Source organism: Streptomyces uncialis, from assembly GCF_001905345.1.
Lineage (GTDB): Bacteria > Actinomycetota > Actinomycetes > Streptomycetales > Streptomycetaceae > Streptomyces > Streptomyces uncialis.
Genome location: NZ_LFBV01000010.1, coordinates 257,626 through 313,925 on the forward strand (window position 1 = coordinate 257,626; position 56,300 = coordinate 313,925).

The 56,300-nt window shown below is 71.4% G+C and carries 55 protein-coding genes and 3 pseudogenes (2 of these 58 only partly in view); 28 read left to right on the top strand and 30 right to left on the bottom strand.

Annotation, left to right across the window (positions count from 1 at the left end; translation table 11 throughout):
* The 3 genes from AB852_RS38915 to AB852_RS31395 all read left to right on the top strand — a co-directional run.
* Positions 1–160, top strand: partial view of a hypothetical protein gene (locus tag AB852_RS38915; RefSeq protein ID WP_073793598.1) — the 3' end only. Its footprint begins 416 nt before the window's first position; only the last 160 of its 576 coding nucleotides appear in the window; its start codon lies beyond the left edge, outside the window; it ends in the stop codon at positions 158–160.
* Complete coding sequence (locus tag AB852_RS31390) at positions 157–414, top strand: hypothetical protein (RefSeq protein ID WP_079185058.1); 258 nt, start codon at positions 157–159, stop codon at positions 412–414. Before AB852_RS38915 ends, AB852_RS31390 begins: the two co-directional genes overlap by 4 nt.
* Positions 415–498: 84 nt before the next feature.
* Positions 499–999 (top strand): GNAT family N-acetyltransferase, encoded by a 501-nt coding sequence (locus AB852_RS31395; RefSeq protein WP_073793599.1) that lies wholly within the window; start codon positions 499–501, stop codon positions 997–999.
* A 22-nt stretch (positions 1,000–1,021) separates the two neighbouring features.
* On the opposite strand, the gene AB852_RS31400 is transcribed toward AB852_RS31395, so the two are convergent.
* On the bottom strand, positions 1,022–1,711 hold the full coding sequence (locus AB852_RS31400) for a peptidoglycan recognition protein family protein (RefSeq protein WP_073793600.1): 690 nt from the start codon (positions 1,709–1,711) through the stop codon (positions 1,022–1,024).
* 275 nt (positions 1,712–1,986) lie between these two features.
* Between AB852_RS31400 and AB852_RS31405 the strand changes: the two genes are divergently transcribed.
* Positions 1,987–2,787 (top strand): CPBP family intramembrane glutamic endopeptidase, encoded by an 801-nt coding sequence (locus AB852_RS31405; RefSeq protein ID WP_073793601.1) that lies wholly within the window; start codon positions 1,987–1,989, stop codon positions 2,785–2,787.
* A gap of 98 nt (positions 2,788–2,885) precedes the next feature.
* Here the strand turns inward: AB852_RS31405 and AB852_RS31410 are convergent, their stop codons facing one another.
* The gene (locus AB852_RS31410) at positions 2,886–3,251 is read right to left on the bottom strand and encodes a hypothetical protein (protein WP_073793602.1); all 366 of its coding nucleotides are present in this window, start codon (positions 3,249–3,251) and stop codon (positions 2,886–2,888) included.
* Between the two features lie 338 nt (positions 3,252–3,589).
* Here AB852_RS31410 and AB852_RS31415 point away from each other — a divergent pair, with 338 nt between their 5' ends.
* On the top strand, positions 3,590–3,997 hold the full coding sequence (locus AB852_RS31415; protein WP_073793603.1) for a RidA family protein: 408 nt from the start codon (positions 3,590–3,592) through the stop codon (positions 3,995–3,997).
* 72 nt (positions 3,998–4,069) lie between these two features.
* On the opposite strand, the gene AB852_RS31420 is transcribed toward AB852_RS31415, so the two are convergent.
* Both AB852_RS31420 and AB852_RS31425 read right to left on the bottom strand, forming a co-directional pair.
* Positions 4,070–5,602: an MFS transporter gene (locus tag AB852_RS31420; RefSeq protein ID WP_218623292.1), complete on the bottom strand. Its 1,533-nt coding sequence runs from the start codon at positions 5,600–5,602 to the stop codon at positions 4,070–4,072.
* A gap of 419 nt (positions 5,603–6,021) precedes the next feature.
* Positions 6,022–7,404, bottom strand: a complete 1,383-nt coding sequence (locus AB852_RS31425) for a glycine--tRNA ligase (protein WP_073793604.1) — start codon at positions 7,402–7,404, stop codon at positions 6,022–6,024.
* 253 nt (positions 7,405–7,657) lie between these two features.
* On the opposite strand from AB852_RS31425, the gene AB852_RS31430 reads away from it, so the two are divergent.
* From AB852_RS31430 to AB852_RS31445, 4 genes and pseudogenes are all read left to right on the top strand, one after another.
* A complete protein-coding gene (locus AB852_RS31430) occupies positions 7,658–8,821 on the top strand; it encodes a metal ABC transporter substrate-binding protein (protein WP_073793605.1) in 1,164 nt (387 codons plus the stop codon).
* Positions 8,822–9,186: 365 nt separating this feature from the next.
* Positions 9,187–10,002, top strand: a complete 816-nt coding sequence (locus AB852_RS31435; RefSeq protein WP_073793606.1) for a metal ABC transporter ATP-binding protein — start codon at positions 9,187–9,189, stop codon at positions 10,000–10,002.
* Between the two features lie 10 nt (positions 10,003–10,012).
* Positions 10,013–10,915 (top strand): annotated as a pseudogene (locus AB852_RS31440) (metal ABC transporter permease); the annotation flags it as partial.
* Positions 10,916–11,343: 428 nt separating this feature from the next.
* On the top strand, positions 11,344–11,757 hold the full coding sequence (locus AB852_RS31445; protein ID WP_073793607.1) for a Fur family transcriptional regulator: 414 nt from the start codon (positions 11,344–11,346) through the stop codon (positions 11,755–11,757).
* Positions 11,758–11,896: 139 nt separating this feature from the next.
* Here the strand turns inward: AB852_RS31445 and AB852_RS31450 are convergent, their stop codons facing one another.
* From AB852_RS31450 to recO, 3 genes are all read right to left on the bottom strand, one after another.
* Complete coding sequence (locus AB852_RS31450; RefSeq protein WP_143201310.1) at positions 11,897–12,481, bottom strand: YcxB family protein; 585 nt, start codon at positions 12,479–12,481, stop codon at positions 11,897–11,899.
* Positions 12,482–12,555: 74 nt separating this feature from the next.
* Positions 12,556–13,386 carry an isoprenyl transferase gene (locus tag AB852_RS31455; protein WP_073793609.1) on the bottom strand — a complete coding sequence of 277 codons (831 nt, stop codon included), beginning with the start codon at positions 13,384–13,386 and terminating at the stop codon, positions 12,556–12,558.
* A 15-nt stretch (positions 13,387–13,401) separates the two neighbouring features.
* Complete coding sequence (gene recO / locus AB852_RS31460; protein WP_073793610.1) at positions 13,402–14,151, bottom strand: DNA repair protein RecO; 750 nt, start codon at positions 14,149–14,151, stop codon at positions 13,402–13,404.
* A gap of 551 nt (positions 14,152–14,702) precedes the next feature.
* On the opposite strand from recO, the gene AB852_RS31465 reads away from it, so the two are divergent.
* Entirely contained in the window at positions 14,703–15,818 is a 1,116-nt protein-coding gene (locus AB852_RS31465) for a DUF5937 family protein (RefSeq protein WP_073794267.1), read from the top strand.
* A gap of 21 nt (positions 15,819–15,839) precedes the next feature.
* On the opposite strand, the gene AB852_RS31470 is transcribed toward AB852_RS31465, so the two are convergent.
* Positions 15,840–16,676 carry a helix-turn-helix domain-containing protein gene (locus tag AB852_RS31470; protein WP_073793611.1) on the bottom strand — a complete coding sequence of 279 codons (837 nt, stop codon included), beginning with the start codon at positions 16,674–16,676 and terminating at the stop codon, positions 15,840–15,842.
* Between the two features lie 232 nt (positions 16,677–16,908).
* Here AB852_RS31470 and AB852_RS31475 point away from each other — a divergent pair, with 232 nt between their 5' ends.
* Positions 16,909–17,286 (top strand): VOC family protein, encoded by a 378-nt coding sequence (locus AB852_RS31475; protein ID WP_073793612.1) that lies wholly within the window; start codon positions 16,909–16,911, stop codon positions 17,284–17,286.
* 57 nt (positions 17,287–17,343) lie between these two features.
* Here AB852_RS31475 and AB852_RS31480 read toward each other — a convergent pair whose 3' ends face one another.
* Together AB852_RS31480 and sigJ are read right to left on the bottom strand one after the other, a co-directional pair.
* Entirely contained in the window at positions 17,344–17,817 is a 474-nt protein-coding gene (locus AB852_RS31480) for an NUDIX hydrolase (protein ID WP_073793613.1), read from the bottom strand.
* Positions 17,818–17,901: 84 nt separating this feature from the next.
* Entirely contained in the window at positions 17,902–18,873 is a 972-nt protein-coding gene (gene sigJ, locus AB852_RS31485) for an RNA polymerase sigma factor SigJ (protein ID WP_073793614.1), read from the bottom strand.
* Between the two features lie 167 nt (positions 18,874–19,040).
* Between sigJ and AB852_RS31490 the strand changes: the two genes are divergently transcribed.
* On the top strand, positions 19,041–19,445 hold the full coding sequence (locus AB852_RS31490) for a hypothetical protein (protein ID WP_073793615.1): 405 nt from the start codon (positions 19,041–19,043) through the stop codon (positions 19,443–19,445).
* Between the two features lie 674 nt (positions 19,446–20,119).
* Positions 20,120–21,643 carry a hypothetical protein gene (locus tag AB852_RS31495; protein ID WP_073793616.1) on the top strand — a complete coding sequence of 508 codons (1,524 nt, stop codon included), beginning with the start codon at positions 20,120–20,122 and terminating at the stop codon, positions 21,641–21,643.
* 235 nt (positions 21,644–21,878) lie between these two features.
* On the opposite strand, the gene AB852_RS31505 is transcribed toward AB852_RS31495, so the two are convergent.
* The 3 genes from AB852_RS31505 to AB852_RS31515 all read right to left on the bottom strand — a co-directional run bounded on the left by AB852_RS31505 (position 21,879) and on the right by AB852_RS31515 (position 23,102).
* Complete coding sequence (locus tag AB852_RS31505) at positions 21,879–22,247, bottom strand: hypothetical protein (protein WP_073793618.1); 369 nt, start codon at positions 22,245–22,247, stop codon at positions 21,879–21,881.
* Between the two features lie 340 nt (positions 22,248–22,587).
* Positions 22,588–22,848, bottom strand: a complete 261-nt coding sequence (locus AB852_RS31510; RefSeq protein ID WP_073793619.1) for a DUF7848 domain-containing protein — start codon at positions 22,846–22,848, stop codon at positions 22,588–22,590.
* Positions 22,845–23,102 carry a hypothetical protein gene (locus tag AB852_RS31515; RefSeq protein WP_073793620.1) on the bottom strand — a complete coding sequence of 86 codons (258 nt, stop codon included), beginning with the start codon at positions 23,100–23,102 and terminating at the stop codon, positions 22,845–22,847. The genes AB852_RS31510 and AB852_RS31515 overlap by 4 nt, the downstream gene beginning before the upstream one ends.
* A 106-nt stretch (positions 23,103–23,208) precedes the next feature.
* Between AB852_RS31515 and AB852_RS31520 the strand changes: the two genes are divergently transcribed.
* The 7 genes and pseudogenes from AB852_RS31520 to AB852_RS31550 all read left to right on the top strand — a co-directional run bounded on the left by AB852_RS31520 (position 23,209) and on the right by AB852_RS31550 (position 25,502).
* Positions 23,209–24,045, top strand: coding sequence for a helix-turn-helix domain-containing protein (locus AB852_RS31520; protein WP_073793621.1), 837 nt, complete (start codon positions 23,209–23,211; stop codon positions 24,043–24,045).
* Positions 24,042–24,251, top strand: a complete 210-nt coding sequence (locus tag AB852_RS31525; protein ID WP_073793622.1) for a DUF397 domain-containing protein — start codon at positions 24,042–24,044, stop codon at positions 24,249–24,251. Before AB852_RS31520 ends, AB852_RS31525 begins: the two co-directional genes overlap by 4 nt.
* A 94-nt stretch (positions 24,252–24,345) precedes the next feature.
* Positions 24,346–24,549, top strand: a complete 204-nt coding sequence (locus tag AB852_RS31530) for a DUF397 domain-containing protein (RefSeq protein WP_073793623.1) — start codon at positions 24,346–24,348, stop codon at positions 24,547–24,549.
* Positions 24,550–24,597: 48 nt separating this feature from the next.
* Positions 24,598–24,798, top strand: a pseudogene (locus AB852_RS41095) (DUF397 domain-containing protein); the annotation flags it as partial.
* Positions 24,793–24,984: pseudogene (locus AB852_RS40305) on the top strand (DUF397 domain-containing protein); the annotation flags it as partial. The pseudogenes AB852_RS41095 and AB852_RS40305, both read left to right, overlap by 6 nt.
* 55 nt (positions 24,985–25,039) lie before the next feature.
* A complete protein-coding gene (locus tag AB852_RS31545; RefSeq protein ID WP_073793624.1) occupies positions 25,040–25,243 on the top strand; it encodes a DUF397 domain-containing protein in 204 nt (67 codons plus the stop codon).
* Positions 25,244–25,292: 49 nt separating this feature from the next.
* Entirely contained in the window at positions 25,293–25,502 is a 210-nt protein-coding gene (locus AB852_RS31550; protein WP_073793625.1) for a DUF397 domain-containing protein, read from the top strand.
* Positions 25,503–25,592: 90 nt separating this feature from the next.
* Here the strand turns inward: AB852_RS31550 and AB852_RS31555 are convergent, their stop codons facing one another.
* From AB852_RS31555 to AB852_RS31580, 6 genes are all read right to left on the bottom strand, one after another.
* The gene (locus AB852_RS31555; RefSeq protein ID WP_073793626.1) at positions 25,593–26,492 is read right to left on the bottom strand and encodes an aminoglycoside phosphotransferase family protein; all 900 of its coding nucleotides are present in this window, start codon (positions 26,490–26,492) and stop codon (positions 25,593–25,595) included.
* Between the two features lie 92 nt (positions 26,493–26,584).
* Entirely contained in the window at positions 26,585–27,376 is a 792-nt protein-coding gene (locus tag AB852_RS31560) for an ABC transporter permease (protein WP_073793627.1), read from the bottom strand.
* Complete coding sequence (locus AB852_RS31565; protein WP_073793628.1) at positions 27,373–28,404, bottom strand: ABC transporter ATP-binding protein; 1,032 nt, start codon at positions 28,402–28,404, stop codon at positions 27,373–27,375. Before AB852_RS31565 ends, AB852_RS31560 begins: the two co-directional genes overlap by 4 nt.
* 99 nt (positions 28,405–28,503) lie before the next feature.
* Positions 28,504–29,349, bottom strand: a complete 846-nt coding sequence (locus AB852_RS31570; protein ID WP_073793629.1) for a DUF4097 family beta strand repeat-containing protein — start codon at positions 29,347–29,349, stop codon at positions 28,504–28,506.
* An 81-nt stretch (positions 29,350–29,430) separates the two neighbouring features.
* Positions 29,431–29,949, bottom strand: a complete 519-nt coding sequence (locus tag AB852_RS31575; protein WP_073793630.1) for a toxin-antitoxin system HicB family antitoxin — start codon at positions 29,947–29,949, stop codon at positions 29,431–29,433.
* Positions 29,950–30,243: 294 nt separating this feature from the next.
* Positions 30,244–31,245 (bottom strand): GbsR/MarR family transcriptional regulator, encoded by a 1,002-nt coding sequence (locus tag AB852_RS31580; RefSeq protein ID WP_073793631.1) that lies wholly within the window; start codon positions 31,243–31,245, stop codon positions 30,244–30,246.
* Between the two features lie 212 nt (positions 31,246–31,457).
* On the opposite strand from AB852_RS31580, the gene AB852_RS31585 reads away from it, so the two are divergent.
* The 3 genes from AB852_RS31585 (at position 31,458) to AB852_RS31595 (ending at position 33,442) form a co-directional block, all read left to right on the top strand.
* Complete coding sequence (locus AB852_RS31585) at positions 31,458–31,706, top strand: hypothetical protein (RefSeq protein WP_245876990.1); 249 nt, start codon at positions 31,458–31,460, stop codon at positions 31,704–31,706.
* A complete protein-coding gene (locus AB852_RS31590; RefSeq protein ID WP_073793632.1) occupies positions 31,703–33,130 on the top strand; it encodes a serine hydrolase domain-containing protein in 1,428 nt (475 codons plus the stop codon). The genes AB852_RS31585 and AB852_RS31590 overlap by 4 nt, the downstream gene beginning before the upstream one ends.
* Before the next feature lie 75 nt (positions 33,131–33,205).
* Positions 33,206–33,442, top strand: a complete 237-nt coding sequence (locus AB852_RS31595; RefSeq protein ID WP_073793633.1) for a hypothetical protein — start codon at positions 33,206–33,208, stop codon at positions 33,440–33,442.
* Positions 33,443–33,578: 136 nt separating this feature from the next.
* On the opposite strand, the gene AB852_RS31600 is transcribed toward AB852_RS31595, so the two are convergent.
* Both AB852_RS31600 and AB852_RS31605 read right to left on the bottom strand, forming a co-directional pair.
* Positions 33,579–39,422 (bottom strand): DUF7927 domain-containing protein, encoded by a 5,844-nt coding sequence (locus AB852_RS31600; protein ID WP_073793634.1) that lies wholly within the window; start codon positions 39,420–39,422, stop codon positions 33,579–33,581.
* A 462-nt stretch (positions 39,423–39,884) separates the two neighbouring features.
* The gene (locus tag AB852_RS31605) at positions 39,885–40,475 is read right to left on the bottom strand and encodes a TetR/AcrR family transcriptional regulator (protein WP_073793635.1); all 591 of its coding nucleotides are present in this window, start codon (positions 40,473–40,475) and stop codon (positions 39,885–39,887) included.
* Between the two features lie 95 nt (positions 40,476–40,570).
* Here AB852_RS31605 and AB852_RS31610 point away from each other — a divergent pair, with 95 nt between their 5' ends.
* Positions 40,571–41,584: a saccharopine dehydrogenase family protein gene (locus tag AB852_RS31610; protein WP_073793636.1), complete on the top strand. Its 1,014-nt coding sequence runs from the start codon at positions 40,571–40,573 to the stop codon at positions 41,582–41,584.
* 144 nt (positions 41,585–41,728) lie between these two features.
* Here AB852_RS31610 and AB852_RS31615 read toward each other — a convergent pair whose 3' ends face one another.
* The 5 genes from AB852_RS31615 to leuA all read right to left on the bottom strand — a co-directional run bounded on the left by AB852_RS31615 (position 41,729) and on the right by leuA (position 49,339).
* Entirely contained in the window at positions 41,729–42,397 is a 669-nt protein-coding gene (locus tag AB852_RS31615; protein ID WP_073793637.1) for a response regulator, read from the bottom strand.
* Between the two features lie 46 nt (positions 42,398–42,443).
* The gene (locus AB852_RS31620; protein ID WP_425444196.1) at positions 42,444–44,003 is read right to left on the bottom strand and encodes a sensor histidine kinase; all 1,560 of its coding nucleotides are present in this window, start codon (positions 44,001–44,003) and stop codon (positions 42,444–42,446) included.
* A 55-nt stretch (positions 44,004–44,058) separates the two neighbouring features.
* Entirely contained in the window at positions 44,059–46,074 is a 2,016-nt protein-coding gene (locus AB852_RS31625; RefSeq protein WP_073794273.1) for an MMPL family transporter, read from the bottom strand.
* Between the two features lie 682 nt (positions 46,075–46,756).
* Positions 46,757–47,479, bottom strand: a complete 723-nt coding sequence (locus tag AB852_RS31630) for a TerB family tellurite resistance protein (protein WP_073793639.1) — start codon at positions 47,477–47,479, stop codon at positions 46,757–46,759.
* 165 nt (positions 47,480–47,644) lie between these two features.
* Positions 47,645–49,339 carry a 2-isopropylmalate synthase gene (gene leuA / locus AB852_RS31635; RefSeq protein WP_073794276.1) on the bottom strand — a complete coding sequence of 565 codons (1,695 nt, stop codon included), beginning with the start codon at positions 49,337–49,339 and terminating at the stop codon, positions 47,645–47,647.
* Between the two features lie 437 nt (positions 49,340–49,776).
* On the opposite strand from leuA, the gene AB852_RS31640 reads away from it, so the two are divergent.
* Together AB852_RS31640 and AB852_RS31645 are read left to right on the top strand one after the other, a co-directional pair.
* The gene (locus AB852_RS31640) at positions 49,777–50,844 is read left to right on the top strand and encodes a M4 family metallopeptidase (RefSeq protein WP_073793640.1); all 1,068 of its coding nucleotides are present in this window, start codon (positions 49,777–49,779) and stop codon (positions 50,842–50,844) included.
* Between the two features lie 19 nt (positions 50,845–50,863).
* Positions 50,864–51,130, top strand: coding sequence for a protealysin inhibitor emfourin (locus AB852_RS31645; RefSeq protein WP_073793641.1), 267 nt, complete (start codon positions 50,864–50,866; stop codon positions 51,128–51,130).
* Positions 51,131–51,652: 522 nt separating this feature from the next.
* Here AB852_RS31645 and AB852_RS31650 read toward each other — a convergent pair.
* Positions 51,653–52,309: a TetR/AcrR family transcriptional regulator gene (locus AB852_RS31650; RefSeq protein ID WP_079185064.1), complete on the bottom strand. Its 657-nt coding sequence runs from the start codon at positions 52,307–52,309 to the stop codon at positions 51,653–51,655.
* A gap of 150 nt (positions 52,310–52,459) precedes the next feature.
* Between AB852_RS31650 and AB852_RS31655 the strand changes: the two genes are divergently transcribed.
* Positions 52,460–53,176 carry an SGNH/GDSL hydrolase family protein gene (locus tag AB852_RS31655; protein ID WP_073793642.1) on the top strand — a complete coding sequence of 239 codons (717 nt, stop codon included), beginning with the start codon at positions 52,460–52,462 and terminating at the stop codon, positions 53,174–53,176.
* A gap of 56 nt (positions 53,177–53,232) precedes the next feature.
* Here the strand turns inward: AB852_RS31655 and era are convergent, their stop codons facing one another.
* Both era and AB852_RS31665 read right to left on the bottom strand, forming a co-directional pair.
* The gene (era, locus tag AB852_RS31660; RefSeq protein WP_099282063.1) at positions 53,233–54,192 is read right to left on the bottom strand and encodes a GTPase Era; all 960 of its coding nucleotides are present in this window, start codon (positions 54,190–54,192) and stop codon (positions 53,233–53,235) included.
* Between the two features lie 203 nt (positions 54,193–54,395).
* Positions 54,396–55,190 (bottom strand): aminotransferase class IV family protein, encoded by a 795-nt coding sequence (locus AB852_RS31665; RefSeq protein ID WP_073793643.1) that lies wholly within the window; start codon positions 55,188–55,190, stop codon positions 54,396–54,398.
* 90 nt (positions 55,191–55,280) lie between these two features.
* On the opposite strand from AB852_RS31665, the gene AB852_RS31670 reads away from it, so the two are divergent.
* Positions 55,281–55,631: a MerR family transcriptional regulator gene (locus AB852_RS31670; protein WP_073793644.1), complete on the top strand. Its 351-nt coding sequence runs from the start codon at positions 55,281–55,283 to the stop codon at positions 55,629–55,631.
* A gap of 571 nt (positions 55,632–56,202) precedes the next feature.
* On the opposite strand, the gene AB852_RS31675 is transcribed toward AB852_RS31670, so the two are convergent.
* Positions 56,203–56,300, bottom strand: partial view of a cytidine deaminase gene (locus tag AB852_RS31675; protein ID WP_073793645.1) — the 3' end only. It continues 250 nt past the right edge of the window; the window shows 98 of its 348 coding nt (coding positions 251–348); its start codon lies beyond the right edge, outside the window — the gene reads right to left on this strand; its stop codon occupies positions 56,203–56,205.

Consider the following 56,300-nt stretch of genomic DNA (forward strand, 5'->3'; position numbering starts at 1 on the left):
GTTCGAGGCCGAGATCACCGGAACTCCGGGGCACGAGCTGACCTACGCCGCCCTGCGCTGGGGCTACCCGCCGGAGGAACTGGCCGAGGAAGACGCCCTGATCGCCGACCTGAAGGCCGCTGAGAAGCGCTCGTCCGACCAAGGAGCTGAGGGCGCGTGAGCCGCTACCGCATCCAGTACGCGGGCGAGGCCGAGAAGGTCCGCGGCCAGATGCCGGCCGCCTTCCGCGCCAGATTCGACGCGGCGATGGCGTCCACGTTGGGCAACGACCCCTACGGTCACGGCTCCAGGCCGGCGGTACCCGGGCAGGAGCCGACCCGGCGGCACGCGACCGTCGCGGGCGCGATCGTCCGTTACTACGTCGGCGGGCCACCGTCCCTGGTGGTCACAGCGGTCAAGATCATTCATGGCTGACGCAGCCCAACGAACGTCCAGGCGCCCGGTCACCGTCCGGGACCCTACCGCCGTATCTGTAGGACTCCACCCCAGGGACCGCGCATGAGCGACGACGTACGCATCACCCCCATGCGGCCCGAGCATTCCGCGCGCGTGCTCGCGATCTACCGGCTCGGGATCGACGGGGGTGACGCGACGTTCGAGAGTGCCGCGCCCACCTGGGAGAAGTTCGACGGGGCGAAGCTGCGGGCGCACCGGCTGGTGGCGCTCGACGGCGGCGGTCGCGTACTCGGCTGGGCCGCCGTTGCGCCGGTGTCCGACCGGGAGGTCTACGCGGGAGTGGTCGAGCACTCGGTGTACGTGGACCCGGACGCGCGGGGCCGGGGCCTCGGGGGCGCGCTGTTGCGGGCGCTGCTGGAGTCGACGGACGCGGCGGGGATCTGGACCGTGCAGGCGGGTATCTTCCCGGAGAACACCACGAGCATCGCGCTGCACCTGCGTACCGGCTTCCGGGTGGTCGGCACCCGGGAACGGATCGGCCGCCGCGAAGGGGTCTGGCGGGACGTGGTCCTGCTGGAACGCCGCAGCCCGTACGTGAACTGAGCCCGGGACCAGGGGTGTTCGGTCAGGCCCGGGACAACCGTCGCACGCGGCGCATGACCGCGTCGCGCTGTCCCGTCCGTATCGGTCCGGGGCAGGCGTGCCCGCCCCACGAGGCGCCGCCCATCTCGTGGGTGCCGAGGCCCCGGCCGTCCGGGGAGTCGGCGACTTCGAGCGGCCAGCCGTGTTCACGGGCGCCCCAGGCGTAGACGCGGGCGACCGAGGCGACCTGTGCGGTGGTGAGGGGCTTGCTCGCGAAGCCGGAGGTCTCCAGGGAGGCCCATCCGACGTTGCCCGCTCCTTGCGTCCAGGCGCGGTCGTGGACGGATATGTACTGCTCGATGACGCCCGCCTGCGAGACCCAGAAATGGGCGGAACTCCTGGTCGAGGGGTCGGAGAAGCGCTCGAACAGCGAGCCCTCGCCCTCCTGCACATGCATGATCAGGCCCTGTTGTCCGCTCCGCCCGCCCCGGCGGAAGTTCTTGTCGATCGGCTTCCTGAGGACGCCGGGCATCCAGCCGGGAGGCCGGGGCGGGGTGGAGGCGGGCTCCATGCTGGGCGGCTGGGCGCGGGCCTGCGTCCGGGGCGCCACCGATTGCGCGGTCCGGTCCTGCCCGAGCAGGATCGCGACGGCCGGAGCGAGGAGAAGCCCCCCGCCGATGACGAACACACCGCGCCGGGTGGGCTCGGCCGGACGTCGGCGCTGCCCTGTCACGGGCACCTCCGCGTCCGTACACCGGGGACCGCGGGGATGTTAACGGGGATCGGCATGCCGCCCACCTTGAACCGCGCACATGATGGCACCTTGATGGCAATGTAACGAACAGACATCAGCGCCGACCCCGTGAACACCGAAGTGTTAAGGCTGGTCAGGGGATGATCCGGCACATTCGTTCTATTCCGCATGAGATTCTGTCGGGGAAGCCGCGGCGGCGTGCGACCGCGCCCGGTGGGGGCGGGGCGCGGTCGCCGCCCGGGGAAGGGACGGAAGTGCTCGACAGGGTGGAAGCGGAACAGGACGGCCGGCCCGGCCGCGGGCTGTCATGGCCTTGGTTCCTGGTGGTGGTGATCGTCTACGCGGGCATCATCCAGGGCCTGGGTCTGCTGATCGGTGTGGACTCCGGTGACTCGGACAGCGCGTTCCCTGATGCCGAGGCCCTGGTGCGCAACGCGCTGATCCCGATCGGGGCGTCGATCGTGTTCGCCGCCGGGGTGGTCACCTGGCTCGGCTGGTGGGGCGAGGTGCTGAGTTACCGCGCCCCGGTGCGGCGTTGGGTGCGCTGGGTGCCGATCTCGATGATCGCCGTCGCCGTGCTGGGCCTGAACTACGGCCACCTCGCCGACCAGAGCGTCTCGCTGGTGCTCTGCGTGCTGCTGCTCGGGCTGTTCGTGGGGGTCGGTGAGGAACTGATGTTCCGGGGCATCGGCGTCCACGTCTTCCGGCGGGCCGGGCTCACCGAGGGCAAGGTCGCCCTCTGCTCCTCGCTCGTCTTCGGTCTCGTGCACGTCAGCAACGCCTTCGGCACGGGTGCACAGGCCGTCGTACAGGCCCTCGTCGTCACCACCTCGGGCTACTTCTTCTATCTGTGCCTGCGGGTCGGCGGCGCCATCTGGCTGCCGATGCTGGTCCACGGCCTCTGGGACATCAGCCTGTTCTCCAGCCAGGTGGGCGACCAGCCCAAGGCGTACCTGGGCATGGCCCTGGTCATCGCCCTCCAGGTCACCTTGATCGTCGTACTGCTAGTCAGGCGCCGCACGATCGAACCGGTCCGCGCGGGCGCCCCGGGCTGACCGTCGGTGGGACCAGTACGGGTGCAACGGGCCAGGGCTGTCACGCACACACAGGGACAGAAAGCTCGATCAGGATCGACGGCCGTTTCAGTCCGGGTTCATGCCGCAGCCGTCGTCGTTTCCCTGAGTGAAGGGAACGAGTCTTCCCACACGTCGCGCAGCGGCTTGCTGATCAGGGTGCGCAGGACGGGCCACTGCGCCATCAAGAGAGAGACGTCCAGGAATCTCACCAGGTCGTCGTGCTGGCCTTCCGCCAGCACAGCGCGGTAGAGGCTCATCCGGGATCTGGGCCGGTCCAGGTCGAAGGTGCGCAGTCCGGACCAGACGACATGCAGGGGGAGATCGACGGGGCCGTGCTGGGGCCCGCACAGGCTCTCAAGGTCAGCAGGCAATCGCCCGGCGTACCGTGCGCGCAGCACCTCGGCGGCGGACGGTGTCTGCTCGGATGAGGACGTGGCGACCATGCCCGCATTATGTCCCCGGAAGCCGGTCCCGGTCACACGGAGCCCAGTACTTCGACGTAGGAGTCGGCCACGGTTTCTCCTCCTCGTCCCACGAAGAGCACAAGGTCCGGCCCTACGTGGCAAGGGTGTCCCGGAGGATGCGGCGGCTGCGAAGGAGTTCCGCGCGCGAGCCCTTGATGCCATGGTCACCATCAGGTTCCCCAGTCACCGGAAAGTGCGTTCTTCCATGTCAGCGGCCACTCTCCTACGGTTCCCCAGTAACCACTGGAGACCATCGGGCGACGTTCCGCCCGTGGGGAAGCGGGCCCTCGGGCTCGTGCGACAAGGAGGCGGGCGGTATGGCCATCACGCTGGTGAACCCGGAGGGGCTGCCGGAGGTCGGGGCGTACAGGCAGGTGTCGGTGGCGTCCGGGTCGAGGCTGGTGTTCGTCGCGGGGCAGGTCGCCTGGGACGCCGACGGGGTCACGGTCGGTGAAGGTGATCTCGCCGCGCAGGTCGAGCGGTGCTATCTGAACGTCGCCACCGCCCTGGCGGGGGTCGGCGCCTCGTTCGACGACGTGGCGAAGCTGACCGTGTACGTCGTGGACTGGACCCCCGACAAGATGCCCCTGTTCGCGGAGGGGGTCACGAGGGCAGCCGCCAAGCTCGGAGCCGCCCCCGTACCGCCGGGCACCCTGATCGGCGTCGCGGCACTGGACGTACCCGAGCACCTGGTGGAGGTCGAGGCCACCGCGGTCCTCGACTGACCTGGTCCAGCGTGTCCGGTACCGCCGAACCCGGACCGTCGCCGGTGGGAGCCCTCACGAGAGGCCCTGCCGTTACCGCCGCGTACCCGTACCCGTCACCCCGTCCGCCGTCGGGGACCCCGACGGCTCGGCTGCGTCCGCCGCCGTCCCCGACCGCCCCGACAGCATCGCCGTCACCACCGCCGCGCCGGCCACGCACGCGCCCGCCACCCACCACAGGGCGATGTGCCACGCGCTGGTGAAGGCGTCCGCCAGGGCGCCCCGGCCGGGGCCGGCCGGGAGGTTGCCCGCCGCGATCTCCTTGGCGAGCGCCGCCGAGCCGACCCGGCTCTGGAGCAGACTGATCAGCAGCGAGCCGAACACCGCCAGGACCAGGGCCTCCGCGCCGCCCCGGACGGTGTTGAGGAACCCGGCGGCCATCCCGGCGCGTTCCGGTTCGACCTGGCTCATCGCCTGGCCGTCGGTGATGCCGAAGGACACGCCCATCCCGATACCGACGAGCACCAGCGGACCGGACAGTTCGAGGGCCCCGATCCCCGGCCGCAGCACGGTGAGCCAGGCGCTGCCGACCGCGATGAGCAGCAGTGCGAGCCCCATCAGCAGCCGCGCCGGGACCCCCCGGGTGATCAGCCAGCCGCCGAACTGCGGTGCGACGAGGACCGGGACCGTCATCAGGAGCATCGTCGCCCCGGCACCGGAGGCCGAGCTGCCGGAGGCGCCCTGGAAGTACGTGGGCAGGAAGGTCAGCGTGCCCATGAACCCGACCGAGGTGACCAGTGTCGCCACGCACCACGCGGTGTAGCGGCGGTTGCGGATCAGGGTGAGGTCCAGAACGGGATGGCCGCTGCGGCGCTCCACCCGGACGAACACCCCGAGCAGCAGGACGCCCAGGACGAGCGCGCCCACGATGAGCGGGTCGCCCCAGCCGATCTCGGGGCCCTCGACCAGCCCGGTCATCACCAGCGCCAGCCCGAGGACGAAGGTGAGCACGCCGGGCTTGTCGACCCGGGGGCGTTCGGCGGCCCGGGACTCGGCGATACGGACGCTGCCCACCAGGACGACGGCCTGCACGACGACGTAGAAGAGGAACCCGGCGCGCCAGCCGAGCCCGCCGACGAGCCAGCCCGAGAGGGTCGGGCCGAAGGCGATGCCGACGCCGACGACGGTCCCCATCGCGGCGAACGCCCGGGTCCGGGCGGCACCCTCGAAGGTCGTGGCCAGGATGGCCCCCGAGCTCGCGAGGACACCCGCCGCGCCCACTCCGGCGACCGCCCGCGCCAGATCGAGGACGAGGATGTGCGGCGCGAGCGCGCTGACGAGCGACCCGAGGGCGAAGAGCGCGCCGCCCGTGACGAAGATCCGCCGCCGCCCGAAGAGGTCGGACAGCGAGCCCGCGACCAGGGTGACCGTCGCGAAGAGCAGGTTGTAGATGTGCACGACCCACATCAGGGGCGCGCCCGACGTATCGAGATCCCTGCCGATGCCGGGCAGGGCGACGGCGGCGCCCGAGATCGACATCGGGACGACGAGGACCCCGAGCAGGACGACGGCGAGGGTCGCACCCGGATTCGGCCGTGGCGTCGGTACTTCACGGGCAGCGTTCAACGTTCGCTCCGTTTCGGTGGGGGAAGGCCCGGGTCCTCCCGGGCCGGCCTGGAACGGTCACGAACGTAGAAGTTCAAGTGAGCTTGAGGTCCAGTGGGACGATCGTCCTACGGCGCGGGGCGGAGGCGCCCCGGCCCAGTGGCCGAGGCGATATCCGGCCTGGCAGGCACCCCGCGAGGCGATATCCGGCCTGCGGGTACTACCCCAGGCACCTTGGGTACCCCAGACATCCCGGGCACTCCAGGCACCCCGGGTACCCCAGACATCCCGAGCGCTCCAGGCGCCCGGGTACCCCGGGCACCCCGAGCACCCCGGGTACGTACTCCACGTACTCCCCAGGGCGCCGCAACGCCCCGGACGCGCCGGAACCCCGGTCCCGTACGTGGTGCACGGGGCCGGGGTTCCAGGTGTACGGCGGTTCAGCAGCCGATCAGACGGGAGGCCAGGTAGCCCTCGATCTGGTCGAGGGAGACCCGCTCCTGCTTCATCGTGTCGCGCTCACGCACGGTGACCGCGTTGTCGTCGAGGGTGTCGAAGTCGACGGTGACGCAGAACGGCGTACCGATCTCGTCCTGGCGGCGGTAGCGGCGGCCGATGGCACCCGCGTCGTCGAAGTCGATGTTCCAGTTCTGGCGCAGCGCGGTGGCCAGGCCCTTCGCCTTCGGCGACAGCTCCGGGTTGCGGGACAGCGGCAGGACGGCGACCTTGACGGGCGCGATGCGCGGGTCGAGGCGCAGCACGGTCCGCTTCTCCAGCTTGCCCTTGGCGTTGGGCGCCTCGTCCTCGATGTACGCGTCGAGGAGGAAGGCGAGCATCGTGCGGCCGACACCGGCGGCGGGCTCGATGACGTAGGGGGTCCAGCGCTCGCCGGCCTCCTGGTCGAAGTACGAGAGGTCCTGGCCGGACGCCTTGGAGTGCGCCGACAGGTCGTAGTCGGTGCGGTTGGCGACGCCTTCCAGCTCGCCCCACTCGTTGCCGCCGAAGCGGAAGCGGTACTCGATGTCGGCGGTGCGCTTGGAGTAGTGGGAGAGCTTCTCCGCCGGGTGCTCGAACCAGCGCATGTTCTCCTCACGCAGGCCGAGACCGGTGTACCAGTTCCAGCGCTGCTCCATCCAGTACTCCTGCCACTTCTCGTCCTCGCCCGGCTTGACGAAGAACTCCATCTCCATCTGCTCGAACTCGCGGGTCCGGAAGATGAAGTTGCCGGGCGTGATCTCGTTGCGGAAGGACTTGCCCATCTGCGCGATGCCGAACGGCGGCTTGCGGCGCGAGGTCTGCTGGACCTGGGCGAAGTTGGTGAAGATGCCCTGCGCGGTCTCGGGCCGCAGATACGCGACGGAGCCGGTGTCCTGGGTGGGGCCGAGGTGCGTGGCGAGCAGACCGGAGAACGACTTGGGCTCGGTGAACTGGCCCTTGTTGCCGCAGTTGGGGCAGTTGATGTCGGCGAGGCCGTTCTCGGGAAGCCGGCCGTGCTTCGCCTCGTACGCCTCCTCCAGGTGGTCCGCGCGGTAGCGCTTGTGGCAGGAGGTGCACTCGGTGAGCGGGTCGCTGAAGGTCGCGACGTGGCCCGACGCCTCCCACACCTCGGTGGCGAGGATCACCGACGAGTCGATGCCGACGACGTCCTCACGGGACGTGACCATGTAGCGCCACCACTGACGCTTGATGTTCTCCTTGAGCTCGACGCCCAGCGGTCCGTAGTCCCAGGCGGCGCGCTGGCCCCCGTAGATCTCACTGCAGGGGTAGACGAAGCCACGGCGCTTGCTCAGGCTGACGATGGTGTCGATCTTGTCGGCGGCCACGGTGCTCTCTTCATTACGACGGATGACGACGGATGACGACGGCGCGAAGCGATTGCTTCAGAGCGAAGCCATCAGGTTACCGGCGCGGGCGGGGGCCGGGCCAACTCCGGTTGGCCTGCCCGCCCTGGTACCGGTACGCGCGAGGCGCCCCGCGACACCATGATCACCCAGGACACCGCCGACTCGTTCGGGTGACGCGGACGACATCCCGGTTTATTGACAATCGTTTCCACAATTGTTGAAAATGAGAGTCATGAACGTACGACGTCTGATACCCGGCACCGCCGTGGCGGCCACCGCCCTCCTCGGCCTCGGCGCCCTGTCCGGCTGCTCCTCCTCGGACGCGGCCGGCGGGAGTGACGGCAAGCTGGACATCACGGCGTCGTTCTATCCGATGCAGTACCTCGCCGAGGAGATCGGCGGCGGCCATGTCGAGGTCACGACCCTGACCGAGCCCGGCCAGGAGCCCCACGACCTGGAGATCAGCGCCCGGCAGACGGCCGCGATGGAGGAGTCCGACCTGGTCCTCTATCTGAAGGGCCTCCAGCCCGCCGTCGACGAGGCCGTCCAGCAGTCCGAGGCCCGGACGAAGGTCGACGCGACCACGCTGACCTCGCTGGAGAAGGACGGCCCGGAGCCCGGGAAGTCCGCCGGGTCCGAGAAGTCCGCCGGGTCCGGGGAGCCCTCGAAGTCCGCGGAGCCCTCGAAGTCCGGCGAACCCGCAGGTGAGCACGCCGACGAGCACGGTCACGCGGAGGACGGGCACGGTCACGCGGAAGAAGGCCACGCGGAGGACGGGCACGGCCACGGCGAGGAGGAGAAGCCCGCCGGGGAGGAGAAGGCCGCCGAGGAGGAGGCCGGGCACGACGGGCACGACCACGGGCACTCCCACGACGGCCCCGACCCCCACATCTGGCTGGACCCGGTGCGTTACGCCGAGGTCGCGAAGGGGCTCGGCAAGGCCATGGCGAAGGCCGACCCGGACCACGCCGCCGACTACGGCAAGAACACGGACGCCCTGGTGAAGCGGCTGGACGCGCTGCACACCAAGTTCGAGGGCGGGCTGCGCGACACCCGCACCGACGTCTTCATCACCACCCACTCCGCCTTCGGCTACCTCGCCGACCGCTACGGCCTCATCGAGGAGTCGATCACCGGTCTCGACCCGGAGAGCGAGCCCAGCGGCGCCCGGATCAAGGCCCTCCAGCAGACGGCGAAGGCCGACAAGGTCGACACCGTCTTCTACGAGACGCTCGTCTCCGACCGGACCGCGAAGACCCTCGCGAACGACGCGGGGCTGCGCACCGACGTCCTGGACCCGGTCGAGGGGATCACCGACAAGTCCAAGGGCGACGACTACGTCCAGGTCATGGAGGCCAACCTCACCGCCCTGCGGACCGCGCTCGGCGCGAAGTGAACCACCGGGCGACGGAACCGGCGGCGGCCACGGACATGTGATGTCCAGCACAACAGCCGAAGCGTCGAAACCGTCGGAAGCGGCGGAAGCGGCGGAAGCGGCGGAAGCGGCGGAAGCGGCGGAAACGGCGGAAACGGCGGAAACGGCGGAAACGGTTGTAACCGGTGGAACGAGCGGAACGAGCGGGACCGGCAGAAGCAGCAGAACGCGCGGGACCCGACAGAACAAACGGAACAAGCAGAACCGGCAGCAGAAGCAGCGGGAAGTACCGGCAGAAGTACCGGCAGGACGAGCGGTACCGGCGACAGCGGCAGTACCGGCCACGGTGAAACGGACCGGAACGGCGATCGGAAGGGACACGGGCCATGGGTGACACGCAGAGCAAGGCGGAACGTTCCGCCACCGAACCGGGACGGGACGGCGACCCGGTCATCGCCCTGCGCGGGGTGACGGCCGAACTCGGCTCGCGTCCCGTGCTGCGCGGCATCGACCTCACCGTCCACCGGGGCGAGGTCGTGGCCCTGCTCGGCGCGAACGGCTCCGGCAAGTCCACGGCGGTACGCACCGTCATCGGACAGGTGCCGGTCACCGGCGGCACGATCGACCTGTTCGGCGTCCCCAGGGAGCGCTTCCGCGACTGGGCCCGGATCGGCTACGTACCGCAGCGGACCACGGCGTCCGGCGGGGTCCCCGCGACCGTCACCGAGGTCGTGTCCTCGGGCCGGCTCGCCCGTACCCGGTTCGGCCTGCTGCGGCGCGCCGACCGGGCGGCCGTACGGTCCGCGCTGGAGCGGGTCGGGATGGGCGACCGGGCGGGGGACCCGGTCGACGCGCTGTCCGGCGGCCAGCACCAGCGGGTGCTGATCGCCCGCGCGCTCGCCGCCGAACCGGAAGTACTGATCATGGACGAGCCGATGGCGGGCGTCGACCTGTCCAGCCAGGAGGTGCTGGCGTCGACCCTGCGGGACCAGGTCGCCTCCGGCGCGTCCGTGCTGCTGGTGCTGCACGAGCTGGGCCCGCTGGAGCCGCTGATCGACCGGGCGGTCGTCCTGCGGGAGGGCTGCGTCCTGCACGACGGCCCGCCCCCGAGGGCCGTCGGCCAGCACGCCCTGCCCGGTCACGACCATGTCCATCCGCACACCGCCCATCCGGAGCCGGTGCGCACAGGACTGCTGAGCTGAGGACACGCTGATGGAGATTCTCGACTACGCCTTCATGCAGCGGGCCCTGCTCGCCGCCGTACTCGTCGGCATCACGGCCCCGGCCGTCGGCATCTATCTGGTGCAGCGCCGCCAGGCCCTGATGGGCGACGGCATCGGCCATGTCGCGATGACCGGCGTCGGCCTCGGCTTCCTGCTGTCGACCTCGCCGGTCTGGATGGCGATGGCGGTGGCCGTGCTCGGCGCGGTGATCATGGAACTGATCCGCTGGTACGGCAAGACACGCGGGGACATCGCGCTCGCGATGCTCTTCTACGGCGGTATGGCCGGTGGTGTCATGTTCATCAACCTGGCGCCCGGCGGCTCGAACGCCAACCTCAGCTCGTACCTGTTCGGCTCGCTGTCCACGGTGTCGTCGCAGGACGTCCTCGCGATCTGCCTGCTGGCCGCGTTCGTGGTGCTGGTGACGGTCGGACTGCGGCGGCAGCTGTTCGCCGTCAGCCAGGACGAAGAGTTCGCCCGGGTCACCGGACTGCCGGTGCGGTTCCTGAACCTGCTGACGGCGGTCACGGCGGCGGTCACCGTCACCGTGGCGATGCGGGTCGTGGGGCTGCTGCTGGTCAGCGCCCTGATGGTGGTCCCGGTCGCGGCGGCGCAGCAGCTCACCCGCAGCTTCGCGGCGACGTTCGCGGTGGCGGTGGCGATCGGCGTCACGGTGACGCTGGGCGGCACGGTCACCTCGTACTACCAGGACGTCCCGCCCGGGGCGACGATCGTCCTGCTGACGATCGGCGTGTTCATCGCGCTGACCGCGCTGGCCACCCCGCTGGCCCGGCGCCGGGCCAGGGCAGCGGCGGCGGCGCGGGCCGCGGAGAGCGGGGAGCCCGGTCACGACGGCGGTTTCCCCCTGGAGTGCGCCGTGCCCGACGCGCGGACCGGGCGGGCACCCGGCGGGAACGAGGCGGTTCAGCCGACTCAGCAGGTTCAGCAGGTTCAGCAGGTTCAGCAGGTTCAGCAGGTTCAGCAGGTTCAGCAGGTCCAGCCGGTTCAGCGGGGCTCCGGCGGGAACGAGCCGATTCCGGGCCGGTCCCACGGGTCGTCCGGCGGGAACAAGCCGGTTCCCGGGCGGTCCGGCGGCAAGGGAGCCGCGACGGAAACGGGGCGGGAGTCCGGGGTGGAGGTCCCGTCGCCGCGCGCCTGACCAGCGGCCCGGCCCCGTACGACCGGCCGGCTCCGTCCCGCGGAACACCACTCGCGCACGGCCACGTCCCCGGGGTCCCCGGGGCCCCACGTGTTCATGTGACGACCCGGGGGGTACCCGCCTGGCACAATGGCCGGGCAGGAGACCAGGAGGAGGCCAACGTGACAGCCCCGGTTCGAGGCAGGTCCACCCGCCAGCGCGCGGCCGTGGCGGCGGCGCTCGAAGAGGTGGAAGAGTTCCGCAGCGCCCAGGAGCTGCACGACATGCTCAAACACAAGGGCGACTCCGTGGGTCTGACCACGGTGTACCGCACGCTCCAGTCCCTCGCCGACGCCGGTGAGGTCGATGTCCTGCGCACCTCGGACGGCGAGTCCGTCTACCGCCGCTGCTCCAGCGGTGAGCACCACCACCATCTGGTCTGCCGCGCCTGCGGCAAGGCCGTCGAGGTGGAGGGCCCGGCCGTGGAGAAATGGGCGGAGGCGATCGCCGTCGAGCACGGCTTCGTGAACGTGGCGCACACCGTCGAGGTCTTCGGTACGTGCGCGGAGTGCGCGCGGACCGCCGAGGCCGGCTGACCCGGCCGACGGTTCCCGGGAGCGGGCGCGGCCGGGTCGCGCCCGCGCCCCTCAGGACCCCGCGCCCCTCAGGACCCCTCGCCGATCAGGGACTGCCCCGATGAGGGCCGGCCCCGCCCCGCCGAAAGGGACGGTCGTCTCAGCCGCGCCGCAGGTGCCGGTCCAGCAGCTCCCGCAGCCGGTCCACGTCCTGCGGCGCCGCGACGCCCGCCTTCGGCAGGGCGAAGAAGCTCGCCGTCGACTTGTCCCCGGTGAACAGGGCGAACACGTTCGGGCCCTCCGCGTAGCGGCCGTACATCGACCACTTCGTCCAGGACACGATCTTCTCGGTGCTGAACCTGATCCCCTCGTCGTCCGCCACGGCGTGCACGGGCCCCTGGTGCTCCGCGATCCGCTGGTACGAGCGGATGTAGTGGTTCTGGATCAGGCTGAGCCCCATCAGCGCCGTCACGACGGCCAGCGCCGCCCAGAACACGCCCCAGACGGGCTGGTCACGGCCGAACAGGGCCACCGGGAGGGCGCCCCCGGCGGCCATGGCGAGCAGGAGGACGCAGACCTGGAGGGCCCGGGCACCCCGCACCACCTTGGGCCGCAGGGACAGTGCCTCACGGCAGTGCTTGATCGTCGTCCGGTAGTGCAGCTCGACCGGCCCGCCGGACGCGGTCCCGCCGGCCTGTTCGGCGGCCTGAGCCGTCCCGGCCGTCACCGGTGTCGTGTCCGTCACGAGATGCCCCCTGTGGAGTACGTGGTTCCGTTCCGAGCGGAGCACGCCGGAACCCCGCTCCCGGGGGCCCCGCGTCAGCGTCCGCTGCCCGCCGCGAGCTGCTGCTCGTTCGGGATGGCGCCGCCGAAACGGCGGTCACGGGAGGCGTACTCGACGCACGCGCGCCACAGGTCCCGGCGGTCGAAATCGGGCCACAGCACGTCCTGGAACACCATCTCGGCGTAACTACTCTGCCAGATGAGGTAGTTGGAGGTGCGCATCTCCCCGCTGGGCCGCAGGAACAGGTCGACGTCGGGCATGTCCGGGTAGTACAGGTACTTGGCGAACGTCTTCTCGTTGACCTTCGACGGGTCGAGCTTCCCGGCGGCCACGTCCCGGGCGATGGCCTGCGCCGCGTCCGCGATCTCCGCGCGCCCGCCGTAGTTGAGACAGAAGTAAAGCGTCATCGCGTCGTTCTGCGTGGTCTGCTCCTGGGCGACCTGGAGTTCCTGGACGACGGACTTCCACATCTTGGGCATCCGTCCCGCCCAGCGGATACGGATGCCGAGTTCGTTCATCTCGTCGCGGCGGCGGCGGATCACGTCCCGGTTGAAGTTCATCAGGAAGCGGACCTCGTCGGGCGACCGCTTCCAGTTCTCGGTGGAGAAGGCGTACAGGGAGAGATTCTTGACCCCCACCTCCAGACAGCCCTTGAGCACGTCGAGGACGACGCCCTCCCCCACCTTGTGCCCCTCGGTGCGCGGCAGCCCGCGGTCCTTCGCCCACCGGCCGTTGCCGTCCATCACGACGGCGACGTGCTTGGGCAGCAGCTCCCCGGCGATCTTCGGGGCGGTGGCGCCGGACGGGTGCAGCTCGGGGATCTTGTACTCGCGCCGGGACCGGCCCAGGATTCCACGTCGTGCCATGCGGGGTTGTCTCTCCTAGCTCTTCTCTACGTAACGCAGGGAGCGCAGGCCGCGCTCCAGGTGCCAGTGCAGATACGCGGACACCAGCCCGCTGCCCTCACGGACATGGCGCGGCTCGCACGCGTCGGCGGTGGGCCAGTCGCCGGTGAGCAGCGCCCCGAGCAGTTCCAGGGCCTGCGGAGAGGGTACGACGCTGCCCGGTACCCGGCAGTCCCCGCATACGCAGCCGCCCGCGCCCACCGAGAAGAACCGGTTCGGCCCGGGCATTCCGCACTTGGCGCAGTCCCCGAAACTGGGCGCGTAGCCGTTCACGGCGAGTGAGCGCAGCAGGAACGCGTCAAGGACGAGATTCGGCGCGTGCTCGCCCCGGGCGAGGGTCCGCAGCCCCCCGACGAGCAGCAGATACTGCTGGACGGCGGGCTCGCCCTCGTGGTCGGTGAAGCGTTCGGCGGTCTCCAGCATGGCCGTACCGGCGGTGTACCGGGCGTAGTCGGTGACGATGCCGCCGCCGTAGGGCGCGATCGTCTCGCTCTGGGTGCACAGCGGCAGACCGCGGCCGATCAGTTCGCTGCCGCGTGCGAAGAACTGCACGTCGACGTGCGAGAACGGTTCGAGGCGGGCCCCGAACTTCGACTTCGTGCGCCGTACTCCCCGGGCGACCGCGCGCACGCGTCCGTGGCCGCGGGTCAGAAGCGTGATGATGCGGTCGGCCTCACCGAGCTTCTGGGTCCGCAGCACCACCCCGTCGTCCCGGAACAGACTCATGCGTTCATTCTCCCGCACGTACGGGGCCCGGCGGACCGCTCCGTAAAGTTCCGGTGCGCTTCGACGGTTCCGGTTCGCGGCGGCGTCCGATCTGCGGCGGGGGGCGTCCGGTTCGCGGCGGGGCGGGAGTCCGGTCCGCGGCGGGGCGGGAGTCCGGTCCGCGGCGGGGCGGGAGTCCGGTCCGCGGCGGGGCGGGAGTCCGGTCCGCGGCGAGGGGTCCGGCGCGGACCGGACGCGTTTCGGCGCGCCCCCGGGGCCCGGCCCGCCTGTCGGGTCACGGACCGTGACCGTACGGTGCGGGCTGGGGCCGTACGGGATGAGCCGGGGCGGTACGAGGCGGGGCGGGCGGAGCTGGACCGGGTGAGCCAGGGCGAGCCAGGACGGGCAGCCTGGACCAGCACCGGATGGGCCGCGTGGACCAGTACCGGATGGGCCGCGTGGACCAGTACCGGATGGGCCGGGGTGGTGACCGGATCTCCGTCTCCGTACGACGAATGACGGACGTGGCCGATCGGGCACCCCATGGCCGGTGGGCCGTGCACCATGGGGAGATGAGCGTCGACATCGACATCACGGGGCTGCCGCAGGAGCGCGTCACCTTCGGGCCGTCGCCGCTGGCCGAGCTCGGGGCGGCCCTGCACGTGCTCTCCGAATCCGGCCACCACCCGGGCCTGCGCGGCTGGGCGGCCTCGACCGCCGCGGGGCTGGAGCCGGATCTGCTGAGCCGGATGTCCGAGGCGGAGTTCCTGTGGCGGTCGACGCGGTCGGACATCCTGCTGCCCGGCCGCCCGGTGCCGTCGGCCACGCTGGCGCGGGAGCTCGACATGGTGGACGAGCTGGACGACGAGACGTACGTCGGGGCCGCGCTGGAGATCAACGCGGCGGGCTGCGAGCTGCGCGGCGCGGGCGGGCGCTCCCCGCTGGTGGACGACGCGGCCCGGGACGCCGCGCTGGAGCGGGCGTCGGCGCGCGGCCCCCGGCAGCTCGGCTTCGCACAGCGTCTGCTGAGGGACCCGGCGGCGGCCCGCGCCTGGATCAGACGGCTGCTGGAGGACTGCGACGAGGCGTTCTTCGCGGGGGTCTGGCAGCGCGTGCTCCCGCAACTCTCCGCCGACGCGGCGGAGAAGGGAGAGTTGCTGCGCCGCAGGAGCCTCACGGACGCGCTCAAGGCGGTCTCCCCGACCGTGGCCCTGAAGGAGGACGCACGGGGCCGGCGCATCACCGTCGACAAGCTGTCCCACGCGCGCGCGGACGCCGTACAGCAGGGTGTCGACCCCGGTGTCACGTTCGTACCGAGCGCGTTCGGCTGGCCGCATCTGATCGTGCGGCACGCGCCGGGGTGGCGTCCCGTGGTCGGGTACCCGGTCGCCTCGCCGGAGGTGCGGCCAGGACCGGGCACGTCCGAGCTGGTGGAGAAGCGGCTGATGGCGCTGGCCCACCCGGTCCGGATACGCCTGTGCTGGGAACTGGCCCGCGCCCCGTGCACGACGAGCGAGCTGGCGAAGGGCTTCGGGATGACGGCGCCCGAAGTGTCACGCCATCTGAAGGCCCTGCGCGAGGCCGGAATGCTCACCACGAGGCGGCACGGACGGTACGTGCAGCACCAGTTGGACGTGGGGGTGGTGGCGCGACTGGGAGGCGACTTCCTCGAAGCGATCCTGCGCTGACGGCGGGACCCGGCCGTCGGACTACTGGTCGCCTTCCCGGCTTCGCGACAGCTCGTCCCTGACGGACTCCAGCAGTCTCGTCGACTCGTCGCCGCCCATGGCGTGCCGGGCGAACCCGGAGAACTTCGCGACGTACAGGGCGACGTCCCGGGGGTCGGTCACGACGACTTCCGCGTGCACGGTCTCGACGGTCACGGCCCGGTCGTCCCGGATGACGAACGCGTGGTTCGGGAAGTCATGCTTCCGCCCGGCCAGCGGCACGACCCGCACGTCCACGTTCGGCAGGCGGGACAACGACGCCAGCCGGTCGAGCTGACCGGCCAGGACCACGGGCGGAACGATCAGCCAGCGTAGTACCGGTTCGGTGATCACGAACCGGAACGTCTTGGTCTCGTCGTACAGCACCTCCTGCCGTTCAAGTCGCGCGGCGACCGTCCGGCGGACCGTCTCCTCGGACAGATCCTCGTGACGGGACAGGACCGCGCGCATGTACTCCGGGGTCTGGAGCAGACCCGGTACCAGCACGGGTTGGAACAGCCGCAGAAGGCTCATCCTGGCCTCTACGGCCTGGAGTTGCCGCTGCGCCTTGTGGAGCCCCGCACGCTGGATCAGGCGCCACGCCGTGGCCTCCGTGGCGACGGCGCGCGCGGCGTTCATGTACTCCGCCTTGACGTCGTCCGAGACGCCGATGGCGGTCAGGATGCGATCGACGTCGTCAGCACTCGGCGACAGCTTCCCTGTCTCGATCTTGCTGAGCTTGCTCTGGGACATGACAGCGCCACGGGCCACCGCCTTCCCCGCCTTCCCGGAAGCGTTCCGCAGCACCCGCAGCGCGACACCAAGCTCTGAACGGTTCACTCGGCGTCCTCTGTCCACCGGTCCGGGAACGGCACGGCGTGAGTCAGGGCATGCGCTCGGTGCGAGCTGTGCCGCTGTCCCTCATGAGCGTTCCCCTCACCGCACCGCCCTTCGCGGGCGGTGCTTGCCGTGGTCCCGGGCTGCCTCGTCCCATGCTTCCGGCCCGCCGGGGCCGGGGGCAAGAGGTTCCTCTTTCCGGAACGGGAAACCGTGACGCCCTACCATCGGGCGCATGATCGCGGAATTGCAGTGCGTGGTGCTGGACTGTCCCGAACCGGCGCGGCTCGCCGCGTTCTACGCCGCGCTGCTCGGCGGGACGGTCGACCGGCCGGACCCCCGCTGGGCGGTGGACGGTGACTGGTCGACCGTGCACACCCCGGGCGGCCAGGTCCTCGCCTTCCAGCGGGTACGGGATCATCGTCCGCCCGCGTGGCCCGACCCGGCGCGCCCCCAGCAGTTCCATCTCGACCTCGGCGTCCCCGACCTGGACCGGGCAGAACGGGAAGTCCTGGCGCTGGGCGCACGGCTGCTGGACGCGGGCCCGGGGGACCAGGGTTGGCGGGTCTACGCGGACCCCGCGGGCCACCCGTTCTGCCTGGTGCGCCACTGACGCCGACCCGTGGCCATGCGCCGCGGTCCTGGGTGGCGGCCCCGTCTCGCTACGGGATCAGTGCTGGATCAGGCCGCCTACCGGGACGGGAGCGACATGGCCGGTCGCCGGGAGGGTCCGCGCCAGGTCGAGGCCGATGTCGACCAGCGATGACCGCCGCAAGCCCGCGACCTCGGCGAACGGGGTCCAGACGCACCCGGCGGTCGCACCGTTCGGCTCGGGCCGGAGTCTGCCGCCGGTGACACGGACCTGGTAGAAGACGCCGACGTTCTGGTGCTCCGGTCCACGGGGGACGGCGCGTTCAGCGGCGGGGATGATCCTGGAGTCCACGCCCAGCAGCCGTTCGACCACCGCCTCGCAACCGGTCTCCTCCGCGACCTCCCGGATCACCGCGTCGAACGGATCCTCAGCCTGCTCGACCCTGCCGCCCGGAAGCGTCCAGTTGATCCCACCCTTCGCCGGTACGTGGGCGACGAGCAGCACCCGCCCGTCCTCGACGCACACGGCGTACGCCGCCGGCCGGAAACTCATCCGACGGACGCTACCCGAAGTGCGGTGCGGCGGTCCGTCCGCCGAGGTGCGCCCGGCTGCCGGGACGGGGGTGGCGGCGGCCGGTCAGCTCCGCTCGTTCCACGCCTGGAGCTTCTCCGGGTTGCGGACGGCCCAGATGTGGGTGACCCGGCCGCCGATGAGACCGAACGCGGCCACGGTCACGGTGACGCCGTCGTGCTGGGCGACCAGGCCGGGGCGGCCGTTGACCGTCCGCTCCAGCAGCGTCAGCCCGGGGGCCTTGGCCGCGATATGGATCAGGTACTCCGCGATGCGCTCGCCGCCCTCGACCGGGCGGAGGGCGGCGCCGGCCAGTCCGCCGCCGTCCGCGATCATCGTGGCGCCGGGGTCGAGAAGACCGACCAGCGCCTCGATGTCCTTGGCCTCCCACGCCTCCTTGAAATCCCGCACCACACCGGCCTGCCCGGCCGCCGGAACGGCCGGGGCCTTCGCGGCACGCACCCGCTTGCGGGCCGAGGCCGCCAGCTGACGGCAGGCGGCCGGTGTCCGGCCGACCATCCCCGCGACCTCCGCGAAGGGGTACCGGAAGACATCGTGCAGGATGAACGCCACGCGTTCGGCCGGTGTCATCGACTCCAGCACGACGAGGAACGCCATGCTCACCGACTCGTCCAGGGTGACCCGGTCGGCGGGGTCGGCCGGCCCCGCCCCGCCGCCGCCCGCGCGCCCGCTCATCCACTCCGTACGGTCGGGCAGCGGCTCGGGTATCCACTCCCCTACGTAGCGCTCGCGCCGGACCCGCGCCGAGCCGAGCACGTCCAGACAGACACGGGTGGCCACCGTCGTCAGCCAGGCACCCGGTGACTCGACTGCCTCCTGCCGCTCCCGCGACAGCGCGTACCAGCGGGCGTACGTCTCCTGGACGGCGTCCTCGGCCTCGGCCAGTGAACCGAGCAGCCGGTAACCGATGTTGATCAGCCGCCGCCGCTCACCGACGACCACGCCCAGGGTCGGCTCGGACCACTCACGCACGGGCTCGGACGGCGTACTGGACGGGCTGCTGGACGGGCTGCTCATGGTCGCGTCTTCTCCCTGGTTCGTCCCGGCCGCTCCCGCTCCCGCCTCGGCGGAACACCGCACCGGACCGTGGCTCCGGCGTCCCGCCTCACATCCCGCGAGCCCACGTCGTCGGAGTACCGAGACACTACCGATCCGCCGCCGCGAGGCGAAGAAGGGACCGAGCCATGGCCGCACGGACGACGACTGGGCACCGCAGCCACACCTTCCTCCAGGCCGCGATATCCCTCCAGACCCTGGCCCTGCTCTTCCAGACCGTCACCGCCGGGATACTCCTGTCCTCGTCCCACGGCTACGCCCTGCACGACGTCGGATCACGCGTGCTGTACGCCGCGTCGATGCTGTACGTGATCGCCGCGATCCTGACGTGGCGACCGGGCGGCGGCCCGCCCCGCCCGATCCTGTACGCGACCGGGTTCCTGGTACTCGCCTCGGTCCAGGTGGCGTCGGGCGTCGCGCACGTGACGTCCCTCCATGTCCCCCTGGGCATCCTCATGTTCGGCCTGAGCGTGCTGGCGCTGGTCCAGGTGCTGTCGGCCAGGCGGTCGCAGAGCGTCGGCACCCGGTCGTAGCCGCCGCGCGACGATCGGCCGTCGGCTCCGTCGGCTCCGTCGGCCGTCGGCTCCGTCATCGGGACTCGGCGTCGTGGCACGCGGTACAGGTCATCGGACGATCGGCACGGGGATCCGGGGGTAACGGGGCCCGACCGGTCAGCCGTTCCCGGCTCGCGCCAGCAGAAATGTGGCCGCTCTGCCACGGCCATGACGGTGAAGTCGGCCACTCTAACGGGGTAATGCCCGACAGATCATGAAACAGTATATTAGGAAGGGCTACGAAGTAGACCGAAGACGACAAGTGACTGAGCTTCAGGTTCCTGTGTCCCAGCGCCCGACGCGGTTCGCCCGGTACCAGTAGCGGCATCGCGAAGAAGGGCCAACACGGCCGCTTCTGTCTCCCACCCCAAGGAAACGACCGGCTGCGGGAACACGCAGCCGGATGGCGATCGACGTCATGTCGGCCACGACCAGGTGAGCGTCCACCGGACGGTCCTCTTCCGCCGTCCGGTCACGCGGCCACCGACTTCAGGTCCGCCGGAATGCCTCAACGCGCGGGCCCTCTCGCCCTTCATCCGTTCCGGCCGACGAGCCAGCCGGACCACCCCCTCGTGCCCCAGCCGCGCCGAAGTGGCGCGGGGCAAAGCGCTGCTGCCACTGCCACCACTCCACCCCACAGCAGGAGTTGACCCATGAGTGCATGCGGATGTGGGCAGTCCCCCCTCGTCATCGGCGGCTGCCGGCCCTCCAAGCCGGCCTGTCCGCCCGCCCCCTGTCCCCCGGTCGCTTGTACCGGCTCCAAGCCGAGCGAACACTGCGAGACGACCCCCCTGCGCGACTCCGCGCCGTACCGGGTCACGGCGACCGCGACCAGCACCGACCCGACGCCGTACTACACCATCGCCAACACCCACGCAGCGGTGGACCCCGTCGTCGCCCAGACCATCCTGAACAGCGGCACGGGCACGTTCCCGGCCGACGACGGAACGCACAACGGCCAGCACACCTGGCTCGCCGGCGTCGTGCACATCGACCCCACGACACTGCGCGGCGATCCCACCAGCGTCACCGTCAGCGCCTCGGTCCATGTCCACAACGACGGCAGGAACACCGCCTGTCAGCTCTACGGCCGTTTCGCCCTGTGGAACGGCACGACCCCGATCCGCACCGATCTCCTGGGCCCACCCGATCTGCCGGCGGGTGGTGACGACAACGGCGTCATCCCACCGACCACCGTGCCCCTCGCGGATGTCCTCGCGGGAAGGGTCGTCGTCGAGCTCAACCTGGAGACAGGCAACGACGACACCTGCCGGGTCGGCCCCAAGCAGTGGACCGTCGACAGCTTCGTCCTTACCGTCCAGGCGTCCGCCCCGGGCTGCGGCAGGCCGTTCCTCCGTACGACCTGCCGTGACTGCGACGGCGCGGTCACCTGCACGACCGACACCCTGGACGGCTCGATCCCCTACGCCCCGGTCCCGCCGGTCGTCCCGGTCGCCTCCTGCCAGGACGGCTGCGCCACCGCCCGCCCTCCGTGCGTCTCCACGGACCGGGGCAACGCCATCACCCGGGGCAGCGACGGGTGTCTGTACGCGCCCGACACACCCGCCCTGGACCCGTCCCCGTGCAACGCCGCACGGAACACCACCGGCGGGCTGCTCGTGCCACGGATCGACCTGACGGGTATCGCCCCTGGCGGCAACATCAGCACCCAGCGGTCCGTGGACATCGATGTCACCGGGACGCCCGGCTGCCCCGAAAGGTGGCGGATCGGCGCCCGCCTCACCCCGGTGAGCGCGTTCCGCAACGCGGAGAGGCAGCACGCCGACCTCCTGGCCCGGACAGGCACCGACGTACCGATCCCCGAGTCCGACATCGTGCTCCCGGAAGCGGGGGTGTACCACATCGACAGCGACGTACGGTACGCGCTCGGTTCCGCCACGGGCGGCAGCGGCTACATCATCGGCTGGCTCAGGGACGAGACCACGGACACCCTTCTGACGAGCTTCACCCAGATCGCGGTGATCAACGCGGCGAGGCAGCAGCAGTACGGCGGAACCACACACATCATGACCGAGTACGCGGTCACCTCCGGCCCCCGGACGGTCCGTCTGCACCTGATGTTCGTCCTCACCGGCGGCAAGATCACCAACGCCGAGGCCGGCGGCACCGACAGCAACGGCGCGACCCGGATGCGCCACCTCAAGGTCAGGGATTAGCCGTCGCTTCGTTCGGCGGGTGGGCGTTGGCCGACGCGCGGCCAACCGCGCTGGGTGTGGTCGGCGGTGCACGCGCCCCGGGCGTGGACGTGCTCGGCGCACACGTGGTGCGTGACGCTGACGCTCCCGCTCATGCTTCCGTACCCGATGACCACCGGGGCGATGGTCCAACGCCCGCACAGGCAGCAGTGCTCACCGCGCACCGGGGGCACTTGGGGGAAGAGGCCGTCGTACGTCATGCGGGCATCCCGGCCCCGGCCCTGACCCCGGCCCTGGTCACGTCGGAGCCGTCGAACGTGAACGGCAGGTCCACCCCGAGGGTCGCCGCCGCGACCGCCGCCCGCCGCTCGTACTGCCGCTCGCGCTCCTCCTGCTCCCCGATCCAGTCCCGCAGATACGGCGGGACGCGGTGCCCCCACGGCGACGGGACGGACCGCGCCAGGACGTGTACGGGGATCGGGGTACGGGCGGCGCAGATGACCAAGGGGACGGGCCCGGTCCGGACTGCGAGGTGTCCGGCACTGTGGCGTCCGGGACGGGTACGCCGGGTCCAGGGGAGGACGTTCAGCACCCGTACAAGGGCACGGGCGATAGCATCACGCATACGTCGTTCAGCTCCTCAGAAAGCTGTGGCGGCGAGCCCCGGCGGACCGTTCGAGCGATCTGTCGGGGCGCTTCTCTTCGTTGTCCGGATGGCGGCTGATGGGGGGCCGGTCCGGTCGGTGCGTCCGGGGCGGTGTCAGGGCGAGGAGTCGCGCCAGGCATCCGCTCCCATCCGGGATCTCATCCGTGCGGAAAGGCGAGCAGCTGCCGGAATCGGGCGTTGTTCGCCGCTGGGTCCTTCTCCCCCGCACTCGCCGTGAACTCGCGGCGCCCCTCCCCTTGCGTGCTCCGGGTCAGCTCTGCGGTGCGCCGCACTTGCGGCAACGGTTCGCGCCGCTCGTTCAGCGGGAGTCCTCGGGCACCAGGTGCCAGGCGCGGCGGACCACCTGCTCGTACTCGGTGTGGCCTTGGTGGTCCCGCAGGTGGCGGAACTTCCATACCTGCGCGGTGTCGAACTCCTCCGACTCCCCTGACTCCGCACCGCACGGGTTGCCGGACCTGTCCTTGGTCGTGCAGCGGAACAGGTGCAGTGTCGGGGGCGCGTGGGCGGTGACGTTCGGCGTACTCGTCCACCGCACGTGCCGATAGCGGGCGCGGATCACAGCAGCTCACCCCGGCTTCGCGCGTTGGCGCGGGCGGTCTCGGCGCGCAACCGCTCTTCCGGACCCGCCAGTTGCGTGTCCCCCGGGCTGACGGCCCACTCGGTGCCCCCGCACACGGGCCGCAAGCACCACCAGCCGCACCACTCGCCCCGGAACTCACCGACCTGGTCCCGCGATACATCCACCAGGAGCGTGCCGATCTCCGGAACGGGCGGTGATTCCGGCTGCTCCGATCGAACGAATTTGCCAGGCATGGACCACTCCTCTGTGTAGCCGATCCACTACTGAGGGGGCACAGCGTTGCCTAGAGTTGGGAGCTGTTCAACCTGTCCGATAGGAACGAAAGGTCAGTGATCGCCTTTGAACCGCAAGGAGTTGAACCCAGACGCATCACCCCAAGCAGCATTCGGGGCACAGGTGCGCAGCTCACGCGAGCGACGCGGCTGGACGCAAGACGAGTTGGCCGATCGGATGGAATATTCCAGCACGCATATTTCAGCCGTTGAAACCGGACGTAAGTCCCCGACTCGTCGGTTTTCGCGCAGTCTTGACTCAGCCTTCGAACTCGATGGGACTACAGAGTCGTTCGAACGCGCCTGGGGGGAGATCCGGCACGGCAGCCTGTTGGAAGGCTTTCCGGAGTTCGTCGGGTACGAGGCTCGGGCAGCGGAGATCAGGCTGTATGAAGTAGGCGTGATGCCTGGACTCCTCCAGACGCCGGAGTACGCGACGGCACTGGTAGCGAGCGAGGTCAAGCGGGGGGCGATCACAGACGACCAAGCACGGGAGCGAACCGCACTGATCGCGGAACGCCAAGCCGCCCTGATCCGGCGGACACCACCCCTAGTCTTCGTGGTGCTGGACGAGAGCTGCATTCGGCGACCCATCGGTGGACCTGACGTCATGGACGGGCAGTTGGCGCGGCTGGTCGAGTTCGCCGCGCTCCCGAACACCGTTCTCCAGGTGGCGACTTTCGCTATGGGTGACCGCAGACCGTTCAACTTGCCGATCACCGTACTGACGCTCGCTGACCGGTCTCTCATGTCGTACGCCGAGTCCGCACATCGAGGACACCTCGAACGAGACAACAAGTTCGTGCTGCCCCTACTGGGCGCCTACCATCAACTACAGGCCGAAGCACCATCCCAATCAATGTCCGTGACCATGATTAGCCAGATCCGAAAGGGCATTCCGTGACGACCGAGTCCCCCCGCTGGTTCACTTCTTCGTACAGCGCCAACGGCGGCCAGTGCATCGAGGTTGCCGCCAACCTGACAACCACCCACGGCATCGTCCCCGTCCGCGACTCCAAGAACCCGAGCGGACCCGTGCTCGACATACCCGCCACCGCGTTCACGTCCTTCGTGACCGGAGTCAAGGCCGGAGAGTTCGGATCGCTCTGAGCCGCCCGCACAGAGTGCTCACGAGCCCCGTTCGAACCAGCGCCGAGCGGGGCTCGACCCGTTGCCCAGTCATCAAGTTCCGAAAGGACACCCAGTGACGGTCGAATCCCCGCAGTGGTTCACGTCCTCGTACAGCAGCAACGGCGGGGCCTGCATCAAGGTCGCCACCAACCTCGTCGCCTCCCACGGCGTAGTCCCCGTCAGGGACAGCAAGCAGACCGACAGCCCGGTCTTGGCGCTCTCCCTGAGCGCTTTCACCGGGCTGGTGGCATTCGCCCGTACCACCGACGTGAGCTGAAGTCCGTCCCGGCCCCTAGGCCCGCGTCCAACCCGCGAAAGGACACCGATGACGACCGAGTCCCCGCACTGGTACAAGTCTTCGCACAGCTCCAACGGTGGCGACTGCATCGAAGTCGGCGCCGATGTCGCCGTCTCGCACGGCATCGTCCCCGTCCGCGACTCCAAGAACCCGGACGGTCCCGTACTCGGCATCCCCGCCACCGCGTTCACGTCCTTCGTCAACGGAGTCAAGGCCGGAGGATCGCCCCGCTGGTCCACGTCCTCGTACAGCAACAACGGTGGCACTTGCGTCGAGGTGGCCACGAACCTCGTCGCCTCGCACGGCGTGGTCCCCGTCCGGGACAGCAAGCAGACCGACGGCCCCGTCCTGACACTCACGTCGGACGCGTTCATCGGGCTGGTGGCACTCGCCCGCACCATCGACGTGAGCTGAAGTCCGCCCCGACCAAGAGAATCCCGTCCAATCCGCACGGCGAAAGGACACCCCAGTGACGGCCGAGTCTCCTCGCTGGTACAAATCCTCCTTCAGTGAGAACGGCGGCGCCTGCATCGAGGTCGCCACGAACCTCGTCGCCACCTGCACGATCGTCCCCGTCCGGGACAGCAAGCAGACCAGCGGTCCGGTCCTGACACTCACCCCGCGCGCGTTCACCGGGCTGGTGGCACTCGCCCGCCGCGCCGACGTGAGCTGAAGTTCGCTTCCTGGGCCGGGAGGCCCGTCCTGCCAATGTAAGGACCCACATGGCAACCGAGTTCCCCCGCTGGTTCAAGTCCTCCTACAGCGAGAACGGCGGCGCCTGCGTCGAGGTCGCCGCCAACCTCGCCGCCGCCCACCGCATCGTCCCCGTCCGCGACTCCAAGAACCCGGACGGACCCGTACTCGACATCCCCGCCACCGCGTTCACGTCCTTCGTGGCCGGAGTCAAAACCGGAGAGTTCGGCGCGCTCTGAACCACCCGCGCACCGCGCACACGAGCCCCGCTCGGACCCAGCGCCGAGCGGAGCCCGGGGGAGCCCGTCCCACGCGGGGGCCGCAGCCTCCTAGAGCGGCGCCAGCGTGCGGTCCAGCGCGGTCCGGCCCGCCGGGCCCCAGGTCGGCTTGCCGCCGGGCAGGCCCTGGTCGCCGGCCTGGCCTATGCGGATGAGGACGAGGCTCTTCACCGCGGCCAGGCCCCGGGCGCGGCGGATCATCGCCTCGTCCGCGCGGGTGTACGTGTCGAAGAACCGTGCGGCCGAACCGGCGGGCAGCAGCACCCACGCGGCGGCGACATCGACCGCCGGGTCGCCCTTGCACATGTCACCGAAGTCGATCACGCCCGCGAGTGTGCCGTCCGTGGTGACGACGTTCGCCGGGTGGAGGTCGCCGTGCAGCCACAGCGGCGGGCCGTCCCATTCGGGCGCCGCGAGGGCGTCGTCCCATACGGCCTGGACACGGTCGAGTTCAGCGGCGGGCGTCCCGGAGGCGGCGACTTCCTCCAGTATCTTCTCGACGGTCCCGTGGAACGTTTTGAGGGGAACGCCGCGGTCCGGACTGACCGGTGCCTCCGGGGGCGCCTCCGTGTGGAGTGCTTCGAGGAAGTCCGCCAAGGTACCGGCCGCGCTGTCGTGGCTGAGGGGGGCGTGGTCGGCCGGTGTGCCGGGGACCCAGGTCACGATGGTCCACGGGCGTGGGAATCGGGCGGACGGTTGGCCCATCCGCACGGGGGTCGGGACGGGCAGCGGAAGGTGTGGGGCCAGGGCGGGGAGCCAGCGGTGCTCCTTGCGCAGGAGGGCGGGCGCGCGTTCCGAGCGGGGGATGCGGACCGCCAACTGCTCCCCGAGGCGCCAGAGTTGGTTGTCCCAGCCGCCGGTGACCTCACGTACGTCCGGTCCCGCCAGGTCCGGGTGCTGTTCCCGTACCAGTGCGCGCACCAGTCCTTCGTCGATCTCGAAGTCGTCCATCGCCTCAGCCAATCATCAACGGCGACGCCGCCACGACGGGATTCCGTCGTGGCGGCGTGTCACCGGATGAGCGACCCGGCCGTCATGGCCGGCTACTTCGGGTCGTGGTTGAACTTCGAGGTCGACCAGAAGTAGCCGAGGAGCGCGAGGCCCACGCACCAGACGACGGCGAGCCATCCGTTGTGGCCGATCCCGCTGCCGAGCAGCAGCCCGCGCAGGGTCTCGATGGCGGGGGTGAACGGCTGGTACAGGGCGACCGGCTGGAACCAGCCCGGCATCGTGTCGACCGGGATGAAGGCGCTGGACAGCAGCGGCAGGATCATCAGCGGCAGGGCGTTGTTGCTGGCGGCCTCGGCGTTCGGGCTGATCAGGCCCATGCCGACCGCGATCCAGGTGAGGGCCAGGGCGACCAGTGTCAGCAGTCCCAGCGCCAGCAGCCACTCCAGGGCGGTGGCGTCCTGGGCCCGGAACCCGATGGCCACCGCGACGGCCCCGACGAGGATCACGCTCATCATGCACTGCACCACGCTGCCGACGACGTGCCCGACGAGCACCGAACCGCGGTGGATCGCCATCGTGCGGAAGCGGGCGATGATGCCTTCGGTCATGTCGTTGGAGACGGACACCGCCGTCCCGATCGTGGTGCTGCCGATGGTCAGCAGCAGGATGCCGGGGACGATGTAGGCGATGTAGTCGGAGCGGTCCGCGCCGCCGCCGCCGATGCCCGCGCTCATCACGTCACCGAAGATGTAGACGAAGAGCAGCAGCAGCACGACCGGGCTGAGCAGCAGGTTCAGGGTGAGGGACGGATAGCGCCGGGCGTGCAGGAGATTGCGGCGCAGCATCGTGGACGAGTCGCGCACGGCGAGGGAGAGGGCACTCATCGGACGGTCTCCTTGGTCTGGTCGGTCGCGTCGCTGCCGCCGGTCAGGGCGAAGAAGACGTCGTCGAGGTCGGGGGTGTGCACGGTCAGCTCGTCGGCCTCGACGCCGATCGAGTCCAGCCAGTCGAGCAGGGAGCGCAGTTCGCGCTGGGTGCCGTCGCTGGGGATCTGGAGGGTGAGCGACTCGTCGTCGGGGGCGCCCCCCGGCCGGGCGGGGCCGGGAGCCGGGGCGAGGGTGGCGTCGCGCAGGGCGACGGCGGCGGAGCGGTACGCGGCCGGGTCGTCGAAGCGGAGGCGGATGTGTCCGCCGGGGATGAGCCGCTTGAGTTCGTCGGCGGTGCCCTCGGCGGCGATCCTGCCGTCGTGGAGGACCGCGATGCGGTCGGCGAGCTGGTCGGCCTCCTCCAGGTACTGGGTGGTGAGGAAGACGGTGACGCCGTCGGAGAGCAGTTCGCGGATGATCTGCCACATGTTGTGGCGGCTGCGGGGGTCGAGGCCGGTGGTCGGCTCGTCGAGGAAGATGATCCGCGGGTCGCCGACGAGGGTCATGGCGAGGTCGAGCCGCCGCTTCATCCCGCCGGAGTAGGTGGAGGCGGGCTTCTTCGCGGCCTCCGTCAGGCCGAACCGGGCGAGCAGTTCGGCGGCCACCCGCTTCCCCTCCCGCCGGGGCAGATGGTGCAGGTCCGCCATGAGGAGCATGTTCTCCTCGCCGGTGATCAGGCCGTCCACGGCGGAGAACTGGCCGGTGACACCGATCGCGGCGCGGACCGACTGGGGGTCGGTGGCCAGGTCGTGGCCGCCGACGCGGATGCCGCCGGAGCCCTCACCGGCGGAGAGCAGCGTGGAGAGGATCTTGACGACGGTGGTCTTGCCGGCACCGTTCGGGCCGAGCAGCGCGAAGACGCTGCCCGCCGGGATGTGCAGGTCGACGCCGTCGAGGACGAGCTTGTCACCGTAGGACTTGCGCAGGCCGGTGGCGGAGACGGCGGTGGGCTGGTCCTTGCTGGTGCCGCGCCTGGGCGTGGGCATGACAGATGAAGCCATGTGGCTCTCCCGATCGGGGGCTGGTGGGGACGGAGGGGGAGGTGGAGAGGTGGAGAGGTGGAGCGCGCCGGGGAAGGGCGGGGCTCAGACGCGGGCGCGGCGGATGTCGATGTTCCCGTGGCGCGTACGGGCGCGGACCTCGACGGTGTCCTCGGACTCGTCGGGGCTCGCGGAGGCGGTGAGCGTGTTGCGCACCTGGCCCATGTGGGAGCTGACGTCGAGCCAGGTGGCGGTGCCCTCGCGGATGCCGATCTCGATGGCGCCGTACGCGGTCTCCAACTGGACGGTGCCACGGGCGACATCGGCGACGCGCAGGGTGCCGTGCGCCGTGGTGGCGGCGACCGAGCTCTCGGCGCGGGTGATGGTGATGTCGCCGTTGGAGCCCCTCACCCGCAGATCGCCGGTCACGCTGCCGACGGTCGTGCTGCCGTGCGAGTTCTTCAGTACGGCGGGGCCGTCGACGGTGCCGATATGCAGACTGCCGGAGCTGGTGGTGATCTCGGCGGAGCCGTCGACCCGCTCGACGGTGATCGAGCCGTGCGCGGCGGTCAGGTGCAGCGGGCCGGTCGTGTCCAGCCGGACGTCACCGGACGAGCTCTTCACCCGGACCTCGCCGAGCCGCCCCTCACCGAGCACCTGGACCCAGGCGCCGGTGACGTCGAGGTGCGAGCCCGTGGGCAGTTCGACCGTCACATCGACGGTGCCGGAGGGCCCGACGAGGTAACGCGCCTTGGGCGTCCTGACGGTCAGGGTGCCGCTCACGTACGTCACCTCGGTCTGCTCGGCGGCCCGTACGTCCTGGCTCCGCTTCGGGTCGCGGGGCCGTACCTCGACGACCGTTTCGAGTGTCTTGGCCGCGGTGAACTGGATGGAACCGGCGGAGACGTGAGCGTTGGCCGAGATGGGTTCGGGCGTGTCGAAAGAAGGCATGGCTGTCCCGTCCTCATGAGTCCGTGGGCCGTCCCCGCTGGTGGGACGTGATGGGTGTGAAGTGGGCGGGCGTGGGCGCGGCTAGCGCACCCAGCCCGTGAAGCTCTGTCCGACGGTGCGGGACCTCTCGGCCGGCCGCGGCCGGGCGCCGCCGTCCGCCGCGGCCGACACGGCCCGCACCAGCCACGCGTTGACCGACAGGCCCTCGCGGCTCGCGGCCTCCTCGGCGCGCGCCTTGAGGTGGGCCGGCAGCCGCAGATTGACGCGGGCGGTGCCGCCCTCGTCGGTGTCGGCGGAGGCCGGGGCCGGGAGCGGTGCGGGCGGCTGCGCCTCGTGCGGCGCGGTGCGCTCCTCGTGCTGCGGCAGCACCACCACGAAGTCGGGGTCGAGGCCCCGCAGTCGTACGTCGACCGAGCCGGGGGCGAGTTCACGGGTGATCTCGTCCATGGCGGCGGACAGCACGTTCAGCAGGGTCAGACGGGTGGCCGACTCCAGCGGAGCGGTCAGCCGCTCGGCGAGCTCGCGGGCTTCGTCACCCCCGGCTTCGGCGGCCACCGCCAGTTCCCTGCGGAGTGTTTCGACGTACGGCGTGAGGTCCATGACGCCATCATGGCACCACAGTGGCGCCATCCGCAAGTCCAGGAGTGCCACCGGCAGGGCGAGACAGGTTCCCCCCTCACGCCCCGGTCGCATAACCGCAGGTCAGCAGCGCTGCGGAGGCGCGTGAAGCGATGGCACCACACGGTCGCCGGGTGATGTCACACAGCACCTGGCGCGGCGACGTGGCACCGCATGGCGTCACGTGGCGCCACATGACGCCATGAGGTGCCACGTGATGCCATGCGGCGATACGTGACGCCATGCGGCGCCAAGTATCGCCACGCTCCGCGCGGGTCACCTCTCCAGCGCTTCGCGCTGCGCCGGGGTCAGACGGTCCGGTCTCGCGGTGACGGCGTACGTCCCGGGTCCGACGGTCCGCAGGGCGAGGGGGTCGGCGAGGTCCGGCCGCCGCCGGAGCGCGTCGAGGGCGGCGACGGCGCGGTGCCGGGGCCAGCCGAGCGCGGCGGCCACCGCGTCCAGGGTGAGCGGCCGACCCGAGTGGACCAGGGCGGCGAGCACGGTCAGCACGTCGTACGCGACGGCGTCCGCGAGGGTGCTGTCGCGCATCTGGTCTCTCAGCCGGGCGAAGAACCGGCCCATCCTGTCGAGCCGTCCCCCGGCCGTCGTGTCCGCGCCGAAGAGCTCGGCGCCCCGCAGCGCGGCGGTCGCGATCTCGCCGTGCGCGCCGGTGTCGGCCTGCCACGCCCGGAGCCAGACATCGTCGTCGATGAGATACCGCTCTCGGCGCCGACCGGGATCGGACCGGCGCACCACCAGCTCCATCGCTTCGAGGGAGCCGATCGACTTGGACACCGACGCCGGGCTGACCTGGAGCCGCCGCACCAGATCGGCCGCCGTCAGACCGTCGGCGTCGGCGGTGACCAGGGAGACGAACACCCGGGAGGTCATCCGGGGCAGGCCGGTCGCGGCCAGCAGACCCGCGAAGCGGTCCACGAAGGCGCGCACCTCGCCGGACCACCGCCCGCCCTCGGACGACCACCCTTCCCCGGACGACGGGCCACCCCCGGGCGACGCACCATCCCCCGACAACCTCTCGTCGGCCGCAGGTCCGGGCCGGACCGGTCGCGCCGGTCCGCTCCGGCGGGCGCGGAGGTCGGCGGCTCCCTGGGCGTGGTCGGCGAGGTAGCCGCCCGGCGCGCTGTTGCGGGCGGCCTCGCGGCTGATCGTGGACGTCGGACGGCCGAGCCGCCGGCCGATCTCGGCGTACCCGAGCCCGTCGGCCAGCCACCCGGCGATCAGACACCGGTCCTCATGGGTCAGCCTGCCTCCCGGCACCGGAACACCTCTTCCCCTTGCGTTCAACTGCGTTCAGCGACAGCACATCGCAACGGCCCTCGCGGGCACGGCCGAACAGTTGCATTCAATCGCAACTCCGTTGCAACGATTGGCGTTTACCTGCCCTTTCCATGCCACCTTTCGTTGACCCGGACCAAAACGCAACGTAGCTTTTCGCCATCCGGAAAGAGAGGGCGCAGATGATGCAGGTGATGGCCGTGTCGACCGTGTCGGACGACGACAAGTTCTGGAGCGGGCTGAAGAAGGCACACGCCGGACTCCCCCAGGGCGCCGGATGGACGCTGGCGGTGGCGAGCAAGGGCGGGGCCAAGGCGGTGAACATCATCAGCCATGACTCCGTGGACGGGGTGAGGGAATTCTTCGAGGCGCACGCCGGTGCCTACGCCACGACGGAGTACTTCGAGGCGGACGCCGCGAACGCGGTCGGTCTCCCGCGATGACGGTCGACGTACCGCGGATCGAGGCGCGGCTGGCCGAACTGCTGGCGGAGTACGGGATACCGAGCGCGGCGATCGGCGTGCTCCACGGCGGGAGGATCACCGAACTCGCGGCAGGCGTCAGGAACGTGGAGACGCGGCAGCCCGTGACGACGGACACCGTCTACCAGTGCGGCTCCCAGACCAAGACATGGACCGCGCTGGCCTTCATGCAGCTGGTCGCCGAAGGGAAGGCGGATCTGGACGAGCCGGTGCGGACATGGCTGCCCGGCTTCACGGTGGCCGATCCGGAGGCGTCCGCCAAGGTGACACCACGCCACCTGCTGCACCACACGGGCGGTACCGAGGAGTCCTACGGCGATCCCGGCGAGGGCGACGACGTCCTGGAGCGGATGGTCGGGAACGCGGCCGGCGCGACCCAGGTCTTCCCGGTCGGCAGTACCCATGGATACAGCGCGGCGCTGGGCTACGCGATCCTCGCGCGCGTCCTGGAGGTACGGGACGGCAAACCCTGGGACGAGGTCATGCGGGACCGCCTCTTCGACCCCATGGGCCTGACCAGCACGCACACCCGCCATGAACAGGTCGACGCGACCCGGGCCGCGACCGGGCACCTGATCCGCTCCCTGGCGGAAGGCCCCCTCGTCACACCGGTGGACCATCTGCCGCGCGCCTTCGGCCCCGGCGGCAACATCACCTCCACGACCCGGGAGACGCTCGCCCTGGCGCATGTCCTCCTCCACGAAGGCATCGCGCCGAACGGAAGGCGCGTCGTCCCGGCGGAGAGCGTCCGGGAGATGAGGAGTTCACGGGTGCCGGTGCCGGACCCGTATCTGTTCGGGCCGCAGTGGGCGCTCGGTCTCATGGTGTGCGACTGGCACGGTGAGACCGTCTACGCGTCCGACGGCAGCACGATCGGCCAGCACGCCCGGCTGCGGCTCCTGCCGGACTCCGGCACCGCCGTCGTCATGCTGACGAACGGCGGACCCCGGGAGAGCTTCTTCCGGGCGGTGTTCCACGAGATCCTGACCGGCCTCGGCACGGCCACCGTCCCCGGCCCGCCCGTACCGGACCCGGCCCTCGACCTCGACCCGTCCCGGTACACGGGCGTCTACGAACGGCCCGGCGCACGGTACGAGGTGTCGGGCGAGCGCGGAAGGCTGTACGTGACCCTGGACCTCGACCCGACGACGGCCGCGTTCCTCCAAAAGCCCGACCGCGTCCGCCACGAACTGCTCCCGATCAGCGGAACGCATTTCCTGATGCCGCCGACCGACCCGCTGGAGGACACCCGGACGGTCGCGCTCCACGACTTCACGGACGGCACCGCCCGGTACCTCCACACCAACGGCCGGACGCACCCGAGGACGAGCCCCGGCCCGATTCCCCGGACGGCTCCGCGACTTAAGTACGAGCCCGCGCCGTGAACCACCGACTTCGGTCGACGGACCACCACCCCGAGCCCGTTCCGGGGAGTGGCGACGCCTGCCTAGATTCGAGCCATGACTTCCTCCACCCCCAACTCCCCCCTGACCGTCTTCACCGGACTGATCTGTTTCATCCTGGTCGTCGGCGGCGCGAGCGGGCTGCTGCGCGAGTGGCTCGGCTGGATTCACTTCATGGGATTCGTCCGCTATCTCACGGTGGACGGATATGAGACGTACAGCTACGCGGCAATGGTCATCCTCGGTGTCGCGGTGGGGGCGGCGGGTGACGCGCTCGCGCGCCGCCATGGCTGACCCGTCGGGCGGCCCGGTTCCCCGGCGCACCGCTCCCCAGGCCTCCGCACCCGAACCCACCTGGCCCTGTGCGGGGAGGTCCGGGGGCGGCGGGCCCTGAGGGGTCGCGGGAGCGAGGTGGACGGGAGAGCGGAGGTCAGGGCCTGGCGCGGTGGGCGCGTCGTCGGGCGGTGATCAGCAGTGCCGCGCCGCCGAGGAAGGCGGTGCCCGCGACGAGTGCGGTGGCGACGAGGTCGGACCCGGTGCTCGCGAGCCAGGACGACGGCTTCGGCGTCACGGCCGTCGTGACCACGCAGTTCTGACCGGGGACGGCGGACGCCCGCGCGGGACACTCCCCCGGCCGCCCACCGGCACCACCGGCCGCACCGCCGACGGAGCCACCGACCGCACCGGCGTTCGCACCGCTACCGGAACCACCCTCAACGGAGCCGCCGTTCGCGGACCCGCCACTGCCGGAACCACCGGACGCACCGCCCGAGCCGCTGCCGCTACCCGAACCGCTCCCGCTCCCGCTCCCGCCATCACTCCCGCTACCGCCGGACCCGCCGCTCGGCGCACCGCTCGGGTTCGTGCCAGGTGTGGGCGTGGGGTCGGGGCCGGGGTCCTTGTCGGGGGTGACGCCGATCCGGGAGAGGCCGTTGACGATACGGGCGCCCTCGCCGGTGACCTTCTTGACGGTGACCGAGTAGGTGAGTGTCTCGGTGCCGCCCGCCCTGACCGGGGTCGACCACAGCATCCGTGCGTCACCGATCACCACCTTCCCGGCGGTGGCCTTCGCGTCGCCGTTGAACCGGGTGTGGGTGAGGACGTCGGACATGTCGTCCTCGACGCCCGCCGGGTCGCCCGCCACGAAGTCCGCGTCACCGACATTGCGGGCCGTGACCGTGTACGTCACCGTGTCGCCCGGGTGCACCGGGCCCGAGGTGTCGGCGGTCTTCGTGAAGTGGAGCTTCGGGACGGTGATCGCGGCGCAGGCGGTGGCCCGGCCGACGAGCGTGTCCGTCGAGGTCAGCGACACGGAGTTGCCGTAACCCCGGCCTCCCTCAGGGCCGCACGCCACGTCCTCGGCGGTCAGGTACATCGCGTCCGACCGCGCCGTGACCGTCACCCGGTACTCCCGTGTCCCGGGGCCGTCGCCGGTCGCCGCCGGAACCCGGTCCGTGCCGGTGAACAGGGCCGTGTCCGGGGTGACCGTGGCGTCGCCGACCTTGGTGAGGCCGCCGTTGAAGCGCGGGTTCATGGTCGCGCCGCCGCTGTCGGCCGTCACCTTCAGGACGCGGACGCCCCGGGGGAACGACAGGGTGTCGTCCAGCTTGTGGACGAGACCGCCGGCCGCGGTACGCGACTCGTTGGTGACGGTGATGACGTAGCCGATGTCCCAGGTGCCGTCGGCGTTGCGCCGCGGCGCGCCGTCGACCGTCTTGGTGACGGTCGGCTTCGCGGGGGCGGCGCAGGAGTCCGCGGTCCGCTGCGAGCCGTCGGTGAGGGTGAGGGTGGCGCGGTTGGCGAAGCCGCCCGCGGCGCCGTCGACACAGAGCCCCGGGGCGGCTCCGGCCGTGCCGTGCGCGTCGGCGGTGACGGTCACGGCCCACTCGTGGGTGGCGCCGCCGGGGAGTTCCACGTCCGTGGCGAGTTCGCCGGTGCCGTTCCAGTCGTCGTTCCCGGTGACGCCGTCCGGGGCGCTCACCCTCGTGCCGGTCACGTCGATGCCCGCGCCGGGGCGGAGGTCGTCCGCGAGGTCGTAGCGGGCCGGGCGGTGCGGGTCGGGGTTGGTGACCGCCAGGTCGTAGACGACCGTCCAGCGGCCGTCGTCGCGCTGCCCGGCCGAGCGGACCGACTTGGCGAGCAGCGGGGCGAAGCCGTCGGTGGTCGTGGCGCAGGGCACCCCGTCCTCGTCGCGGCCGGCCGTGCTGTCGCAGACGGTTCCTTCGTCGGCGCCGTACGCGGTGTTGCGCAACGTGTGGTCGCCGTCGCCGTGGCCGTCGACGCGCACCCGGTAGGTGAGGGTGACGGTGTCGCCGACCGCCAGGGCGCCCGCCCACCGCAGGACTCCGTCCGACGGGTCGGGCAGGGGCTCGGAGGGGCCGCCGCCGGTGGTCACGGACGCGGAGCCGGTCACGAACGACGCGTCGTCCAGGACTCCGTCCAGATGGTCGGTGAGCACGGCGGGGGTGGACAGCGTGTGGTCGGCCGTCCCGGAGTTCGTCGCCGTCACCGTGTACGTGACGGTGTCACCGGCGCTGACCCCGGCGGACGGGATGCCCGACACCTTGGTCAGGGTCAGGGAGCGGACCGCGTCGGTGTCCGAGGCGTCGGCGGTCAGTGTCCGCCCGCTGTCGGCGGGGTCGGGGGCGGTGACGCGGGCGGAGTTGACGACCGCGCCGCGGGCCCCGGGCAGCACCCGCACCCGCACCTCGACCGTCGCGGTGGCACCGGTACCGTCCGTCGTGCGGTCGCCGTCCGGGGAGGGGACCCCCGCACGGCCCAGGTCGCCCAGGGTCCAGGTCACCGTGCCGCCGGGCCGGTTGCCGAAGGCGTCGGCGTCGCGCTGGTCGCTGACGGTGCCGCCGTCGGTCGCGGACACGAACTCCAGCCCGTCCGGGAGGGTGTCGGTGAGGGTGGCGCCGGTGATCCGTTCGCCGGGCAGCAGGTTGGCCGCCTCCAGGGTGTAGCCGTACTCCTCGCCCACGGCCACGTCGTCCCGGCCGTCGGTCTTCGTCAGCGCGAGTCCGGCGGTCGTGGGGCCGACCCGCACGCACCCCGTGGCCTCGTTGTTCGCGGGGCGCGGGTCATGCATGGGGCCCGTGGCGGAGGCGGGGGCGCAGATCCGGCCCGACGTGGTCGGGGTGACCGGTACGTCCAGTGCGGTGGTCACGCCCTTGCGGAGCGGTCTCGGCTCGCCGTCGTCGTCCACGGGCGCGCAGGTCAGGGTGAGCGGGCCGTCGAGCGGGGCGCTGCCCGGCTCGGCGGTGCATGTCCAGCCCTGCGGCGTCAGGCTGTCGACCGTCAGACCGGCCGGGACCGCGACGGTCACGGTCGCGGCCGTCTCCCGCGAACCGCCGCCGTGGGTGACGGTGAACGGCAGCACTCCGGGGCGGCCCACCTGCAACGGCAGCCGCTCGGGGACACCGGCCTCCAGGTCGGCCTCCTGGGTCGCCGCGCACACCGGACGGGGTTCCGACGGCAGCGTCTGACGGCTGTCGAGGGCGACCGAGTTGCACGCGACGGCGTCGGCCTCCGTGCCCGGGGCGACCGCGGCGACGAACACGAAGGCCGCCTCCTGGCCGGGTGCGAGGTCACCGGTGACCGTCGCGCGGATCGCCTTCTTCCCCGCCGGGCCGGGGCCCCAGTCGTCGGTGGTGCCGGGCGCGGCCGGGTTCACCTCGGCGCGCGCGGGGTTCGTGGACGCCGAGTACTCCAGCCGCAGGTTCGCGGAGATGTCCGGGACGCTGTCGAGCGTCTCGTCGAAGGTGCTGCCGCGCGGGGTCGACGCGGTACCGGCGCTCGTGCCCCGGTCACCCGTGTGCGGCAGCACGTCGTACGCGACCACCTCGCTGAGCGTGGTGTTCCCGGTGTTCCTCAGGGTGACCCGGTAGCGGATGTCGGTGGCCGTCGGCGCGACGCCCACCAGTTGGTCGGGGTCGGACAGCCAGGCGCATCCGTCGGGCGCGCCGGGGTTCGGCAGACAGATCTCCTTGACGGCGCTCAGCCCGTCGGCGGAGGAGACCGTCACGTTCTGCGCGGCGCTGGAGAACCATTCGTCCGTCGAGCCGTCGCCGTCGATGTCGGGGGCGTCCTGGACGGCGTTCGCGTACGTGGCCTCGGTGCTGGTCCAGGTGTGCCGGGAGTCGCCCGCCCAGGCGGTGGCCGTGCTCCGGGTACCGGCGGTCACCAGGTGGGTGGGCCGGGCGACGACCTCCATCGTCGGCCACGTCGTGTTCTCACCGAACGACACATCGTCCGGCCAGGTGGCGACGACCGCCTCACGGGGCTCCCCGCCGACGGTCTTCGTCGTGCGGTCGAACGACACCCCGTCCGGAGCCGAACCGGACGGGAAGGAGGCCGAGTCGGGGTTGACCGTCCAGCCGGTCGGCGCGAGGAACACGTACTGCGGGGTCATGTCCACGTCGCCGGGGATGTTCGACGTCGTCGCGCGGACGCCGAACGTCACGTTCCTGCCCGGGACGGCGTTACCGCCGCCCTCCACCGTGGCGGGTGACGTGAACGCGGCCGTGACGGTCGGCCGCTGCCGCGGCGTCTCCTGGAACCGGATCGTGCGGGAGGCGGGGCCCAGTGCCATCGCGGACAGGTCGCTGTCCGGCCATGACATCGTCGCCGTCGCCGTGTTGGTCCGGGTCTCTCCGACCGGAGCGGCCGTGGCGACCTTGTAGTGGAAGTTCACGCGGAACGGGGTGCCTCCGGTGTCACCGGGCCGGTTGTTCGTCGCCTTGATGACGCCGCTGGTGACCTTCGCCTTGGTGAACCAGGTACCGGCGGGGGCGTTGACCGCGCCGTTCGACGTCCCCGTGACGCCGTCGCTGCGCGTCCACTCGGCCTTGGCGACGGGTGTCGTGGCGGAGGGCTCGATCCTGTCGACCCGTGCGTCGGGCTGGTCCAGTGCGCCGTCCTCGATCACCGCGACGCCGTCGACGTTCGACTGGTTGTGGGCCGTCACGGACCAGTGGAAGCCGTTGTCCGCGAACGGCGCGAGGCCCGCACCCGGGGTGCAGACCCGGTTCCAGTCGTCGCGGCCACGGGCGGGGCAGGTCATCCCGGCCACGTCCGGCGGGACGTTCACCAGACGGGTCTGCCCGGTGTAGGAGCTGTACGTGCTCTCCTTGCCCAGTTGCGCCCGGGCGAACGGCGCGTAGCACGACACCTGGTGCTTCATCACCTGGGTCGCGGTCCTGGTGGTGCGGTCCGGGTCGAGATAGGTGGCCGAGACGGTCATCTCGCTGCTCACGGTCTCGTCGAAGTCGCAGCCGCGGGGGTCGTCGGTGAAGTTGGCCGCCGGGTAGTTCACGGTGACCTTGCGCGGGTAGGAGTTGCCGCGGGACGTCCAGTTGCGGGTGTCGGTGTGGCCCCAGCCTCCCGCCGCGACCGGGTCGGGGGCGTCCTTCGTCCCGTGCGACCAGGTGACGGTGTGCGCCGCGCTGTCGTACACACCGGCGCCGGTGCTCGACACGTAGACCGCGCGCGGGTCCAGCTTCTCGACGACGGTGTAGCTGCCGGCGCCGACCCACTCCGACGAACCCCGGACGCTGCTGCTGTCGAAGCGGGTGATCGCGCCCGAGCTCATGTAGAGCTCCCAGGCGACATCGGTCCCGGCCTTGACCGATCCCGGGTTCACCTGCCTGAGGGCCGGTTCGGGAACCTTGTTCGCCCAGGTCACCGGCTGCGCGTCGGCGCGGGCGGGCCCGGTGGCGGTCGTCGAGTCCATGGTGGCCGACATCAGGATCTTGAACCCGGACGGGTAGTACTGGGCCGCGGTCACCGTCGCCCCGCCGCCGGTCGGGTTGATGCCGTAGACCACGAGGAACGTGCCTGACATACCGGCGCGCAGGTCGCCGAGGCTGATCGCCCTGCCCGTCGCGTCCGTACCGCCGACCGACGCGTCCGGCAGCCCGGCCGGAGGCGTCCAGTTCGCGTAGACCAGCATCCGCTCGCCCTGCAATCCGTTCGGGTCGGGCTGCGACGGCGACATCCGCACGGTGGCTCCGTCGCAGTCGGCCGCGGCACAGGAGTACCCGACCTTGTACGCGACGGAGTTGTCGTGCGTGCCGAAGGAAGCCGTCGTCTGCGGCGCCCCGGTGGTCGGGTCGACGGCCTCCACGGAGACATCGAGGACGGCGGTCCCCGGGGCCGCCTGCGCGGTCATCGCGGGCATCAACAGCCCCGCCACCAAGGCGAAGGCGGCCAGTGCGGCGAAGGTGCCGCGCCTGCGTATCGCCGCCCGGAGAGTGCCTTTGCGGTACGCCACCGAATTCCTCCTGGATTCACGCGCGGGGCATTGCCTTCGAGGCATGCCGGAGAGGCACCGGATCCGGCGTCGGGCGCATGACCGAAAGGGGTGCTCAGCACGTCTTGGGGCGGTGACACGCGAGTTCGCACACAGCCGGAACATCGCGTTCCGTAGCTGACCATCAGTCAGACAGTAACAGTACGGATCTCATCACATCAACCAATACGGACATATCAAGTTCCCGAATGAACCGCTTTGTGACGCATGCCACGCACCCCGGACACCACGGCTATTCCCACGGCAGCACCCCGGACCGACAGCGGCGCACGGCAATTCATCGACATATCAACCGGCTGAATTCACGCCGGAGAAGCGGGTTCGACGGGTCCACGATTCACTGTCGGGAATTCCGCCTCCGCCGCTCCGAACGCCTTGTCCGCCGCACCTCACAGGGCAGGGCCCGAAAGGCAGGGTCAAGGCTTAACGGTCGGCCCCGGCGTCGAGGCTGCCCAGGATCAGGCCGGTCAGCGCGGTGACCGCTTCGCCGTCGGTCGCCCGCTCCCCGTTCAGCTCGGCGGCGATCGCCTCGGCCGCACCCAGCACACCGACGCACCGCAGCCGCAGGGCCTGGGGCGCGAGGCCGGAGTACGGCAGCAGCGCGGCGGCCATCAGGTCCGTGTAGCCGTCGGTCGACTCGCGCTGGACCGCCTCCATCTCCGGGTTCCCCTTCAGCGCGGCGGAGACGGCGCCGAGCTCCGGCATGTCGGTGGCGCAGGCGAAGTAGGCGGCGCTGATGACGCGGGCGACCTCACCGGCGCTGGGCTCGGCGTCCCGCAACGCCTGGGTGATCGCGGCCCGGTGGCGGTCGTCGAGCCGTTGGTGGAGCGCGAGCAGCAGGCCGGGGCGGGTGGCGAAGTGGTCGTAGGCGATCGGCCTGCTCACCCCGGCCTCCTCCGCGAGGGTGACCAGGGTCAGCCCGTCGGCGCCCCGGGTGCGCACGATCACCAAGGCGGTGTCGAGCAGCTGCTCCCGCCTGGCCTGCTTGGACAGACGGGTCGGTGCGGCGGCCATGGCCCTCCCTCTCACTCCCTTGCGTTCCCGTCCCAATCTAAGCTACAAAACGTAGGCTACAAAATGTAGCTTCATGGATGTGAGGGGAACCCACAGTGGGACAGTCGGAATCGGTACTGATCCTGGGCGGCACGGGCCAGGCGGGAGCGGGGGCCGCCGCCCTCCTGCGCCAATGGCACCCGGCGCTGCCGCTGACGATCGCGGGTCGTGACCTCGACCGCGCCCAGCGGGTGGCCGACGAACTCGGAGCCGCCACGGCCACGACCATCGATCTGCGGCGCGGCGATCTCGGCCTCCCGGCCGACCACCACTACTCGGCGGTGGTCGCCGCGCTCTGGGACGACCGTCTGCACGGACTGCGCTACGCGCAGCGTCACGGGCTGCCGTACCTCAGCATCTCCAGCGGACTGACGGACATCGCGCCGGAGGTCGTCGCGGGCGCCCAGCGGGCGAACGCCGCGCCGATCCTGGTGGCCAGCCACTACTGCGCCGGTACCGTCGTCCTCGCGGCCCTGCACACCGCCCGGCGGTTCGGCCGGGTCGACAGCATCCGGATCGGTGCGGTACTGGACGAGACGGACACCGGCGGGCCCGCCGGAATCGCGGATCTGGAGCGGTGGTCCACGGCCACCACGGCGGGACTCGTGCGCCGGGACGGCGTCTTCCACTGGATCACCGACCCCGACGCACAGGCGGATGTGCGCGGTACCGACGGCACCGGTCTGCCCGGCCGCAGCATCGCCATCCTCGACGTACCGAGCCTCGCCCTCGCGACGGACGCCCCCGACGTCCGCTTCGACTTCGCCGTCGGCGAATCCACGGGCCGGCGCCGCGGTGAACCCGCTTCCTTCGAGGTCCGGATCGACCTCGAAGGAACGGACCGGGAGGGTGCGCCGATCAGTACGAGCCGCTACCTGGTCCACCCGGCGGGGCAGCGCCCCTTGACCGCGACCGGCATCGCCCTCGGCGTCGAGCGCTTGCTCGGACTGCGCGGCGAAGCGGTCGCACCGGGCATCCACACCCCCGAGTCGTTGCTCGACCCGGCCTACGCGGTGCAGCGGCTGGAGGAGACCGGCGCCACCTTCATCGACACGCCTGGAGGCGGCTGACCCGCCCTGGATGTCTCACGGAGCAGCCACCACGGTCATGGCATCCGGTCGGGAAAGGAGGAGCCGACCTGGGACGTCTCACGGAGCAGCCGCCATGGTCACGGCATCCGGTGCGGGTCGGCCCGGCCGGGCGGAGGTACGCCGTCAGAGCGTTCCGGGGGTCACCATGCCGGACTCGTAGGCGACGATGACGAGTTGGGCGCGGTCGCGGGCGGCCAGTTTGCCCATGATGCGGCTGACATGGGTCTTGGCGGTGAGCGGGCTCAGCCCGAGCGAGAGGGCGATCTCCTGATTGGTCAGGCCCCGGGCGACCAGCCCGAGGACCTGGCGTTCGCGTTCGGTCAGGGTCTCGGGGCCGGGCGACCGCCCCGGGCCCGGGTCCGGGGCGCGCAGGGCGCGGGCGATCAGCCGGGCGGTGGGACCGGGCGACAGCAGGGCCTCGCCCGCCGCCACGAGCCGTATCGCGTCCAGGAGTTCGGCGGGCCGGGTGTCCTTCACCAGGAAACCGGAGGCACCGGCGCGCAGCGCGTCGATGATGTGCTCGTCGGTGTCGTACGTGGTGAGCACGAGGACCTTCACCCCCGCGAGGTCCTCGTCGGCGGCGATCAGCCGGGTCGCCTCGATCCCGTCGAGGTCGGGCATCCGGATGTCCATGACGACCAGGTCGGCCCGTGCGGTGCGGGCCAGGTCGACGGCCTCCCGGCCGGTGCCCGCCTGGCCGACCACCTCCATGTCGCCCGCCGATTCCACGAGCATCGCGAAGGCGGCCCGTACCAGCGTCTGGTCGTCGGCGAGCAGCACACGGATCGTCACGGGGTCCCCCTGGGAGTGTCGTTCGGCGTCGTACGCACCGCTTCTCTCACGCGGTGGTGGCCTCCCCCGCGCACCACCGACCCTGCCACGGGCGGCCGGGCACCTCTTCGGGGGCGGCGGGTTCGGGCGGCGCCGCCCCGGCGGGGAACACGGGGGCGAGGGGCAGGACGGCCGCGACGGTGAAGCCGCCGTCCGGGCTGGGACCGGCTTGCAGGGTGCCGCCCACGCTGCGGGCGCGTTCCCGCATACCGATCAGTCCGAACCCCGGCGGCTGCGCGGGGTCGGCGGGGAGCGCCGCCGGGCCGCCGGGGGTGTGCGACGCCGCCAGGATGTCCGGGCACGGTACGGAGGTCCGGCCGTGCCCGCTCACGGGGGCGGTGAGCGGTCGCCGGGCCGGGTGGGAACCGGGGGCGCCGTCGTCCGTGACGAGGACCTCCAGGAGGCCGTTCGCGGCCCGGACGGTCACGGCCACCGCGACGCCGGTCCCCGCGTGCCGTACGGCGTTGGTGAGGGCCTCCTGGACGATGCGGTAGACCGCCGCGCCGACCGCCGGGGGCGGTTCCGTGTCGAGGGCGCCGCGTACGGTCAGGGTGACGGCGGCGCCGGTCGCGCGCGCGGACTCCGCGAGGTGGACGAGTCCGCCGACACCGGGCAGCGGGCCGCGTGGCTCACCGGGCGCGTCGGCGCGCAGCACTTCGAGGGTGGCGCGCAGTTCCCCGCGCGCGGTGCGGCAGGTGTCGGCGATGTCGTCGAGGGCGCGGGCGACGGCGGCCCGGTCGAGGCGGTCGGGGTCGGCGGCGAGGACGTGCGCGGCGACGGAGGTCTGCACCCCGACGAGGGTGATGGTGTGGGCGAGCAGGTCGTGCAGGTCCCGGGCGATCCTCAGCCGTTCCTCCGCGACCCGGCGGCGGGCCTCCTCCTCGCGGGTGCGTTCCGCGCGTTCCGCGCGTTCGGTGGCGGCGCGGACATTGCGCCGGTGCACCCGTACGTACTCGCCGACGACGAGGACGGCGACCACCCAGCCGGATATCTGGAGCAGTTCCATGGCCTTGTGGGGACTGACCCTGATCATGATCGACACCGACAGTCCGACGGTGCCGAGCCCCACGTACACGGTCCGCCGGGGGGTGCCGAGGACGGCCACGGTGTACAGCGCGAGGTAGGTGACCGGGCCGGAGGCCGCGTGATGGTAGTCGAGGGCGTGGTACGGGGCGACGAACGCGACGACCCCGAGGAACGAACACAGCGGCGCCCGGGTGCGGAAGGCCGCCGGGACATGGGCGGCGAGGAGCAGCGCCCAGCCGAGGGCGTCGAGGCCCCCCTCGGCGTCGCACAGCACGGCGACGATCACCGCGGACGCGGCGAAGGCGGCGGCGAGGGCCCGGTCGTCACGCAGACAGCTCCGCCAGACCGGACCCGGGCGGTCGGGTGTCCCGGCGGCGAGGGCCTGGTCGTCACGCGGGAAGCCCCGCCGGGCCCGGCCGGGCCCGGCGGGCGTCGCGGGGGCGCCGGACCCCTCGGGAGGGCCGTGGCGGGCCACAGGGGGCGCGTCCGGCGCGCCCTGGGGGGCCAAGTCGGCTCGTGCGGCGGTGCGGTGGGATTCCACGGGGCCATCCTGCGGCATGAGGGCGCCCCTCCGGGAGGGAGGGGCGCCCGCGGGTTCACGGAACGGGGACGGGTTCCTCTGCGGGGCGGTCGGGCACGGGCACCGGCGCGCGCTTGGACAGCGGGCCGGGCCACCACACCTTGCGGCCGAGGGCGACGCTGGCGCTGGTCACCAGATACGTCCGCACCAGGAAGGTGTCGAGGAGGACACCGACCGCGACGACGAACCCGAGCTGTACGAGCATCACCATCGGGAGGTTGAGCAGCACCCCGAAGGTGGCCGCGAGGACGAGTCCCGCCGACGCGATCACGGCGCCGGTGCTGCGCAGCGCGCTGAGCGCGGCCGGGCCCGGTTCGGCGCCCGCCAGGGACTCCTCGCGCATCCGGTGCATCAGGAAGATGCCGTAGTCGACGCCGAGGGCGACCAGGAACACGAACGACAGCAGCGGGAGTCCGGGGTCCATGCCCTCGAAGCCGAACAGCGGGCCGAAGACGAGGCCCCCGATACCCAGCGAGGCGCCCCACACCGCGACCACCGCGGCGATGAGCAGCAGCGGCGCGACCAGACTGCGCAGCAGCAGGATCAGGATCAGCAGCACCAGGACGAGCACGAGCGGGATGACGAGCGTGGTGTCCCGGGAGTGGGTCTTCTCCAGGTCGATCTGCTGCGCGCTCGGACCGCCCACGTACGAGTCGTCGAGGGCGGAGCGCAGTTCCCCGATCGTCCTGGTCTCGGCGGCCGACTCCGGCTTCGCGGAGGCGATGACGGACAGCTCCGTCCAGCCGTCGGCGCTGCGTCCGCGTGCGACGGCCTCCACGCCCGGGACCCGTTCGGCGGTGGTGAGGGTCACGGCCGCGCGGCCGGTGGGGGTGATCACGGTGATCGGCTGGGAACCGCGGTCGGGGAACGCCTCGCCGAGGGTCTCCAGCGCGGCGATCGACTCGGGCTTGTCGGTGAAGGAGTCCTCCTGCTTGAGGGTGCCCGGCATGGCGAACACCCCGAGCGCCAGTGCCCCGAGGACCGCGGCGCCCCCGATCAGCGCCCGGTACGGGTAGCGGCCGGCGGAGCTGCCCATCGCCGCGAACAGCGACCTGCGCGCCTTCGGTTCGCTGCCGTACGCGGGTATCAGCGGCCAGAACACCCGGCGGCCGAACAGCAGCAGCAGGGCGGGCAGCAGGGTCACCATCGCGAGCAGCGCGCACAGCACCCCGAGGGCGCCGAGCGGGCCCATCCCGCTGCTGCTGTTGAGGTCCGCCACGAGCAGCGACAGCAGACCGACGGCGACCGTGCCGGACGAGGCGATGACGGCGGGCCCGCAGCCGCGCAGGGCGGCGGCCATCGCGTCGTACGGGCGCTCCACGCGGCGCAGTTCCTCGCGGTAGCGGGCCACCAGCAGCAGGGCGTAGTCGGTGCCGACACCGAAGACGAGGACGGTCATGATCGACGCGCTCTGCGTGGTGACCGGGGTGTCGAAGAGCCGGTTCAGGCCGTAGGCGCCCGCCCGGGCCAGCACCTCGGCCATACCGGCGCTGATCAGCGGGATCAGCAGCAGGAACGGGCTGCGGTAGATGACGATGAGCATCAGCGCGACGACACCGACGGTGGTGAGGAACAGCGGGCCGCCGAGCGAGCCGTACACCTCTTCGGCGTCGAACTGGATGGCGCCGGAGCCGCCGACCTCGACTCCGAGGCCGTCGGTACCGGTCGCGGTGGCCCGGACGTCCTTGACGAACGCGGCCCGGGCCTCCTCGTCCTGGCCCGGGGCGTTCGTCGCCACCGGGTACATCAGGGTGGCGCCGTCCTCCGACGGGATGCCCTCGGGGGTGGCGGCGAGTTCATGGGCCGCGCCGATCTCCCGTACCTGGTCCTCGGCGGTGGTGCGGTCGGCGGCCGTCAGCCCGCCGTCGCGGTGGTAGACGAGGACCAGTTCGGTGGTCTCGCCGCCCGGCAGGCTGTCCTGGATCTTCGCGACCTGCGTGCTGTCCGCGCCGGCGGGAAGGTAGTCGACCGCGCGGTCCTGCTGGACGTCACCGAGTTTCCCCGCGAAGGGGACGACGAGGGCCAGCAGCACGACCCAGAGGCCGAGGACGGCCCAGGGAACGGCGGTTCTCCGGGACCTCCCGGGCTTCCGGGGCCGCGGGGTGTTCCGGGGCTCGGGGTGGGTGGTGGATGTCGTTGTCGTCACGTGTTCCAGCATTCCGCCACGGCACGGGGCTTCCGTCGGACCCGGGTGCGAGCTTCCGGCTACGTCCCAGGGAGCGAACCGGTGCCCGCTACTCCCCGGGGAGTAGGTCCCCGTCCCCGTCGTCCTCGCTTGCGCTTTCCAGGTCTGTCCGGCTGGGGGTACTTCGTTCCTGTGCCGTCACTCGGTGGTTTCGCGCAGTTCCCCGCGCCCCTTTGGGGCGCATCCGGCTTGTTCTTCGGGTCGGTGCCGGTCGGGATTCTCCGTCCTCGATCCGACACGCTCGGTACGACGTCCAGCGGAGCTACTGAAGAGCATCGGAGTCTGCGAGCAGAGATTCCCGCCCACCCCCTCCCGCAGCCGAGCGACTGCGGGAGGAGAGGGGTGCCCCTTCAGGGGCGCGGGGAACTGCGCAAAAGACGAGGACGGACCCGCACCCGAAGAGCGACCGTAAGGGGGCAGCATCCAGGGGCGCGGGGAACTGCGCACCCACGAACAACCTGTGCGGGAACAAGCGCGCCCACCCGGACAGACCTCGGGGCGGCAAGCGAGGGCGACCCGGGGGAAACCCTCAGGAGGGTGTGGGACGGGCCGACTTCAGGAGGCGGGTGACATCCTCCGTGGTGAGCGTGAGGGCACAACCGACAGTGGTCAACGTGTCCCGCTCGGCGGGCGTATAGGCCCCGTCGGCGAGCGCGATCCGCGCCCCTTGGAGCAGCAGCGCCTCCCGCCCCGCGGGAGCCAGATGAGGCGCGAGCGGTTCGAGCGCCTCACGGAGCTCGACGGTGAGCCCCGAGGCCCCCGCCCCCGACCCCGCGAAGAACCCGGGCAACCGCCCGGGCTCCGCGCACAACGCCTCGACGAGCGTCACGAGCTGCTCCCCGTCGCAGTCCCGGTACCCCGCGTCCCGGACGACGGCCAGCGCCGCGTCCACGGCCGCCCGGGCCCCCGTACCCCCCGCGGCCAGCACCGCGAGCGCCACCGTGTGCACCGCGTCCCGCAGCATCGCGGAGAACCGCTGCGAGGTCGGATGGTCGAGCGCGTCCGTACCGAACCGCTCCTGGCAGCTGACGCACTCGACGACGGGCGCGGCGGCCCCCCGGGGCACCAGCGGCAGCCCGAGCACGGTGAACCTGCGCCGTCCGGTGCGCCGCTGGTAGTTGCGGTCGCCGCCGCATCCGGGGCAGTAGAACTCGCCGTCGGACACGGTCGTCCACACGGTCCGGACGCCCATGAGGCGGGACCGGCGGGCACCGCGGACGGCACGGCCGTACCGTCCCCTGCTTGGCAGCACCTCGCACCTCCGTAACGCCCCGGCAACATCGCCGTGTTGGCGTGATGTTAGCCACATGAGGCGGGCGGCGTCAGTACCCCTGGTGTGAAGGTGGCCGGGAGACGCCCCGGCACCGGGTGCCACTGGGGCGTCCGGTGCCGGGGGAACCGCAGGTGACGGGGGTCGTCAGCGGGTGGCCCGGTTGACGGCGGAGACAACGGCCTTCAGCGAGGCGCGTGTCGTATTCGCGTCGATGCCGATCCCCCACAGGACCTTGTCGCCGATCGCGCACTCGATGTACGAGGCGGCCTGCGCGGAGGCGCCCTCGCTCATCGTGTGCTCCTGGTAGTCCAGCAGCCGTACGTCGATGCCGATGGACTGGAGGGCGTCGAAGAACGCGGAGATCGGGCCGTTGCCGGTGCCGCTCAGCGCGGTGTCGGCGCCGTCGACGGTCGCCTCGACGGTGAGCCGGTCGATGCCGTCGGTGTCGGTGGTGGACTGGCCGGTGCGCAGCTGGACGCGGCCCCACGGGTTGTCCGGGTTCGGCAGGTACTCGTCCCGGAAGACGTTCCAGATGTCCTTGGGGGTGATCTCGCCGCCCTCGGCGTCCGTCTTCGCCTGGATGATCCGGGAGAACTCGATCTGCATCCGGCGCGGCAGGTCCAGCTTGTGCTCGTTCTTCAGGACGTAGGCGATGCCGCCTTTGCCGGACTGCGAGTTGACGCGGATCACGGCCTCGTAGGAGCGGCCCACGTCCTTGGGGTCGATGGGCAGGTACGGCACGGCCCACTCGATGTCGTCGACGGTGACGCCCTGGGCGGCGGCGGTGGCCTCCATCGCGTCGAAGCCCTTCTTGATGGCGTCCTGGTGGGAGCCGGAGAAGGACGTGTAGACGAGGTCACCGACGTACGGGTGACGGGGGTGGACCTCCATCTGGTTGCAGTACTCGGCGGTGCGGCGGACCTCGTCGATGTCGGAGAAGTCGATCTGCGGGTCGACGCCCTGCGAGAACAGGTTCATCCCCAGGGTGACCAGGTCGACGTTGCCGGTGCGCTCGCCCTGGCCGAACAGGCAGCCCTCGATACGGTCGGCGCCGGCCATCAGGGCCAGTTCGGCGGCGGCGACGGCGGTGCCGCGGTCGTTGTGCGGGTGCACGGACAGGCAGACGTGCTCGCGGCGGGACAGGTTGCGGCTCATCCACTCGAAGCGGTCCGCGTGGGTGGACGGCGTGGACCGCTCCACGGTCGCGGGCAGGTTGAGGATGATCTCGCGGCCCTCCTCGGGCTGCCAGACGTCCATGACCGCCTCGCAGACCTCCAGCGCGAAGTCCAGCTCGGTGTCGGTGAAGATCTCCGGGCTGTACTGGTAGCCGAAGGTGGTGCGGTTGTCCAGCAGCTTCTCCGCGTACTCCATGACCAGCCGGGTGCCGTCGACGGCGATCTGCTTGATGTCGTCCTTGGAGCCGCGGAAGACGACCCGGCGGAAGACGGGCGCGGTCGCGTTGTACAGATGGACGGTGGCGCGCTTGGCGCCGACCAGGGACTCCACCGTGCGCTCGATCAGGTCCTCGCGGGCCTGGGTCAGTACGGAGATCGTGACGTCGTCGGGGATCGCGTGCTCGTCCTCGATGATCGACCGGACGAAGTCGAAGTCGGTCTGCCCGGAGGCCGGGAAACCGATCTCGATCTCCTTGAAGCCCATCTTCACCAGCAGATCGAACATCTCGCGCTTACGGGCGGGCGACATGGGGTCGATCAGGGCCTGGTTGCCGTCACGCAGATCGGTGGACAGCCAGCGGGGGGCCTTGGTGACACGCTGGTCGGGCCAGGTCCGGCCGGTGATGTCGACCTGCTCGTACGGGCGGTACTTGTGGGTCGGCATCGTGGTGGCCCGCTGGAGGTGCGTCGCGTTGGTGACCGGCGTGGGACTGCCGACGGCGGACGCGGGGGCGGCGGGGCGGGAAGGGCTGGACATGATGCGTAGGGCTCCTCTTGGTCCACGGGGGACGGCCGACGGCTGAGCGCAACACCGAACTCCGCGGGGAGGGGGTCGGCCTACGACTTACAGGCCCTCGCCGCGGCAGCTAAGGAGAAGCAGCCCGAAACGCATGGTGGTCGCAGCCTAGCCGAGCCTCCCCCGGACCGGTGCCCTGTCCCAGTATGCGGGACGGATGGGGCGGGTCGGGGCGAAGGGTCCAGGGCGGGCCCCATGGCCCATCGGAACCCTCCCACGCCCGGGAACAGCCCTGTTTCACTCCTTTTCACCAATCCACGTGACAACGGGTGACAACTCGATGACCCAGTGCCACATTGCGAGGCATGGCATCTCAGCGTCCGGGCCACGAGCCCGTCTTCTGCACCGTCATCCCGCCGCACGTCCTCGACAAACTGGCCGAGGCCGCCGACTCCGTCATCTCGGCGGCCGCCCGCCGCACCCTGGAACTGGACGCCGCCCAGCGCACCCGGCGGCGGATCACCGCCGTGCGCGGCGCCGTCCTGAGCGCCGTCACCGGCGTCTCCGACACCCCGGACCGCCGGGTCCACGACGCCCGGACCCGGGAGGTGCTGCCCGGCCGCAAGGTCCGTGACGAGGGCGACGAGCCGACCGGCGACGCCACGGTCAACCGCGCGTACTCCGGACTGGGCGCCACCTTCGACCTGTACCTCAAGGAGTACGGCCGCCGCTCCATCGACGACTCCGGGCTGCCGCTCATCGCGACCGTGCACTACGGCGAGAACTACGCGAACGCCTTCTGGAACGGCGAGCAGATGGTCTTCGGCGACGGGGACGGCGACCTGTTCCTCGACTTCACGCTGCCGGTGGACGTGATCGGCCACGAGCTGACGCACGGCGTCGTCCAGTACACGGCGAACCTGGAGTACTACGGGCAGTCCGGCGCCCTCAACGAGTCGGTGTCCGACGTCTTCGGCTCACTGATCAAGCAGTACGCGCTCGGACAGCGCGCCGAGGACGCGGACTGGCTGATCGGCGCGGGGCTGCTGGGCCCCTCGGTCACCGGGACGGCGCTGCGCTCGATGAAGGCGCCCGGCACCGCGTACGACGACGACGTGCTCGGCAAGGACCCGCAGCCCGCGACGATGGACGACTATGTGCGCACCAGCCGCGACAACGGCGGCGTGCACATCAACTCGGGCATCCCCAACCACGCCTTCTACCTGCTCGCCACGGACCTCGGCGGCAACGCGTGGGAGCGGGCGGGCCACATCTGGTACGACACGCTGACCAGCGGCGAGCTCGCGTCGGACGCGGACTTCGCGGACTTCGCCCGGCTGACCCTGGCCACCGCCCGGAGCGTCTTCGGGGACGGTGACGAACTGGAGGCCGTCCGCAAGGCGTGGTCGTCCGTGGGCGTCCCGACGGGCTGATCGGGGTATGCGGACAGTCATGCGTATCTTCGTGCGGCGCACAGGTGGGTTCGCGGGGATCGAGCGGCAGGCGGAGGTCGACACCGCCTGCCGGGCCGACGCCGCGGACTGGCACGCCCTGGCCGAACAGGCCCTGGCCGGTGCGAGTCCGGTACCCGGTACGGGCGTCCCGGACGGTTTCTCGTACGAGGTCACCGTCGACGGCCGGACCCTGCACTACGCGGACCCGACCCTGACGGACGCGCAACGGGAACTCGTCTCCCGAGTCCTGAAGGAAGGCGCCTGACCCCCTGCCCCTCTGACGACCGAACCGGACCGGGGCGGGGGCAGGCGTGTGCCCCCAGCCCCGCCCCACCACCACAGGGGCGCGAGGAACCGCGCACCCACGGGGAACCGGCACAGGAACAACCACGCCCAGCACAGGCGACCCAGGGGCGCGGGGAACCGCGCGAAAACGAGGACCGGCCCGCACCCGAAGAGCGACCGCAAGAGGGCAGCACCTCAGGGGCGCGGGGAACTGCGCACCCACGTCCGTACCCACACAGGGACAAGTACGCCCAGGCGTGGAACCCCAGGGGCGCGGGGAACTGCGCACCCACGAGCGACCCGCACAAGAAGAACCGCGCCCAGCACAGCAGACCCAGGGGCGCGAGGAACCGCGCGAAAACGAGGACCGGCCCGCACCCGAAGAGCGACCGCAAGAGGGCAGCGCCTCAGGGGCGCGGGGAACTGCGCACCCACCGAGCGACCCGCACAGGAAACACCGCGCCCCGCACAGGCAACCCAGCGGCGCGAGCCCAAGACGGGCTCAGGACAGCGGCGCCAGCCCCGCAGTCACCGAGGCCGCCGCACGGCGCGACGTGTCGCCGGACGCGCGCGCGAAGTCGAGGACCAACCCCCGCAACACCTCGGCGGAGCCGTACGCACCGGTGATGTACCCCGCCCGCCCCAGATGCGCCAGCCCATGCATCTGGCAGAACAGCTGCCGCACCAGCAGATCGGGATCGGCCCCCGCCCGGAAGCGCCCCGCCGCGACACAGCGGCGGATCGCGTCCCGCGGGGCGCGCAGCACATGGACACCCAGCCTGCGGTCGTCCTCGGTCTGCTCGAACCCGGCGATCGCGGAGCCGCCGAACATCACCGCGTACACATCGGGCTCCTCGCGGGCGAAGTCCTGGTAGGCGCGGCACAGCGCGGCGAGTTCGGCGACGGGGTCGTCGGGGTGGGCGGCCGAGGCGGCCTCGACCCGGGTGTGGAAACGGTCGAAGCCCTCCTTCATCAGCGCGCGGACGAGTCCGGGCATCGACCCGAAGTAGGTGTACACGGCCATGGTCGACGCGCTGACGGCCTTGACCAGCCGGCGGACGCTCAGCGCCGCGGCGCCCTCGTCCGCGAGCATCCGGGCGGCCTGGTCCAGCAGACAGCGGCGTACGTCGGTGGGCTCTCGCCGTTCCTCGGTTGACACCAGGCCACCATAACGCTGTTATAGACATAACGGTGTTATGGGTGGGGGCGATCACCTGTGAACGGAACCGGCATGCCGGTTCCGGTGCACCGGCACGTCCCAGCGACCGATACGGAAGAGGACCCATTGCTCCCGCGCAGTGTCCGCGCCATGCGCCGCCAGCTGACCCGGCTGCCCGAGGCGGGCGGCGCCACCGAAGGGCTCACCGAACACCACGGCCCCGGCCCCGCCCGCCCGCCGCTGCGGCTCGTGATGATCGGGGACTCGGTCGCCGCCGGGGTCGGCGCACCCGCCCTCGGCGAGGCCCTGGCGGGCCACCTCGCCGCCGCCCTGACCCGGATGACCGGGCGTCCCGTCTCCTGGCGGGTCTCCGCACGGGCCGGGGCGACCCTCCCGTATGTCCGCCGCTCCCTGCTGACCGGGCTGACCGACCCGACCAGCCGCTGGACCCCCGACCTGGTCCTCGTGGTGGCGGGGACGAACGACGCGCTGCGGCTGTGCCGCCCCCGCGCCTTCCGCGCCGAGGCGCGGCGGCTGGTCCGGGACATCCGGCTGCGGCTCGGGGACGACGTCCCCGTGGTGTTCACCGGGCTGCCCGACCTGCGCGGGGTGGAAGGGCTCCCCGCGGCGATGCGGGCGCCGCTCGGACAGTACGTCCGGCTGCTGGACCGGCAGCTGCTGGCCCTCGCGCGCCAGGACCCGGGCGTGCACCATCTGTACTCCGGCGGAATGCCCGAGATCCCCGGGTCCTGGATCGCCGAGGACCGGTTCCACCCGTCCCCGGAGGGCTACCGGGCCTGGGCCCGGGTCCTCGCGGGCCGTCTGTCGACCCTCACGGAAACACTGCTGCCGGACCCCGTACGGTGACCGGGTCCGGCAGTGTGGACAGGCGGGCGGCGCGGCGCAAGAGGCCCGCGGATCCGTCAGAAGCCCAGCTTGCGCAGCTGACGGGGGTCGCGCTGCCAGTCCTTGGCGACCTTCACATGCAGATCGAGGAAGACCGGGGTGCCCAGCAGCGCCTCGATCTGCTGACGGGACTTGATCCCGACCTCCTTGAGCCGCTTGCCCTTGGGACCGATCACGATCCCCTTCTGGCTCGGGCGCTCGATGTAGACGAAGGCGTGGATGTCCAGCAGGGGCCGGTCGGCGGGCCGGTCCTCGCGGGGCAGCATCTCCTCGACGACCACGGCGATGGAGTGCGGCAGCTCGTCCCGCACCCCCTCCAGCGCGGCCTCACGGATCAGCTCGGCCACCATGACCTGCTCGGGCTCATCGGTGAGATCGCCCTCCGGGTACAGCGCGGGACCCTCGGGCAGCAGCGGCACCAGCAGATCCGCCAGCAGACCCACCTGCTGGCCCTGGACCGCCGACACCGGCACGATCTCGGCCCACTCGAAGCCCAGCTCCTTGGCGAGCTGGTCCACCGCGATGAGCTGCTCGGCGAGGGTCTTCTGGTCGACCAGGTCCGTCTTGGTGACGATCGCCATCTTCGGGGTCCTGCGGATACCCGCGAGCTCCTTGGCGATGAAACGGTCACCGGGGCCGAGCTTCTGGTCGGCGGGCAGACAGAACCCGATCACGTCGACCTCGGCCCAGGTGGCGCGCACCACGTCGTTGAGCCGCTGGCCGAGCAGCGTACGGGGCTTGTGCAGGCCAGGGGTGTCGACCAGCACCAGCTGGGCCTCGGGGCGGTGCACGATGCCCCGGACCGTGTGCCGGGTGGTCTGCGGCCGGTTGGAGGTGATCGCCACCTTCTGGCCGACCAGAGCGTTCGTGAGGGTGGACTTGCCGGCGTTGGGACGCCCCACGAAGCAGGCGAAGCCCGCCCGGTGGGTGGCTTCGGAAGGCTCGGATGACGGGGTGCGAACACTCATGCCGCCCATTGTCCCCGATCCGCCGGGCCCTGTGGCACCGCACCCGCTTTCGATCACGGCTCGCGCCCGTACCGGACGGCCCCCCGGCCGCCCGGTACGGGCTGCCCTCGCCCTGTACCGGACGGCCGGGGGGCCGCCCGGTACAGGGCGAGGGCAGCCCGTACCACGGGACCCGGGCGCGCCCCGCGCGCCCACCGTTCCGGCAGCCGTGGTCATGGGGTGACGAGGGGTTCCGAGTCATAGGCCCGGTGCAGTGCCTCCAGGAAGGCCGGGGCCTGCGGCAGGTCCGCCGACCCGATACGGCGCACCGCCACACCCGGCGTCCAGGAGTTCATGACGACGGCCCCGGCCAGCTCCGGCACGTCGTCCGGGGTGATCCGCGCCACGCGCTGCGGGACGTCCAGGGCCTCCAGGCGGCGGCTGACGATGCCCATCGTCGTCCCGCGCAGCATCTCCGCGTCCGGCCACAGCACCGAGGTGCCGTCCCAGAACGCCAGGTTCCAGATCGTCGCCTCGCTGAACGCGCCCGTGCGGTCGGTGAACGCGGCGTCGTCGAAACCCTGCTCCACGGCCCGCCGCAGCAGATGGGTCTTGGCCACCTCGCCGACGTGCTTCACGGCCGGCAGGAACCGTTCGTGCCCGACGACCGCCAGGGCCAGCGGTCCCGGTGGGCCGGAGCTGGGTTCACCCGTGCGGACCAGCACCTCGGGCTCCGCGTCCGCCGCGGTGAACTCCCCCGCCGGTGAGTACACCGTCGCCGTCAGGGAGAGGTCTGCCGGGCCGTCCGCGAGGGCCGTCCGCAGCAGGGCGCGCACCCGGTCCTCCGGCAGCGCCCGGCCGAACAGTTCCACGGAGGCGGACCTGAGCCGTTCCAGATGGAGGTCGAGGCCCCGTACCCGGCCGTCGCGGACCTGTATGGCGGTGAAGTGGGCGTGGCCCGCGAAGGCCAGCGGCGCGAGGTCGCCGGCGGTGGCCGTCCGGCCGTCACGCTGCACGACGAAGTTCATGGTGTCCTCCGGTGGATCGGAATCAACTGCTTCCAGCAGGACGTTAAGGGGTGACACCGGTGACAAGGTCAAGTCGAGGGGGAACAACACATGTTGATCGGGGAACTGGCCCGGCGCACCGAGGTCAGCAAGCGGTCCCTGCGGTACTACGAGGCGCAGGGGCTGCTGAGCGCCGTGCGCGGGGTCAACGGCTACCGGGAGTACGACGAGGAGTCGCAGGCCACCGTGCGGCGGGTGCGGACGCTACTGGACGCGGGGCTGTCCACGGAGGTGATCCGGGAGTTGCTGCCGTGCGCGCGGGGCGAGGGCGCGGGGTTCGCGTTCGAGCTGTGCGGGGAGGTGCGGGAGGTGCTGGGGCGGGAGCTGGCGTCGACCGACGCGCGGATCGACGGCCTCCGCAGAAGCCGCGAAGCCCTCGCGGGTTACCTGTCCCCGGTATGACCCCACCCGGTCCGTACGGCCCCACCCGGTCCGCGGGTCGCCTTCGCTCGCGCCGCCGGGTTTCTTGTGCTGGACGCGGTTGTCCCTGTCCCGTCACTCGTGGGGTGCGCAGTTCCCCGCGCCCCTGAGGGTTCCCCACCTGGACGTACCTTGTCCCGGTACGGGCCGTCCGGGGGTGCGCAGTTCCCCGCGCCCCTAGGGTTCCCCACCTGGACGTACTTTTCCCAGTACGGGCCGTACGTGGGTGCGCAGTTCCCCGCGCCCCTAGGTTTGCGCCACTCGCCGCGCCTGTGCCCGTGCGGGTACCCGCAGGTAGACGCGCACCTCAAGAGGCACCCCCCAGGGGCGCGGGGAACTGCGCACCCCACAGGCGACGGCACAGGAAGAACCGCGCTCAGCACAGGAAACCCAGGGGCGCGGGGAACTGCGCGAAAACGAGGACCGGCCTGCACCCGAAGAGCGACCGCAAGAGGGCAGCATCCAGGGGCGCGAGGAACCGCGCACCCCCGTACGACCCGCACAGGAACAAGGTGCGTCCAGGTGGGAGGACCCGGAAGCGCAAGCGAAGGCGTCAGGTGGAGAGAACCGCCCGGAGGCTCGCGTCGGGCCCCGCGACGAAGACCGGCGTACCGGGCCCCGCGAGGTCCCGGACCGCGGCAAGGTCCTCGT

What these genes read in the sequence shown, in the direction of transcription:
- AB852_RS31395 (WP_073793599.1), top strand. Translation starts at nt 499, where the DNA reads ATGAGCGACGACGTACGCATCACCCCCATGCGGCCCGAGCATTCCGCG.
- AB852_RS31410 (WP_073793602.1), bottom strand. Translation starts at nt 3,251, where the DNA reads ATGGTCGCCACGTCCTCATCCGAGCAGACACCGTCCGCCGCCGAGGTG.
- AB852_RS31415 (WP_073793603.1), top strand. Translation starts at nt 3,590, where the DNA reads ATGGCCATCACGCTGGTGAACCCGGAGGGGCTGCCGGAGGTCGGGGCG.
- AB852_RS31430 (WP_073793605.1), top strand. Translation starts at nt 7,658, where the DNA reads ATGAACGTACGACGTCTGATACCCGGCACCGCCGTGGCGGCCACCGCC.
- AB852_RS31435 (WP_073793606.1), top strand. Translation starts at nt 9,187, where the DNA reads ATGGGTGACACGCAGAGCAAGGCGGAACGTTCCGCCACCGAACCGGGA.
- AB852_RS31455 (WP_073793609.1), bottom strand. Translation starts at nt 13,386, where the DNA reads ATGGCACGACGTGGAATCCTGGGCCGGTCCCGGCGCGAGTACAAGATC.
- recO (WP_073793610.1), bottom strand. Translation starts at nt 14,151, where the DNA reads ATGAGTCTGTTCCGGGACGACGGGGTGGTGCTGCGGACCCAGAAGCTC.
- AB852_RS31465 (WP_073794267.1), top strand. Translation starts at nt 14,703, where the DNA reads ATGAGCGTCGACATCGACATCACGGGGCTGCCGCAGGAGCGCGTCACC.
- AB852_RS31475 (WP_073793612.1), top strand. Translation starts at nt 16,909, where the DNA reads ATGATCGCGGAATTGCAGTGCGTGGTGCTGGACTGTCCCGAACCGGCG.
- AB852_RS31480 (WP_073793613.1), bottom strand. Translation starts at nt 17,817, where the DNA reads ATGAGTTTCCGGCCGGCGGCGTACGCCGTGTGCGTCGAGGACGGGCGG.
- sigJ (WP_073793614.1), bottom strand. Translation starts at nt 18,873, where the DNA reads ATGAGCAGCCCGTCCAGCAGCCCGTCCAGTACGCCGTCCGAGCCCGTG.
- AB852_RS31490 (WP_073793615.1), top strand. Translation starts at nt 19,041, where the DNA reads ATGGCCGCACGGACGACGACTGGGCACCGCAGCCACACCTTCCTCCAG.
- AB852_RS31495 (WP_073793616.1), top strand. Translation starts at nt 20,120, where the DNA reads ATGAGTGCATGCGGATGTGGGCAGTCCCCCCTCGTCATCGGCGGCTGC.
- AB852_RS31505 (WP_073793618.1), bottom strand. Translation starts at nt 22,247, where the DNA reads ATGCGTGATGCTATCGCCCGTGCCCTTGTACGGGTGCTGAACGTCCTC.
- AB852_RS31515 (WP_073793620.1), bottom strand. Translation starts at nt 23,102, where the DNA reads ATGCCTGGCAAATTCGTTCGATCGGAGCAGCCGGAATCACCGCCCGTT.
- AB852_RS31550 (WP_073793625.1), top strand. Translation starts at nt 25,293, where the DNA reads ATGGCAACCGAGTTCCCCCGCTGGTTCAAGTCCTCCTACAGCGAGAAC.
- AB852_RS31555 (WP_073793626.1), bottom strand. Translation starts at nt 26,492, where the DNA reads ATGGACGACTTCGAGATCGACGAAGGACTGGTGCGCGCACTGGTACGG.
- AB852_RS31560 (WP_073793627.1), bottom strand. Translation starts at nt 27,376, where the DNA reads ATGAGTGCCCTCTCCCTCGCCGTGCGCGACTCGTCCACGATGCTGCGC.
- AB852_RS31565 (WP_073793628.1), bottom strand. Translation starts at nt 28,404, where the DNA reads ATGCCCACGCCCAGGCGCGGCACCAGCAAGGACCAGCCCACCGCCGTC.
- AB852_RS31570 (WP_073793629.1), bottom strand. Translation starts at nt 29,349, where the DNA reads ATGCCTTCTTTCGACACGCCCGAACCCATCTCGGCCAACGCTCACGTC.
- AB852_RS31575 (WP_073793630.1), bottom strand. Translation starts at nt 29,949, where the DNA reads ATGGACCTCACGCCGTACGTCGAAACACTCCGCAGGGAACTGGCGGTG.
- AB852_RS31585 (WP_245876990.1), top strand. Translation starts at nt 31,458, where the DNA reads ATGGCCGTGTCGACCGTGTCGGACGACGACAAGTTCTGGAGCGGGCTG.
- AB852_RS31590 (WP_073793632.1), top strand. Translation starts at nt 31,703, where the DNA reads ATGACGGTCGACGTACCGCGGATCGAGGCGCGGCTGGCCGAACTGCTG.
- AB852_RS31595 (WP_073793633.1), top strand. Translation starts at nt 33,206, where the DNA reads ATGACTTCCTCCACCCCCAACTCCCCCCTGACCGTCTTCACCGGACTG.
- AB852_RS31605 (WP_073793635.1), bottom strand. Translation starts at nt 40,475, where the DNA reads ATGGCCGCCGCACCGACCCGTCTGTCCAAGCAGGCCAGGCGGGAGCAG.
- leuA (WP_073794276.1), bottom strand. Translation starts at nt 49,339, where the DNA reads ATGCCGACCCACAAGTACCGCCCGTACGAGCAGGTCGACATCACCGGC.
- AB852_RS31640 (WP_073793640.1), top strand. Translation starts at nt 49,777, where the DNA reads ATGGCATCTCAGCGTCCGGGCCACGAGCCCGTCTTCTGCACCGTCATC.
- AB852_RS31645 (WP_073793641.1), top strand. Translation starts at nt 50,864, where the DNA reads ATGCGTATCTTCGTGCGGCGCACAGGTGGGTTCGCGGGGATCGAGCGG.
- AB852_RS31655 (WP_073793642.1), top strand. Translation starts at nt 52,460, where the DNA reads ATGCGCCGCCAGCTGACCCGGCTGCCCGAGGCGGGCGGCGCCACCGAA.
- era (WP_099282063.1), bottom strand. Translation starts at nt 54,192, where the DNA reads ATGGGCGGCATGAGTGTTCGCACCCCGTCATCCGAGCCTTCCGAAGCC.
- AB852_RS31665 (WP_073793643.1), bottom strand. Translation starts at nt 55,190, where the DNA reads ATGAACTTCGTCGTGCAGCGTGACGGCCGGACGGCCACCGCCGGCGAC.
- AB852_RS31670 (WP_073793644.1), top strand. Translation starts at nt 55,281, where the DNA reads ATGTTGATCGGGGAACTGGCCCGGCGCACCGAGGTCAGCAAGCGGTCC.